This is a genomic window from Halomonas sediminis (assembly GCF_044871105.1).
Classification (GTDB): domain Bacteria; phylum Pseudomonadota; class Gammaproteobacteria; order Pseudomonadales; family Halomonadaceae; genus Vreelandella; species Vreelandella zhuhanensis.
The window spans coordinates 1,948,135-2,005,805 of record NZ_CP085246.1; the positions used below are offsets into that span (position 1 = coordinate 1,948,135).

The 57,671-nt window shown below is 55.9% G+C and carries 46 protein-coding genes and 2 pseudogenes (2 of these 48 only partly in view); 18 read left to right on the forward strand and 30 right to left on the reverse strand.

All coding sequences use genetic code 11. The annotated features are described in order from the left end of the window. The 10 genes from accD to leuC form a co-directional block, all read right to left on the reverse strand. On the reverse strand, positions 1-207 hold the beginning of the coding sequence (gene accD, locus LG290_RS09360; RefSeq protein ID WP_499834598.1) for an acetyl-CoA carboxylase, carboxyltransferase subunit beta. The gene continues 840 nt to the left of window position 1, outside the view; 207 of the gene's 1,047 nt are visible here — the first part of the coding sequence; its start codon is at positions 205-207; its stop codon lies off the left edge, out of view. Positions 208-288: 81 nt separating this feature from the next. Beyond that, positions 289-1,104, reverse strand: coding sequence for a tryptophan synthase subunit alpha (gene trpA / locus LG290_RS09365; protein ID WP_499834599.1), 816 nt, complete (start codon positions 1,102-1,104; stop codon positions 289-291). Between the two features lie 9 nt (positions 1,105-1,113). Beyond that, positions 1,114-2,301 (reverse strand): tryptophan synthase subunit beta, encoded by a 1,188-nt coding sequence (trpB, locus tag LG290_RS09370; RefSeq protein ID WP_499837069.1) that lies wholly within the window; start codon positions 2,299-2,301, stop codon positions 1,114-1,116. Between the two features lie 153 nt (positions 2,302-2,454). After that, on the reverse strand, positions 2,455-3,099 hold the full coding sequence (locus LG290_RS09375) for a phosphoribosylanthranilate isomerase (RefSeq protein ID WP_499834600.1): 645 nt from the start codon (positions 3,097-3,099) through the stop codon (positions 2,455-2,457). After that, positions 3,096-4,028 (reverse strand): tRNA pseudouridine(38-40) synthase TruA, encoded by a 933-nt coding sequence (gene truA / locus LG290_RS09380; protein ID WP_499834601.1) that lies wholly within the window; start codon positions 4,026-4,028, stop codon positions 3,096-3,098. The genes LG290_RS09375 and truA overlap by 4 nt, the downstream gene beginning before the upstream one ends. Further along, entirely contained in the window at positions 4,025-6,025 is a 2,001-nt protein-coding gene (locus LG290_RS09385; RefSeq protein WP_499834602.1) for a type IV pilus assembly protein FimV, read from the reverse strand. Before LG290_RS09385 ends, truA begins: the two co-directional genes overlap by 4 nt. Before the next feature lie 203 nt (positions 6,026-6,228). Continuing rightward, the gene (gene asd, locus LG290_RS09390; protein WP_160418676.1) at positions 6,229-7,341 is read right to left on the reverse strand and encodes an aspartate-semialdehyde dehydrogenase; all 1,113 of its coding nucleotides are present in this window, start codon (positions 7,339-7,341) and stop codon (positions 6,229-6,231) included. A gap of 108 nt (positions 7,342-7,449) precedes the next feature. Continuing rightward, positions 7,450-8,529: a 3-isopropylmalate dehydrogenase gene (gene leuB, locus LG290_RS09395; protein WP_499834603.1), complete on the reverse strand. Its 1,080-nt coding sequence runs from the start codon at positions 8,527-8,529 to the stop codon at positions 7,450-7,452. Between the two features lie 58 nt (positions 8,530-8,587). Further along, positions 8,588-9,244 carry a 3-isopropylmalate dehydratase small subunit gene (gene leuD, locus LG290_RS09400; protein ID WP_499834604.1) on the reverse strand — a complete coding sequence of 219 codons (657 nt, stop codon included), beginning with the start codon at positions 9,242-9,244 and terminating at the stop codon, positions 8,588-8,590. A 3-nt stretch (positions 9,245-9,247) separates the two neighbouring features. After that, positions 9,248-10,708, reverse strand: a complete 1,461-nt coding sequence (leuC, locus tag LG290_RS09405; RefSeq protein ID WP_499834605.1) for a 3-isopropylmalate dehydratase large subunit — start codon at positions 10,706-10,708, stop codon at positions 9,248-9,250. A 133-nt stretch (positions 10,709-10,841) separates the two neighbouring features. Here leuC and LG290_RS09410 point away from each other — a divergent pair, with 133 nt between their 5' ends. Then, positions 10,842-11,723 (forward strand): LysR family transcriptional regulator, encoded by an 882-nt coding sequence (locus LG290_RS09410; RefSeq protein WP_499834606.1) that lies wholly within the window; start codon positions 10,842-10,844, stop codon positions 11,721-11,723. 5 nt (positions 11,724-11,728) lie between these two features. Here the strand turns inward: LG290_RS09410 and LG290_RS09415 are convergent. Next, positions 11,729-13,075 (reverse strand): annotated as a pseudogene (locus tag LG290_RS09415) (DUF2254 domain-containing protein). Between the two features lie 177 nt (positions 13,076-13,252). On the opposite strand from LG290_RS09415, the gene LG290_RS09420 reads away from it, so the two are divergent. From LG290_RS09420 to LG290_RS09440, 5 genes are all read left to right on the forward strand, one after another. Next, the gene (locus LG290_RS09420) at positions 13,253-13,768 is read left to right on the forward strand and encodes a hypothetical protein (protein ID WP_499834607.1); all 516 of its coding nucleotides are present in this window, start codon (positions 13,253-13,255) and stop codon (positions 13,766-13,768) included. Then, positions 13,737-15,191, forward strand: a complete 1,455-nt coding sequence (locus LG290_RS09425) for a zinc ribbon domain-containing protein (RefSeq protein WP_499837070.1) — start codon at positions 13,737-13,739, stop codon at positions 15,189-15,191. The genes LG290_RS09420 and LG290_RS09425 overlap by 32 nt, the downstream gene beginning before the upstream one ends. Positions 15,192-15,404: 213 nt before the next feature. Continuing rightward, positions 15,405-16,715 (forward strand): TolC family protein, encoded by a 1,311-nt coding sequence (locus tag LG290_RS09430; protein WP_499834608.1) that lies wholly within the window; start codon positions 15,405-15,407, stop codon positions 16,713-16,715. After that, the gene (locus tag LG290_RS09435) at positions 16,712-17,863 is read left to right on the forward strand and encodes an efflux RND transporter periplasmic adaptor subunit (RefSeq protein WP_499834609.1); all 1,152 of its coding nucleotides are present in this window, start codon (positions 16,712-16,714) and stop codon (positions 17,861-17,863) included. The genes LG290_RS09430 and LG290_RS09435 overlap by 4 nt, the downstream gene beginning before the upstream one ends. 1 nt (position 17,864) lies before the next feature. Further along, entirely contained in the window at positions 17,865-21,071 is a 3,207-nt protein-coding gene (locus tag LG290_RS09440) for an efflux RND transporter permease subunit (RefSeq protein WP_499834610.1), read from the forward strand. A gap of 534 nt (positions 21,072-21,605) precedes the next feature. Here LG290_RS09440 and LG290_RS09445 read toward each other — a convergent pair. Beyond that, a pseudogene (locus tag LG290_RS09445) lies at positions 21,606-21,826 on the reverse strand (IS1595 family transposase); the annotation flags it as partial. 350 nt (positions 21,827-22,176) lie between these two features. On the opposite strand from LG290_RS09445, the gene LG290_RS09450 reads away from it, so the two are divergent. Further along, on the forward strand, positions 22,177-23,490 hold the full coding sequence (locus LG290_RS09450; RefSeq protein WP_499834611.1) for a hypothetical protein: 1,314 nt from the start codon (positions 22,177-22,179) through the stop codon (positions 23,488-23,490). Between the two features lies 1 nt (position 23,491). Here LG290_RS09450 and LG290_RS09455 read toward each other — a convergent pair whose 3' ends face one another. Then, positions 23,492-24,010: a zinc ribbon-containing protein gene (locus tag LG290_RS09455; protein WP_499834612.1), complete on the reverse strand. Its 519-nt coding sequence runs from the start codon at positions 24,008-24,010 to the stop codon at positions 23,492-23,494. A 174-nt stretch (positions 24,011-24,184) separates the two neighbouring features. Here LG290_RS09455 and leuS point away from each other — a divergent pair, with 174 nt between their 5' ends. From leuS to LG290_RS09490, 7 genes are all read left to right on the forward strand, one after another. Further along, positions 24,185-26,782: a leucine--tRNA ligase gene (gene leuS, locus LG290_RS09460; protein ID WP_499834613.1), complete on the forward strand. Its 2,598-nt coding sequence runs from the start codon at positions 24,185-24,187 to the stop codon at positions 26,780-26,782. Next, positions 26,779-27,276 carry an LPS-assembly lipoprotein LptE gene (locus tag LG290_RS09465; protein WP_499834614.1) on the forward strand — a complete coding sequence of 166 codons (498 nt, stop codon included), beginning with the start codon at positions 26,779-26,781 and terminating at the stop codon, positions 27,274-27,276. Before leuS ends, LG290_RS09465 begins: the two co-directional genes overlap by 4 nt. After that, complete coding sequence (holA, locus tag LG290_RS09470; RefSeq protein ID WP_499834615.1) at positions 27,273-28,331, forward strand: DNA polymerase III subunit delta; 1,059 nt, start codon at positions 27,273-27,275, stop codon at positions 28,329-28,331. The genes LG290_RS09465 and holA overlap by 4 nt, the downstream gene beginning before the upstream one ends. A gap of 126 nt (positions 28,332-28,457) precedes the next feature. Beyond that, on the forward strand, positions 28,458-28,862 hold the full coding sequence (locus tag LG290_RS09475; protein ID WP_499837071.1) for a PA2779 family protein: 405 nt from the start codon (positions 28,458-28,460) through the stop codon (positions 28,860-28,862). A 54-nt stretch (positions 28,863-28,916) separates the two neighbouring features. Beyond that, entirely contained in the window at positions 28,917-29,810 is an 894-nt protein-coding gene (locus LG290_RS09480; protein ID WP_499834616.1) for a PA2778 family cysteine peptidase, read from the forward strand. Positions 29,811-29,968: 158 nt separating this feature from the next. Continuing rightward, positions 29,969-30,514 carry a hypothetical protein gene (locus LG290_RS09485; RefSeq protein ID WP_499834617.1) on the forward strand — a complete coding sequence of 182 codons (546 nt, stop codon included), beginning with the start codon at positions 29,969-29,971 and terminating at the stop codon, positions 30,512-30,514. Next, on the forward strand, positions 30,511-31,752 hold the full coding sequence (locus tag LG290_RS09490) for a GGDEF domain-containing protein (RefSeq protein WP_499834619.1): 1,242 nt from the start codon (positions 30,511-30,513) through the stop codon (positions 31,750-31,752). The genes LG290_RS09485 and LG290_RS09490 overlap by 4 nt, the downstream gene beginning before the upstream one ends. On the opposite strand, the gene sthA is transcribed toward LG290_RS09490, so the two are convergent. The 9 genes from sthA to LG290_RS09535 all read right to left on the reverse strand — a co-directional run bounded on the left by sthA (position 31,749) and on the right by LG290_RS09535 (position 41,485). Continuing rightward, on the reverse strand, positions 31,749-33,140 hold the full coding sequence (gene sthA / locus LG290_RS09495) for a Si-specific NAD(P)(+) transhydrogenase (protein ID WP_499834620.1): 1,392 nt from the start codon (positions 33,138-33,140) through the stop codon (positions 31,749-31,751). The genes LG290_RS09490 and sthA overlap by 4 nt on opposite strands. Positions 33,141-33,265: 125 nt before the next feature. Further along, positions 33,266-33,523, reverse strand: a complete 258-nt coding sequence (gene nqrM, locus LG290_RS09500) for a (Na+)-NQR maturation NqrM (RefSeq protein WP_114486991.1) — start codon at positions 33,521-33,523, stop codon at positions 33,266-33,268. A 210-nt stretch (positions 33,524-33,733) separates the two neighbouring features. Further along, positions 33,734-34,966, reverse strand: coding sequence for an NADH:ubiquinone reductase (Na(+)-transporting) subunit F (gene nqrF, locus LG290_RS09505; protein ID WP_160418697.1), 1,233 nt, complete (start codon positions 34,964-34,966; stop codon positions 33,734-33,736). A 69-nt stretch (positions 34,967-35,035) separates the two neighbouring features. Next, a complete protein-coding gene (nqrE, locus tag LG290_RS09510; protein ID WP_499834621.1) occupies positions 35,036-35,653 on the reverse strand; it encodes an NADH:ubiquinone reductase (Na(+)-transporting) subunit E in 618 nt (205 codons plus the stop codon). A gap of 1 nt (position 35,654) precedes the next feature. After that, positions 35,655-36,323 carry an NADH:ubiquinone reductase (Na(+)-transporting) subunit D gene (locus tag LG290_RS09515; RefSeq protein ID WP_499834622.1) on the reverse strand — a complete coding sequence of 223 codons (669 nt, stop codon included), beginning with the start codon at positions 36,321-36,323 and terminating at the stop codon, positions 35,655-35,657. A 2-nt stretch (positions 36,324-36,325) separates the two neighbouring features. Further along, entirely contained in the window at positions 36,326-37,162 is an 837-nt protein-coding gene (locus LG290_RS09520) for a Na(+)-translocating NADH-quinone reductase subunit C (protein WP_499834623.1), read from the reverse strand. Further along, positions 37,162-38,388: an NADH:ubiquinone reductase (Na(+)-transporting) subunit B gene (locus LG290_RS09525; protein WP_160418701.1), complete on the reverse strand. Its 1,227-nt coding sequence runs from the start codon at positions 38,386-38,388 to the stop codon at positions 37,162-37,164. The genes LG290_RS09520 and LG290_RS09525 overlap by 1 nt, the downstream gene beginning before the upstream one ends. Then, on the reverse strand, positions 38,388-39,737 hold the full coding sequence (locus LG290_RS09530; RefSeq protein ID WP_499834624.1) for a Na(+)-translocating NADH-quinone reductase subunit A: 1,350 nt from the start codon (positions 39,735-39,737) through the stop codon (positions 38,388-38,390). Before LG290_RS09530 ends, LG290_RS09525 begins: the two co-directional genes overlap by 1 nt. 284 nt (positions 39,738-40,021) lie before the next feature. Further along, the gene (locus tag LG290_RS09535) at positions 40,022-41,485 is read right to left on the reverse strand and encodes a glyceraldehyde-3-phosphate dehydrogenase (RefSeq protein ID WP_499834625.1); all 1,464 of its coding nucleotides are present in this window, start codon (positions 41,483-41,485) and stop codon (positions 40,022-40,024) included. A gap of 303 nt (positions 41,486-41,788) precedes the next feature. On the opposite strand from LG290_RS09535, the gene mfd reads away from it, so the two are divergent. Together mfd and LG290_RS09545 are read left to right on the forward strand one after the other, a co-directional pair. Then, positions 41,789-45,238 carry a transcription-repair coupling factor gene (gene mfd / locus LG290_RS09540; protein WP_499834626.1) on the forward strand — a complete coding sequence of 1,150 codons (3,450 nt, stop codon included), beginning with the start codon at positions 41,789-41,791 and terminating at the stop codon, positions 45,236-45,238. Positions 45,239-45,429: 191 nt separating this feature from the next. Next, the gene (locus LG290_RS09545; protein ID WP_499834627.1) at positions 45,430-46,575 is read left to right on the forward strand and encodes a L,D-transpeptidase family protein; all 1,146 of its coding nucleotides are present in this window, start codon (positions 45,430-45,432) and stop codon (positions 46,573-46,575) included. Positions 46,576-46,663: 88 nt separating this feature from the next. On the opposite strand, the gene LG290_RS09550 is transcribed toward LG290_RS09545, so the two are convergent. The 7 genes from LG290_RS09550 to LG290_RS09580 all read right to left on the reverse strand — a co-directional run bounded on the left by LG290_RS09550 (position 46,664) and on the right by LG290_RS09580 (position 54,816). Then, positions 46,664-46,927, reverse strand: a complete 264-nt coding sequence (locus LG290_RS09550; protein ID WP_160418706.1) for an Lpp/OprI family alanine-zipper lipoprotein — start codon at positions 46,925-46,927, stop codon at positions 46,664-46,666. A 208-nt stretch (positions 46,928-47,135) separates the two neighbouring features. After that, a complete protein-coding gene (locus tag LG290_RS09555; RefSeq protein WP_499834628.1) occupies positions 47,136-47,783 on the reverse strand; it encodes a L,D-transpeptidase family protein in 648 nt (215 codons plus the stop codon). A 100-nt stretch (positions 47,784-47,883) separates the two neighbouring features. Beyond that, on the reverse strand, positions 47,884-48,312 hold the full coding sequence (locus LG290_RS09560; RefSeq protein WP_499834629.1) for a GIY-YIG nuclease family protein: 429 nt from the start codon (positions 48,310-48,312) through the stop codon (positions 47,884-47,886). Positions 48,313-48,336: 24 nt separating this feature from the next. Next, the gene (locus LG290_RS09565; RefSeq protein ID WP_499834630.1) at positions 48,337-48,819 is read right to left on the reverse strand and encodes a ferritin family protein; all 483 of its coding nucleotides are present in this window, start codon (positions 48,817-48,819) and stop codon (positions 48,337-48,339) included. Positions 48,820-49,066: 247 nt separating this feature from the next. Then, complete coding sequence (locus tag LG290_RS09570) at positions 49,067-49,528, reverse strand: DUF6586 family protein (RefSeq protein WP_499834631.1); 462 nt, start codon at positions 49,526-49,528, stop codon at positions 49,067-49,069. Further along, entirely contained in the window at positions 49,525-52,152 is a 2,628-nt protein-coding gene (topA, locus tag LG290_RS09575; RefSeq protein WP_499834632.1) for a type I DNA topoisomerase, read from the reverse strand. The genes LG290_RS09570 and topA overlap by 4 nt, the downstream gene beginning before the upstream one ends. Positions 52,153-52,380: 228 nt before the next feature. Next, entirely contained in the window at positions 52,381-54,816 is a 2,436-nt protein-coding gene (locus LG290_RS09580; RefSeq protein WP_499834633.1) for a DUF3141 domain-containing protein, read from the reverse strand. A 312-nt stretch (positions 54,817-55,128) separates the two neighbouring features. Between LG290_RS09580 and LG290_RS09585 the strand changes: the two genes are divergently transcribed. Together LG290_RS09585 and lipA are read left to right on the forward strand one after the other, a co-directional pair. After that, entirely contained in the window at positions 55,129-56,115 is a 987-nt protein-coding gene (locus tag LG290_RS09585) for a LysR substrate-binding domain-containing protein (RefSeq protein WP_499834634.1), read from the forward strand. A 195-nt stretch (positions 56,116-56,310) separates the two neighbouring features. Then, on the forward strand, positions 56,311-57,378 hold the full coding sequence (lipA, locus tag LG290_RS09590) for a lipoyl synthase (RefSeq protein WP_499834635.1): 1,068 nt from the start codon (positions 56,311-56,313) through the stop codon (positions 57,376-57,378). A 20-nt stretch (positions 57,379-57,398) separates the two neighbouring features. Here the strand turns inward: lipA and lipB are convergent, their stop codons facing one another. Then, positions 57,399-57,671: the 3' end of a lipoyl(octanoyl) transferase LipB gene (lipB, locus tag LG290_RS09595; protein ID WP_499834636.1), read on the reverse strand. It continues 438 nt past the right edge of the window; the window shows 273 of its 711 coding nt (coding positions 439-711); its start codon lies off the right edge, out of view; the stop codon is at positions 57,399-57,401.

A 57,671-nucleotide genomic window follows, 5' to 3' on the forward strand; every position in this document is an offset into this window, starting at 1 on the left:
CAGAAACCAGTCCAGACGTTTACGTGCGGTCAAACGCAAGTGATGCTCACATTTGGGGCAGACGCTGTGATGCTTCTCAAGCTCGGGAAGATAAAGTACCGCTTCACATTTAGGGCACTTACGCCACAGACCATCCGGCACGCTGGCGCGGCGGTCTTTGCGCTGGATACGCCCCATGGAGGGCACGATCTTGTCCAACCAGCTCATATCAGAAAGGTTTCCGTTATGCAGTCAACGCCTGGCGATACCAGGCTCGGTAAGTGTCATGAAATTACACAAAAAGTAAATTCAGTTGCGGTTCAATGCATCCATCGCGTGGCGCATCTCACCCAGGACGGCTTTCAGCAGACCGGGGATGGTTTCCGGCGTGTCGGCGTTTTCGGCTATCTGATTGACCAAGGCGCTACCCACGATAACGCCATCCGCCACCTTAGCCACTTCAGCGGCCGTGGCACCATCACGAATCCCGAAACCCACACAGAGCGGCAAGTCGGTCATTTCACGCAAGGGTGCCAGATGGCTGGCAACATCATCGGCATTCAATGAGGCCGAACCGGTCACGCCTTTCAGCGACACATAGTAAAGATAGCCTTCCCCGTGAGCGCATATTGTAGCGGCACGCTCATTGGAAGTGGTAGGGGCAACCAGAAAGATTGATGCCAATCCGCGCGCCTTGAGAATAGGGCCGAATTCATCGGCCTCTTCCGGGGGCATATCCACGGTCAAGACGCCATCGACCCCGGCACTCGCCGCCTGGTCGGCAAACGCCGCGTAGCCGAGTCGCTCCACAGGATTAAGGTAGCCCATCAGCACCACCGGCGTGGTGGTATCGCTTTGCCTGAACTCTTCCACCATGGTGAACAAATGGCTGAGACGTGTGCCATGCTTGAGTGCACGCTCACAGGCCTTCTGAATCACCGGGCCGTCGGCCATCGGGTCGGAGAACGGCACCCCTAGCTCAATGATATCGGCGCCCGCCTCGACCAGCGCATGCATGAAGCCCACGGTATGCTCGGGGGCCGGGTCGCCAGCGGTAATAAAGGGGATCAGAGCCTTGCGGCCCTGATGCTTGAGGTCGGTAAAACGTTGATCGATACGGTTCATCTTGAGCCCTTAAAATTCGACGCCGTCAAGCTTGGCCACTGTCATGATGTCCTTGTCGCCACGTCCGGAGAGGTTGACGACGATATGCTGATCGGGACGCATCGTAGGTGCCAAGACCTTGGCATAGGCAAGCGCATGGGCTGACTCAAGGGCCGGCATGATGCCTTCCATATGCGTCAGTTCACGAAAGGCTTCGAGCACCTCGCGGTCGTTGGCCGTCACGTAACTGACCCGACCCACGTCCTTCCACAGCGCATGCTCAGGGCCTACACCGGGGTAATCCAGGCCCGCGGAGATCGAATGCGTGTCAGAGACCTGACCGGCATCATCGGACATCAAGTAAGTACGGTTGCCGTGCAATACGCCGCGCGGTGCGTTGGAGGAAAGCGGGGCCGCGTGACGGCCGGTTTCCACCCCATCACCGCCGGCCTCGACACCGTACATCGCCACGTCGTCATCTTCCACGAAGGGATAGAACAGCCCCAGCGCATTGGAGCCGCCTCCCACGCAAGCAATCAGCGCATCGGGCAGACGACCGATCTGCTCCAATGATTGACGCCGGGCTTCCCGGCCGACCACGGCGTTGAAATCGCGCACCAGCATCGGATAAGGATGCGGTCCGGCTACGGTGCCGATGATATAGAAGGTGTTGTCGACGTTGGTTACCCAGTCACGCAGTGCCTCGTTCATGGCATCTTTCAGCGTACGGGTGCCGGATTCCACGGGAATGACCTTGGCGCCCAGAAGGTGCATGCGGTAGACGTTGAGTTTCTGACGTTCTACATCCGCGGCTCCCATGTAGACCTCACACTCAAGCCCCAGGCGTGCGGCAACCGTGGCGGTGGCCACCCCGTGCTGACCGGCGCCGGTCTCGGCGATCACGCGCGGCTTGCCACTCTTCTTGGCCAGCAATGCCTGGCCAATGGTGTTGTTCACCTTATGAGCACCGGTGTGATTGAGATCTTCGCGCTTGAGCCAGATCTGTGCGCCACCCAACTCCCTGGACCATCGCTTCGCATGATAAAGCGGCGAGGGACGGCCGACATAATAGGCCATATCATGGTCGAACTCGGCCTGGAAGGCAGGATCATCGCGAAGATCCAGATAGATCTTCTCCAGCTCATCCAAGGCAAAGCTTAGGGTTTCCGAAACAAAACGGCCGCCGTAGGGACCAAAATGGCCACGGGCGTCCGGCATTCGGGTCAGGTCGCTGAACTTGGTCACGGTTAGTACCTCACAGGATCGCCAGAACAGGCAGAAAGTAAATGAACATAACGCTATAAACTCGGCGTGGCATGCGAGACATCATTCAAGTGATACCTCAAATGCCACCTACTTCAGGGCAGCGGATCAACGATTGTCGGCCTGCGCTACCTGGCGGACAAAGGCTGCCATTTTTTCGCCATCCTTGTGACCGGGGGAAGACTCTACACCGCCGGAGACATCAACCGCGAAAGGCGCCACCCCGGCCACTGCCTGAGCGACATTGACCGCCGTCAAGCCCCCGGCGAGGATAACAGGTTTCGCCAGGCTTGCGGGGATTCTCGACCAATCGAAGGTCTCACCCGTTCCTCCCGGCACGCCGTGGCGATATGCATCTAGCAGCAAGGCGCCGGCATTGCGATAACGTGCAGCAGCGGCCTGTAAATCAAGGCCGTCACGCATGCGCAACGCCTTGTACCACGGCTTGCCAAAGGCATCGCAGGCCTCCGGGGTTTCATCACCATGAAACTGAAGGCAATCCAAGTAAGCCAGACAAGGCTCGATGAAGGCCGGTGACTGATCGACAAACAACCCGACCCGCGTCACGAAGGAGGGTACCCGCGCAGACAAGGTGGCCAGCTGTTCAAGAGACACCGCGCGCGAGCTATGCGGCCATAGGACGAAACCGATAGCATCCACCCCCAGCGCCACGGCTTTATCGATATCCTCGGGCCGACCCAGACCGCACATCTTGATCCGGGTTCTCGCCCAGGCTTTTTCGGGCTGGCTCATATGACTCTCGCTCCACCCTTGGCTCGTTCCACTGTGGATCTGTCGCGGCGCGACGTCACCAGGGGACAATCCGGCAGGCCGCGCCCCCCCGTCTCCTCGCCCAGAAATGCCAGCAAATTAGGCCCCAATAATTCCTTGGGCAAGTCGAAACGTTCATCGTAGAGCGAATCGACGAAGTGCAGCCCGCAGCCGGGCGCTGTCACATCCGCCTGCCGGCGGTCCTTCAAGGCTAGCAGCCGAACAAGATAGTCGGTGCCCTGCTCTTCACGTCCTACTGTGACCAAGGCACCGACGATATTACGAATCATGTGATGCAAGAAGGCGTTACCTTGCACATCCACCACCACCAACGGTCCGTGGCGTTTGACGTCGATGAAATGCAAGTGCCGCCAAGGCGTGCGCGACTGACAACCCGCCGCCCGAAAGCTTGTGAAATCATGTTCGCCCACCAATGCCTGGGCAGCGATATGCATGGCCTCGGCATTCAAGTGGTCACGACACCAAGTGACGTTGGCACGTTCAAGTACCGGTCGGCTCATCTGATTGAGCAGGATATAGCGATAGCGCCGCCCCAGGGCATCGAAGCGCGAGTGGAAGGTATCCGGCACCGCCTTGACCCAACGCACCGCGATATCGCGCGGCAGCTTGGCATTGACGCCGAAGACCCAGGCTTTTTCCGAACGCGCTGTCGGAGGGTCGAAGTGCACCACTTGGCGCGTGGCGTGCACGCCGGTATCCGTTCGCCCGCTGGCCTTCACGCGCACCGGGGCATTGGCGATATGCGCCAGGGCCTTTTCCAGAGACGCCTGAACCGAGGCGGCATGGGTCAACCGCTGAAATCCGCAATAGGCACTTCCATCATATTCCACTCCCATGGCCAGACGGCCAGGAAGCGGTTGATGTTCATCGAGATGGTAAATCTGGTTCATTGCTTGGCATCGGGTCTGTAGGCGGACGGCGCATCACGGATGTGGCGCGAAGAATCGGCTTTGTGTTTATCAGTCGACTGACTATTGGCCGGCTGGCTATTATCCAGATCACGCGCATCGAATGCCACCTCTTCAATTTCCCAATCGATTTCAGGTTGCTCATCAAAACCCTTGGTGTCATGTGGATAACGCTGCATCCCCGTTTTTTCAGTCAAAGACGGCTGGGGTTTCAGGGTAGAAGCCTCGAGTTCGGAAAGCGCCGATGCGGGAAGCTGCGCTGAAAAAGGCTCAGATGAACGAGACACCTGCGTGAAGTCGATCGTCGGTTGCATAGGAGTCTCTTCCCGAACCGCCTCCTCGTTGCTCAGCACGGGCGGCTCATAATCGACCATCCGCTCGCGATCCTGCTTGGCCGGTGCAGGCATCTCGGGCGCTTCCCCCCCGACTGGGTCTGTTACTAACGGCTCCTCAAGGGACTCCGAAGGCTTTTCAATCATCGGCGTCTCGCTATCGTCCCATTGCAAAGGGGCTTCTTCGGCTGGCGGTTCGGGCTCGGCTTCGTTGCGTGCAGAAGGCGCTTTCTCTGCTTGATCATCAACTGCTGCGTAGCTGTGCGCGACACTCATCCCCGGCGCCTCGTCGTGCAACAAAGCATCGGTGTGCGATGAAGGGGCTGCTTGCGTCTCGTCCCGGGCCTGTATCGATGAGGTCGCGCGGTTCATTGCCGAGCTGGACACCCCGGCACTTGGCACTTGAGGCTCGGCTCTTGATATATCGGAATCGGCTATCACTGGTTCTTCCCAGACATCGCGGCGGCGACGAAGCGCCACCAATACCGCCAGCAACAGCGCAATGGCAATGCCTGTCACCCACCATTGATAATGCTGCCATAACGCTGCTCCCGCCTGCCACCAAGGGTCATCTTGGGTGGCCCGGGCGACTTTCGGGGGATCCGTAGCCAAGGCGTCCAATTCTTCGCGCAGCGTGTAGAGCAGCCCATGCAGCTGATCGACTTCTTCATGCAGCGACTCACGCTCTGTAAGCAAGGTTTGGATGGTTGCCTGGCTTTCCTCCCAATGCCGCTCAAGATCAGCTAGACGTGCCCGTTCTTCTGCAAGCGCCTCCTTGCTCGGCGCTTCAGGTTGCATTATCCCTGTCAACGCGATTGAAGCGGCAATTGCCGTCTCACTAATCTCTAGTGGATCGGGCGTCTGCACAGAAGGCAACGGCACTGCCTCGGGGGTACCGCCATCACGGCGACTCCAGGCCTGGTTCATCGCCTGAATAGTCTCGGCCGCCGAGTCGGGCGAGCGAGCCATTACCCGGCTTGGCGGCGGCACTTCCAAGGTAAGCCCTTCGCGCATTTCATGGATATTGCCAGAGGGAAACACATTGGGGTTAGCTTCGAGCAAGGCAATCATCATCTGCTGGACGTTGACCTCAGCTGGGCGCAAGCGTTCCGCCACACTCCATAATGTATCGCCCCGGCTGATATAGGCACCCGATGATGATGAAGGCTGGGCAACCGGCGCATTGGTGGAACGCGATGCCGAGGCGCTTGGCGAGGCTTGAGACGAGCCCTCTTCCAAGGAAGGCATGGACGCATAGCCCGGCGGATCAAGCAGTAATGTGACCTCTCGAACCTGGCGCCCTTGGGGAGAGTCCAGGTACAGCAAGAGATCCAACCAAGGATCATTCACGGGACGCTGCGTGGAAAGCTGTACCTGCCATTCGCCCTTTACCCGGCTGATATCCGCTTGAACGCTGGCCGCCAACGGCGTGCGCGCCAAGCCGATTGCCTCAAAATCCTGCTCATCGGCTACCTGCGCGCTTAATTGCTCGATGTCAGAACCGCTGATATCAAGCAGCGGAATCGATGCCTTCAATGGCGTATTGAGTGGAGATTCCACCGTGGCCTGCCCTAGACCCAGCGCCGCCACTAATGGACTGGTGGACAGCAGTGCCAACAGCATGGCGAACGTAAGCGTATGTCTCATGAACATCCCTTGGAGTAACAATTCAACGTCTGTCTCTGCAAACAGCTGCCTTTCGCAAACAATCGACTTGGAAGAACTTGAAGATTTTGAATTAGTTTTATCATACTCGGGGACTGAAACGCATAAAAAACGGAGAACCTGATCAGTTCTCCGTTTTTCTTTTTTGGCACTAGATTAATGCTTATTCGCTACGAATCAGCCGATTACTGCTCGCGCAGGATTTTCAGCATCCGCTTGAGCGGCTCAGCAGCCCCCCACAGAAGCTGGTCGCCAGCGGTAAAGGCAGAGAGGTATTCTCCTCCCATGGCCAACTTACGCAGACGCCCTACCGGTACATCCAGGGTGCCGGTAACGGCTGCCGGGGTCAGGCCATTGATGGTGGCATCCTTGTCATTGGCAATGACCTTGACCCAGTCATTGTGGCTGGCGATACGGTCTTCGATCTCATCCAGCGGCACGTCCTGCTTGAGCTTGATGGTAAAGGCTTGGCTGTGCGAGCGCATGGCGCCGACACGTACACAGAGGCCGTCGATAGGCACTGGGTTGTCGCGCAGGCCGAGGATCTTGTTACTTTCGACCCCGGCTTTCCATTCTTCACGGCTCTGACCGTTTTCGAGCTTGGTATCGATCCACGGCAACAGGCTACCGGCCAGCGGCGCAGCAAAGTTATCAGTGGGAAATTCACTGCTACGCATGGCTGCCGTCACCTTGCGATCGATATCCAGGATAGCGCTGGACGGATCGGCAAGTTCATTGCCGACGCTGTCACGCAGTGCGCCCATCTGGTTGAGCAGTTCACGCATGTGCTTGGCGCCGGAACCGGAGGCCGCCTGATAGGTCATCGAGGTCATCCACTCGATCATATCGGCCTCGAACAGCCCACCCAAACCCATCAGCATCAAGCTGACGGTGCAGTTGCCGCCCACGAACGTCTTGGCGCCCTTGGCCAGCTGATCGTCGATCACCTTGCGATTGACCGGGTCGAGCACGATGGTGGCTTCATCCTCCATGCGCAGCGTGCTCGCGGCATCGATCCAATATCCCTGCCAGCCGCTTTTACGCAGATCAGCGTAAACCTCACTGGTATAATCACCCCCTTGGCAGGTAATGACCACGTCCAGCGCCTTGAGCTCATCAATGACAAAGGCATCCTTCAACGTTGGTACGTCAACGCCGATATCCGGCCCCGGCTGACCCACTTGGGAGGTGGTGAAGAACACCGGCTCGATGCCATTGAAGTCGCCATCTTCCTGCATGCGTTGCATCAGTACCGAACCCACCATGCCACGCCATCCGACGAAACCAACTTTCAACATGTGAAGCCCTCCAGCAAAGAATGAAAGCTGTATTATACACACCACAGGGCAATCTCGCAGAAGGCCCGGCGGCGTGCATTTGTCGCTATCCCATTGTTACAAGCGACATCAACCTTGAGCGAAAGCCGCCAATACCGCGTCACCCATGGCTTGGGTGGAAACCGCCTGCATGCCGTCAGAGGCAATATCGGCGGTACGCAGGCCGTCATCCAGCACTTGGCCCACCGCTGCCTCGATACGCTCGGCCAATGCCGGCTCACTGAGCGAATAACGCAGCATCATGGCCACCGAAAGCATCATCGCCAAGGGGTTGGCCACGTTCTTCCCGGCGATATCGGGGGCACTGCCGTGGCAGGGCTCGTACATGCCCTGGCCGCTTTCATTAAGTGACGCCGAGGGCAGCATGCCGATGGAGCCGGTCAGCATGGCGGCGGCATCCGAGAGAATATCGCCGAACATGTTGCCGGTAACGATCACATCGAATTGTTTGGGCGCGCGCACCAGCTGCATTGCGGCGTTATCCACGTACATGTGGGTCAGCTCGACATCCAGGTATTCCTGAGCCAGGCGGGTCATCACTTCACGCCACAGGATGGTGACTTCCAGAACGTTGGCCTTGTCCACCGAACACAGTTTTTTGCCGCGTTTACGTGCCATTTCAAAGGCGACACGCCCGATACGCTCGATTTCGGACTCGGAATACACGTAGGTATTGAAGCCTACGCGCTCACCGTCGCGTATTTCGATGCCACGCGGCTGACCGAAATAGATACCCCCGGTGAGCTCGCGCACGATCATGATATCCAGGCCGGACACAAGCTCGGGCTTGAGCGAGGATGCCTCGACCAGTTGCGGATACAGAATCGCCGGGCGCAGATTACCGAACAGACCCAAGTGCTTGCGCAGCCCCAGCAAGCCTTTTTCCGGGCGTTTGGAAAGATCTTCCAACGTATCCCACTTGGGGCCGCCCACGGCGCCCAGCAGAATCGCATCGGCGTCCTTGGCCTTTTGCAAGGTTTCCGGGGGCAAGGGGTCCAGATGGGCGTCATAGGCCGCGCCCCCCACCAGCGCCTCTTCCACGGCGATATCCAAGCCGGCTTCCTGGCAAGCCGCCAGCAGGCGCGATGCCTGAAGACTGATTTCCGGACCGATACCATCACCCGGCAAAAGCAAAATCTTGCGTGTCATCCTGGTTCCTTAAATTAAATTCCTTGAAAACTCTTAATAGAATTCAGCGATTCAGGCGTCAGCCAACCTTCATGGTTTCGCGGAACAGCCAGGGCCGTTCGACGCGGTGCCTAGCTTCAAACGTACGAATGGCGTCTTCGTCCTTCAAGGTAAGGCCGATGTCGTCGAGCCCTTCCAGCAGGCAGTGCTTGCGGAAGGCGTCCACTGCAAATTCCAGCACTTCACCGGAAGGCGTGATCAGGCGCTGATTTTCCAGGTCCACATCCAGGCGATAGCCTTCATTAGGCTCGACTTCCTGGAACAGCCGATCAATCTCTTCTTCGGCCAAGGTCACCAGCAAGATGCCGTTCTTGAACGCATTATTGTAGAAGATATCGGCGAAACTCGGGGCAATCACCACCTTAAAACCGAAATCCTCCAGCGCCCAGGGGGCATGCTCACGCGAGCTGCCACAGCCGAAATTGCGCCGTGCAAGCAAGACACTGGCGCCTTGGTAGCGGGATTGATTGAGCACGAAATCCGGATTCAAGGGGCGACCGGCGATATCCTGACCGGGATAGCCTTCGTCCAGATAACGCAGGTCATCGAACAGATTGACCCCGAATCCGGTGCGTTTGATGGACTTCAGGAACTGCTTGGGAATGATCAGGTCGGTGTCGACATTAGCTCGATCGAGCGGCGCCACCAAGCCTTCTAAGCGTTCGAATTTTTGCATGGTTCAGGCCTCCTTGACGAGTGTGGGGTCATTGGCGGCAGCGCTATCGATCCCACGCACATCCACGAAATGTCCGGCGATAGCGGCAGCGGCGGCCATGGCCGGGCTGACCAGATGCGTGCGCCCGCCGTAACCTTGGCGACTTTCGAAATTACGGTTGGACGTGGACGCACAGTGCTCACCGGCACCCAGTTTGTCGGCGTTCATCGCAAGGCACATGGAACAGCCCGGCTCACGCCATTCAAAGCCCGCTTCGATGAATATCTTGTCGAGCCCTTCCGCTTCCGCCTGGCGTTTGACCAGGCCGGACCCTGGCACCACCATCGCCAACATGATCGAACCGGCAACCTTCTTGCCACGCGCCACCTTGGCCGCTTCACGCAGGTCTTCGATGCGCGAGTTGGTGCAGGAGCCGATGAATACCTTGTCCAGCTTGATATCGGTGATCTTCTGATTGGCCGAAAGCCCCATGTATTCCAGCGCTCGTGCATGGCTGCGCTGCACGGTTTCATCAAAAGCCGCAGCAGGGTCAGGTACCTGACCGGAGATACCTGCCACCATTTCCGGGCTGGTTCCCCAGCTCACTTGAGGTTCGATGTCCTCGGCCTTCAAGGTAACCACCTTGTCGAAGGCTGCGTCGGCATCGGATACCAGATGGCGCCAATCGGCGACCGCCGCCGTCCACTGCTCGCCCTTGGGTGAATAAGGGCGCTCCGCCAGGTAATCGATGGTGGTATCGTCGACGGCGATCAGGCCCACCCGGGCACCCGCTTCGATGGCCATGTTGCATACGGTCATGCGGCCTTCCATGGAAAGCGAGGCAATGGCGTCACCGGCGAATTCAATCGCGTAACCGGTACCGCCCGCGGTACCGATCTTGCCGATAATGGCCAAGACGACGTCCTTGGCGGTAACGCCGGTGCCCAGCTCACCTTCGACACGCACCTGCATGTTCTTCATTTTCTGCGCCAACAGGCACTGGGTCGCCAGTACATGCTCGACTTCCGAGGTACCGATACCGTGCGCCAGGGCGCCGAAGGCCCCATGGGTGGCGGTATGGGAATCGCCGCAGACCACTGTCATGCCGGGCAGCGTGGCGCCCTGCTCAGGGCCTACCACGTGCACGATGCCTTGGCGGGGGTCGTTGATCTTGAATTCTTCGATACCGAAGCTCAGGCAGTTTTCATCCAGCGTCTGCACTTGGATCAAGGACGTCGCATCCTTGATCCCGGCATTGCCTTCGGCGCGCTCTTTGATGGTGGTCGGCACATTGTGGTCCGGTGTCGCCAGGTTGGCATCCAGACGCCACGGTTTGCGCCCGGCCAGACGCAGGCCTTCGAACGCCTGGGGAGACGTCACTTCATGCAGCAAGTGGCGGTCGATGTAGATCAGCGCGGTGCCGTCATCGCGCTGCTTGACCAGATGCTGCGACCAGAGTTTGTCGTAAAGGGTTTGACCTGACATGTGCTCTCCCGGGCGGTGCCCTGCTAGTGTGTCTTGCCAGCGTCTTCGCGCCGGTGATGCCTGAGTGTTACGTGAGCTGCACATAAATGCAATTCATGTTATTCATGCTTTAGATTCCAAACTGGAATACCAAATGGATACCCAAAGCCTGCAAGCCTTTCTGGCCGTGGCCGATACGCAAAGCTTCTCGCGCGCCGCTGAGCAATTGCACCTTACCCAGCCGGCTGTGAGCAAACGCATCGCCACCCTGGAATCTCAGTTGAGCACGCGCCTATTCGACCGCATCGGGCGGCGCATCGCGCTTACCGAGGCAGGTAACGTGCTGCTGCCCCAGGCGCGGCATATCCTGTTCACGGTGGAAGATAGCCGCCGGGCGCTCGCCAACCTATCCGGCCATGTGGGCGGCCGCTTGACCCTGGCCACCAGCCACCACATCGGCCTGCACCGGCTACCCCCGCTATTAAAGCAATACACTCAGCGTCACCCGGAAGTGGAGCTGGACCTGCACTTTCTCGATTCCGAGCATGCCTACCAGGGTGTATTGGACGGCACCCTGGAAATGGCCGTGGTGACCCTTGCGCCCCACCCTTTTGAGCAACTTCACGTAGTCGAGTTATGGCGCGATAGATTGTGCTTTGTATGCGCTGCCGACCATCCCTTGGCACGCCAGAGGCATCTCTCGCTGGAAGCGCTGTGCCGATATAATTGCATACTGCCGGGGGCCAAGACGTTCACCCGCTCGCTGATCGAGCAGCGTTTCGCCGAAGCAGGCCTGCAACTGCCGGTGAGCATATCGACCAATTATCTGGAAACGCTGAAGATGATGTGCAGCGTGGGGCTAGGCTGGAGCCTGCTGCCGGAAAAGATGATCGACAGCGAGCTTATCGAGCTTAGGGTAGACACCGCACCGATCCACCGCCCGCTGGGGTATCTGGTGCATACCAACAAGACACTTTCAAATGCGGCAAGGCGCATGATTGAGCAGCTGGAAAGTTCCAGTAAAGCTCCGAGCTGACTTTTTTAAACCTGCCTCCTTGGCGTATCCAAGGGGAGGGAATTGGGTAATCTCAAGCGATGCTCGCCCTTATTCAGCCGTGCCGCAATAAACTCTTGGCCCAACGCATCGTTATGAAGTTCGGTTAAGGCTTCGATGACCCGCTCCGCGTGGGCCTGAATGACCTCCAGTTGCTCGTTTTCGGCGAACAACGAGAGCGTCTTCAATGCCTTGAGCAAGGAAAGACAGATACTTACGTCCGAGCGTCCATAATAAAGAATTGGGGTAAAGAGCTTATACACCAAGCTGTTGAAGCGCTCCTCCGGCCAGGTTACCCGAATGCGGCCCTGGTCATCGGTCAATGTATTGCAGGGCTGAAACGATAGACGTTGGCACAGCAGTTCAGTGATTTGATGAAGACACAGGCGAGCAGTGCCAGGGTCATTGATACCTGGGGATAATGCCTTGATGGCAACTTCCATCAATTGAGTCAGACCGTTCACGTACAAACTCTTGACCGATTCTCCTTCCACGTACTCCAGCTGTGACAACGCCGACTTGCACTAGGTCTCGCTGGGGGTCTGGTCGGACTCGACCTTGAGCAGAGGGAACGCCTTTATCGTGTAATCACCAAAGGCAAAATTCAAATGTATAGCGGCGTCGATTTTCTCGGCGAGTTTGGCTAATTCCTCGAGATTGGCATTTTGGATATAACCGCTCTGATCGGAATAAATCCAGTGACAGGTTTTTTCGGAAACTGGAAAGGAGGAAAGGTAACGCCAGGTTTTGGCCTGCTGTTTCGTCTCGAGACGCTCCATGGAGGCTTGAGCGGATCGGTGCAGCCCTTGAGTGACGGCATTGATCTGGACCGACTGAAAGGCGTTATGAATAAAGTAGACAAAAAGGGCCAGGCAGTTGATGACCATGCCCGCCCCAAGATAGACCGCCAGCGATCGCCAAAGGTCCGGCGTCGCTCCCTCCATTGGCACCATCAATAAAACCAGGATAAATAGGATGGTGCCCAGGTAATGGCCCAGGACCTGCTGATGACGACGTTCAGTCACTAGGCTGAATACTAATTTCAGCGAAAAATTGCTCCCCGCCTGGGATAGAACGGACATTACCATCGAGAAACTGAACACCACCAGCGAGATCATACCGCCAATCAAGGTCGCCAGCAGAGTGCGGGCGGTATCCGGGTTGTCGAAAGTAAGCGGTTCGAGAAAACCGGGCAGCTGGGATTCGTCTATCGGTGACAGGACAGCAAGCAATCCCAGAGACAGGTAAAAAAGGGTGATCAAGCTGGTCAGATAGGCGATGCTTTGGCGAAAATTTCTAAAGACCCTGATGGGCCATGCGAATAGAGAAAGCATCGGTATATCCTGGAGGTTGCGTCAGGTTCATTTATCCATTTTCGCGGAATACCCCGTCTAAGCCACCGCATTAGGCGGGGATGGATAGCGTGGCGCTCGCAGAGCGCCTTGGTTTGTGGCTGATAATGACTGTATATTTTACCATCCTTACCGTAGCGTTTCAGGAAGGAGCTTCGGATGGCTTACGGTCACGGCAACAGCGACTCGGAAAAGCGGATGGTTTCGCTTGGTGTCGGTCAATTGACCGACGCTAAGTTCCATGCGTTGGTTCAGTTGCGTGATCAGTACCTGGAGGCCGCCAATGCCATGATGACAGCGGTGTTTGTCAGTGAGCCCTTGGCTGGCGTGCCGGACAAGAAGACGCTCGATCAAGCCCTGCTGGCGATTCAGAAAGACCGCCAGGGGTTGAACAAAGCCTATGTCGAAAAGGCGCGCATGGCGGTCAAGGATCATGCCCACGAGGCGCATGGGCGTTATCTTAGGCGCCTGGTGGGAAAGCTTTGTCACTGCGCCGATGAAATCGAAGGCTATCAGGGCAGCGGGCGGCGCTACTACCATATTGACGAGTCCCTTCAAGACAAGATCAGTCATGCCGAGTTAAGTGCCTTGCAGTGCAACGCCGAGGGTTGGGAGCGGGCGCTGACCCTGTACCGCCAAGTTGGTGGTTCAGGGGTCAGGCGACGGGCTGTCTGAGGCCCAGGCCGCGGTTATTCACCATCTCCATGAAGCGGTTCAATCGCGCTATCTCCCGCCGGTGTATGGCAAGGATGAGGCCTTTACCTGCCAGTTGCATCTGGACTATCGCGTGGTGCGTGGCCTGAAAGACGGCAAGGTGCTTGACCCGCTCAACAAAGCGGCCGCGTTGCTTCTTCACGATCAAACAAACCGCTGCTATCAGCACTTCCTTGAGGTTTCTCATCCCACGCCACGGCAGCCGCCGATTCGCATCCCTATCCACCTGACCGAAAAGCGCCTGCGCCGCCTGGGCATTGAGGGGCTAAAGACCGCGTTCAAGAGTTTCGTCCTGGAAATTGGTACGTCACGCATTGAGGTCAAGGGCGTGGTGGAAAGGGTGCGCCCCGCGTACACCGCCGCGCAAACGACAGCCAATGCCTCCCCCGTCAAGCTGGCGGACGACGACTTCATTGCCCTGGCCAAGGCACTCAATGAGTGTGACACCCTAATGGGGCGTGATTTCGGCTACGCCAATACCATTGCCCTGACGGTATTGAAACGCGAGCGCGCGCTAAGTGCTGACGACCTCCGTGAGTTGATGGTGATTCGCCACCTTCCTCGAGCCCGCGCCAAGGCGGCGATGAAAGAATGGTTTTCCTCACGAGAAGGGCGAGATATCGAGGTGGTCACCCAGCAATGCTATTCGGGGCGAAACTTCCTGAAGGCGATTCATGGGCATTGTCAGTACATCGACCGCCTGAGCAGTCAGATCGACTGCCTTTACAACAAGATCGACGCGCTAAAGTGGATCCTGGTGACTACGCTTGCGTTAAATCCGGAGGAATGGATTCCCCAGAAAGGTCTTGCCTTTCCTGATGCCTTCGTTAAATCCCTGCACCAGCGCTTCTTTCATCTGCTTGATAAGGTCACCCACCTCAAAGCCAAGCGCCGCCAGCGCTATCGCCGCATTGCCGGCCTCAAGAAAAGCTGGTTTGGTTACCTGTCCAATCAGGAAATCGCGCTCGCCAAAGAACATAATGCCGCCATGATTCGTGAAGACCTCACGGTCATGGCGGTTGAGAAAACCGCGCCCGACTACAAAGGCCGGCGCTTCAACAAGATGATCAACAACGGATCGAAGGGGCAATACATTCAGCGTGCATCGGACAAACTGCTCTGGAATGGTATTCCAGAGTTGGCGATGCCCACCCCTTACACTTCCCAGGCCTGTCTCTACCATCAACAGCTCGGGAAGCGGCAGGGCGAACGGTTCACCTGCCCGCGTTGTGAAAAATCCCGGCATTCAGACCTGAATGCCGCCATGAATATTGCCGGGATGCTGCTCACGCAGTGGCTTGGCAATAGTGAGAAACGATCTTCTTTTGGCAGGGCTATCTCGTCAGAGAACCTTGTTCATGAGAAGCCACTTCCAACTGCGTAGCAGTTGGAAGTGGTCGTTCACGCCGTGTTTAAATTGCCTATGCAATGCAGGGCAGAATACTTTCGTAAGGGTATAATGATGCGGTAATTTTCTTGACGCTCTCTCTCGCTTGACCCACGCTCAGAACACACCAATTTACTGCCCAGCGTTTTCGGCGAAACACTCAGGAAACAGACAAAAAACTCACGGACCATGAGTAAGAAGGGAACCCCATTGCCATTCAAATGGGCATTGATACTCTCAGCTTTATTGATATCCGAGACCGTCCGCGCGCTGTCGCTGGAGGAGGCGCTGGCTATCTCCCGGGAACAGGCGACCACCCTGCAATCACTCGCGGCTGAAACCCAGCGCGCAGAAGCCACTCATCAGCAATCAGCCCAAGCCTACCTCCCCACCATTAGCGCAGATGCTACTTGGCTAAGAGCGGATTCTTCCTTCATCACCGGTGTGCCGATTCCCACCCTGGGCATACCTCTCACCACCCAGCGCAGGGATTTCGGCCCGGTCGAGGGCACCCTGACGGGCATTCAGGTGATACAACCGCTGTTCAATGCCGATGCCATTCAGACCCGACAAAGCGCAGCTTTAAATGTGGATGCTCGCCGCTATGCCGAGCAATGGGGACAACAGGCCATCCGCCTGGAAGTCTCGCGCCTGTATTTCAATTTCATCCGCCAGCAACAGCGCGAACAATCCGCACAAATGTCGCTGCGTGCAGCCCAGGCATCCGCCAGGCTGGCCCAGGCAAGCTATCGAGAAGGCTTGGCATCGCGTCTGGATACCGAACAGGCAGACGCTGAGCTGGCCGCAGCCCAAGCCCGGGTGGCACAAGCGATAGCCGAAAAGCGCCAAGCAAAGCTTACACTGAAAAGCCTGCTGGGCATCGCACCAGAGGAAGAAGTGGTACTTTCAAGCGCCTTGCCGAAACCTGCGCCTCCCATCGGGATTGACGCTACTCAGGCGCGAAAAGACCTGCAAGCCAGAGAGGTGGCTGCCGAGGCTGCCAGCGCCGCAGTAAAAGCCTCAAGGGCCGAATGGCTGCCTAACGTGAACCTGCTAGCCCGGCAACAATGGCTTGACGGCGATGAGCCACTCAATACCAGCGGGGATGGATGGCTGGTCGCGGTCAATCTCCAATGGACCCTTTTTGATGGTCTTGGCCGTGAAGGTAGAATCGCCGAGTCACAGGCTGAAGAACGCAGTGCACGGGTGGAACTCGATGAAACCCGTCGGCGCATCCGGCAAGAGCAGGTTATCGCCATGAGCCGCTGGGAAGCCGGATGGGCTGGCTGGCATGCGGCCCAAAAAGCCCAGGAAGCGGCACAAAGAGCCAACCGACTGGCGTTACGGCGCTATGAAGAAGGCCTTGGTTCAATGACCGACCTTCTGGCCACCCAGGCCCGGCTCGATCGTGAACGCCTCGCCCTGATCAATGCCCGCTACCAAGCCGTCCTTGCCGGCATGAACTACTATCTACAGCATGGTTACGACCCGCTTCTGGCGCTGAAGGACCCGCTTCCATGAAGCGTTTGCTTCGCCTTCTGCTGACGCTGGCTGCCCTTTTCATACTGACTGGTTTTATGCTGACGGGTTGTTCCGATGAAGCACCTGAACCCACTGAGGAAACAGCCGCAACGCCTACCGTCAACGTCGGGGAAATAGTCGAATGGCGTCACCCCTCAACCGACCAACTTCCCGGGGTAGTGAGCCCCGGCAAAAGAGCCGTTCTAAGCACTAGAGTCTCGGGCACCTTGACCTCGGTTCCCGCATCGCCTGGCGACCGGGTGGAAAAAGACGACCTGTTGGCCACGGTGGATGCAAGAGAGGTGGAAGCAGCCATTTCCGCTGCTCAGGAAAAAGTCACTGCGGCACAGGCCGCGCTTCAGCAGGCAAGGTTGAACAGCCAAAGGTTGCAAAGGCTTTATGCAGAAGACTTGATTGCCCGAGTGCGCACCGAACAGGCTGATGTCAAAGTGAGTGAACTGGAGGCTCAGTTGCAAGCAGCCCAGTCAGAGCTCAAGGCGCAGCAGGCAAACCGTAGCTACACCCGCCTGACTGCACCGTTCGCAGGCCAGGTCACTGAAACCCTGCTGGATACCGGAAGCTTTGTCGGCCCCGGCCAGCCGTTGGTGGTGCTCGAAGAGAGGCGCCGGTTACAAATCGATGTTCCGGTTTCCAGTGAGCGGGTAGAGGTGCTGACGCCCGGTCAGCAGCTTTCGGTGCTTTCTGGCTCTGACGGGACGATGACCGAAGCACGGCTGGTCAGCATAATACCCGCGCTGAACGATGAAGGCACCGGCCAGCGCCTGAGGCTTTCAGTTGACGACCCACCGAAGGGCCTGAGACCCGGCCAGGTGGTCAGGGTGATAGTACCGACCCAGCGTTCCGAGCGACAAGGTTCGGGCGATGCCTGGGTGGGGCTGCCGCAGGCGGCGCTGATCCGGCGGGGCCAGCTCACGGGGGTATTGGTGGTGGATGACTCGAATGAACAGCCGACGCTGAATCTGCGCTGGATAAAGACAACAGCGCCGCCTGCAGACGCGGATAACCTGATACCCGTCACTCAGGGCCTGGCAGTAGGCGAACTTGTGGTTCTGGATCCTTCTCCGGAGCTTCAGGACGGCCAGACGGTCAGCATTCAGAGGGCCGATCAAAACCTCGGGGAGGAGTGACTTGCGCCTGGGTCTTGCCGGACATATCGCCAACCGCTTACTGGATTCACCGCTGGTACCGCTGTTCGTCGTGGCCTGTTTCCTACTGGGCGGCTATGCGCTTTTGGTTACCCCTCGGGAAGATCGCCCCGACATTGATGTACCCACAGCCGTGGTGTTGCTTCCCTGGCCAGGCGCGGGGGTCGCGCGGGTCGATGAACAGTTGGCACGCCGAACGGCAGGCTGGGTACGTGAGATCGCGTCGGTCGAAGAGGTGCGCAGCAGCAGCTCCAACCATGCAGCGCTGCTCTCGGTTGAGTTCGCCGCAGGCACACCCAAGGCGTCTGCTTTCTCCGAGCTGAATGAGATTTTCCAGGCCCGCGCCAGCCAGCTACCCGAAACCGCCGAACCTCCCAGCATTCAGGTCTTCGGCGAGAGTCGTCTGGTGGTGTTTCTGGCCACCCTCAGCAGTAAAACCCTGAGCCTTGCCGGGCTGGAAGACATTGCCACCGAACTCGCAGCAGAGCTCCAGACAATTCCCGGCGTAAGGGGCATCGAAAGCTTTGGGGGCGACCGCACTGCCATCGAGGTGCTGCCCAAGCCGACGGCGCTTGCCGCCCGAAACATTTCCCTGAGCCGGCTTGCCGAAGCGATTGCTGGGGCGAACCGACAACTTCCCGCAGGCCGGCTCGAAAGCGCCCCGGTCACCGACCTTGAGGTCGGCATGACGATCACCAGCCCCGAGCAACTTGGACGCTTACCGGTAGGCGAGGATGGCGGGGGGCCGGTATATCTGGAGGAAGTGGCTGACATCAAAATCGGCCGCATAGAGCAATATCAAGGGGTTCTGCATTGGCAAAGGGGCCAATCAGCACCTTTCCCTGCCGTCACGCTGGCGGTGACGACCCTTGAAGGCATGAACGTCAGCGATGTCACCCGGCAGGTACAGGCAAGGTTGACCGAATTCGCCAGCCACTCTCTGCCTGCGGAGGTGCAGCTGACAGTCAGCCACGATGCAGGCATCGATGCCACCGAGCGGGTCTACAATGTGCTGGTGCAGCTATTGACCGGCACCTTGGTGGTGGTCGGCATTATCTGGCTGGGGCTCGGCTGGCGTGCGGCACTCATTATCGCCATCATGATGCCCGCCTCTCTCTCGATCGTGCCTTACCTGTACAACCGTTTCGACTTCACCCTCAACCCGGTATCGATCGCGGCGATGATCCTGGCTATCGGTATTCTCTCGGACGATGCCGTGGTCATGCTTGAAAATGTGGCTCGCCACTTTCGAAGCGCTGGAGAAAAAAGCCGCGAGCTGACGGTAAAGGCCGTCAATGAAGTGGGTAACCCGACCATCCTGGCGGACCTGCTGGTGGTGGCCACCCTGCTGCCGACCGCCTATATCACCGGCGAGATGGGCCAGTATGTGCGCGCGCTTCCCATTGGCGCCTCGGCGGCCGTGCTGTTTTCGCTGCTGGTCGCGCTCACCATCACCCCCTACTTCGGCTTTCGTTTGCTCAAAGTCGAGGGCAATAAAAGGGGGAAAGACCGCAAGCCCGAAGATAGAGACAAAGCCCGGGACAAAAAAGAACAAGAGAAACAAAGCGAAGCTCCCCTGGTAAGGCATTACCGCCGCCTGCTCTCACCATTCTTTGCTCATCCCTCTCTGCGCTGGTTGTTTTACCTGGTGCTGGTCGTGCTTCTTCTGGCGAGCCTTTCACTCGTCGGCCTGCGTATCGTCCAGATAGGACTCACCCCTCTGCTCGACCGCAACGTCTTTGCTGTGGATATCGAGCTGCCACCCGCCTCGACGCTGAACGAATCCTTGACCGTAGCCTCGGCGCTCAACAGGCAGCTGCGCGAGATCCCCGAAGTCAAGGCCGTGACTATTTATTCAGGTCTCTCGGCGCCGCTAATTTATCCGCCTGAAGCACTTTACTCGCCCGAGGAAAAGGCGCCCCGCGATCTCACGCTACATGTTGAGCTCGTCCAGGAAGACCAGCGAGACCGCCAGAGCTACCAAATCAGCCGGGAGATTGCCCGTAACCTCAGCACTTGGCTGGCACCTTATGGAGGGAAAGGCCACATAGTGCGCATTCCTTCCGGACCCAGCAGCGACCGTGCGATCACCGCTGAAATTTACGGGCCGGACCCCGCAACACGTCAGGCAACGGCAGACCGCGTCGAGCAATGGCTTAGTGAGCAAAAAGGTGTGATTTCCACGCAACAGCAGCCTTTTCCCGCACTTCCCTCACTCAATTTGGAAGTTGACCCGGAGCGGGCTGCGACCTTTGGGGTCATTCCCGCCGCAGTGACCCGCACCCTGTATCTGGCGATTCAGGGAGAAACACTGGCGAACTGGGCAGGCATGCCCCATTCCAGAGACCCGGTCCCGGTGATCCTACGCCTCGCAAGAGCCGACCGGGAAAGTGAGCAGGCGCTGCGAAGCCTGTACGTCATCAGCGAGAACGACCGAGCCGTGCCCCTGGAATCGATTGTCGATTTCAACTACAGCGAGGGCGATCAGGCACGCTTTCGCCGGGGGCTTATGCCGGTCACCACCGTATTTGCCGATCTGGACCGTTCAGTGGCCCAACCGCTCACCGTTCAGCTGGAATCTTTACGCGGCTTGGGAGAGCCGGATATCGATATCCGCTGGCTTGCTCCGCCCAACCAAGCCACGGAGCCGGTAGTCTACTGGTCGGGGGAATGGGAGATGACACGGGATGTCTACCGCGACCTGGGCGTAGCCGGGCTGGTGGTGATGATCCTGATCTACGTCTTGCTGGCCGGCTGGTTCCGTTCCTATCGGCTGCCCGTATTGATCATGCTGCCGATTCCGCTGGTTTTTATCGGCGTTATCCCGGCGCACTGGGCCTGGGGAATCAATATAGCCGGTACCGGCATTCTGGGGGTGATCGCCCTGGGCGGCATCGTGACGCGCAATGCCATCCTGCTGGTGGATTTCATCGAAAAGCGCCTGGATGAAGGCGTGGCGTTAAAGGAAGCGGTTATTCAGGCAGGCGCTCAACGTACCCGCCCTATCATCTTGACCGCCGCCACCGTCATGTTCGGCAGTGGCGTTCTCATATTCGAACCGTCGCTCGAACCCCTTGGCCTCACCCTGGCCAGCGGGGTGCTCATATCCACCGTGCTGACCCTGGTACTGATTCCCCTGCTTTATTTCCATGTTTACAGCCGGAAACCGGAGAGCGAAGATGACGACTAGAGCTGGGAAAATAGATTCAGAGGCAACCTGAAAATTCTTGTAGAACAACCTATTAGCAGGTACGAACCGCACAAGGCAACGCGGCGTGCCGAGGCGAGGCGAGGCGAGGCGAGGCGAGGCGAGGCGAGGCGTTCGTGATCATCAGTGCCGAGGACTGGGAAAGCGACAAAAAGCTGCTGAAGGAAATGCGCCGCTCGGACAACCCACCCCATCAACGGGTATTGGTAAACCAGAACTACTCACACATAACTGATCAGGCTTGTGGCCTGAATTCATCGTAAGAATGGAGACTCTGAATAGCTTACTCCCAGATAGCACTATGGGAATGATAGGCAACTAACAGCGATTATATGCCCGGCTGCATAACCTCAATAAACGTGCCGGCGCCTTTATTGAGGTTATGCAGCCGCCTTAACAAAACCAAAATCATTGATTTACCTGGAATAAAATTCAAATTTGGCAGCATATCCAAAATTCGCGTGCTTGCTTTTTTGCCACTTCAATGACAAAGAATATTAATGGCTATGTTGGTATCTATTGTTGGTCTGCGCCTATTGCCGTGCGAAGCCACGCTTCCTCTGCTGGCTTTGCGGTTTCAAACAACCGCCGCTATGCCAGGTAATTGGGTAAGTACGCGGCACCTATCCCTGAAAGCGCCCCATCCATCCCTTCAAACGGCTCATATAACTGTTCACGTTCTGAATGTGGTATTGCTTGCCGATCATTCACTGATTATCGAATACGATCAGGCGATGAGGCGATGAGGCGGGATAGTGAATTGGCGTTGTCTTGAGCGCTCGTTTTCAGGAAGCGATGTCGCCAGCGATGCGTAACGTCAGGCTGTTAGGCTAAAACCACGCTACCGCCCCGGTCGGGCTGAGTGGGTTGCGGCTCCCCCCCTGCGACAGTTCCCTTGTTTCGCCTGCTTTCCCTATGCCGCTTTTGTGTTGCTTAGGCATTTTATATTAGTTTTATCGTACTCAGTGACGTTAGGACGTGTAAAGCCTTGTGACCGGGCACTTTAGTCTTGCACAAAGAAATGGTTAGGCGCTGGTCTTCGTGGGTCAAACCCTTTAGCCTGCTAATTCATTGTCAGGATTCCGGCATGCAAGAGACGACCCCGAGACAACAGTTGGCAGGCGTACTGATCCTGCTTGGGCTTATCGCACAAATTATCGGCTTTACCGGCTTGGCTACCGCGCATGCGGTGAGCTATTTGCTGTGGGCATCGGTTGCGCTGCTGTGGCGCGATATCCCTAAGCGTTCGCGGATTCAGGCGGGGGCGCTGATGGTCATTGGTACGCTATTGCTGCTGGTGGCGCGCTTTGTGTATGGCGCAAAGGTGAATTGGCCCGCCATGTTGCAGGGCAATACCTTTGTGGTAGCGATGCTGGTGGGGGTGAGCTTCATCGGCTTGATCGGCTCGCGGCGCGGCCATGAGCTGGCGCCCGGCCGAAAGTTGACTGGGGCCGGCGGCATTCTGCGGACTTGGCTGGGTGTGCATTTTCTAGGCATTATTCTGAATCTTTCCACGGTTTTCATGGTGGGCGATCGTTTGGCACGCCGTGAGCCATTGAGAATGCCGCAATTACTCGCCTTGAATCGCGGCCTTTCCAGCGCCGCCCTGTGGTCGCCGTTCTTTGCCTCGATGGGGGTGGTGATCACCCTGGCGCCGGAAATGCAGTATCCGCATATCCTGAGTATCGGCCTGCCCTTGGCATTGCTTTCCGGGTTGATTACCACCTTCGAGATGAAGCAGCGCTTTGAACTGAACGATGTCGAGGGGTTTTCGCTGGCGCCCACCAGCCTGCTGATGCCCGCCGGCATGGCCGCGCTGGTGATGGTGTTTCATTTCTGGATAACGCCCTCACTTACCATCGTCAGCATTATCACTTTCTTACTGCCCAGCGTCGCGGTGCTGGTCAATCTGCGTGATGGGCCGCTCTGGACCTTGCGGCGCATTCGCCAGCACACCACCACACGGCTACCGGCCATGCGCGGGGAAATCTCGCTGTTTCTGGCGGCAGGATTGTTAACGCTGGGGCTTTCCACCTTCGTCCGGGCTGTCGCCGGCAGTGAATGGACGCTGTTTGCGGTTTTCGGCACGCCACAGGCAATCTTCAGCTTTGCGGCCATCGTCGCGAGCGCACTGATCGGCTTGCATCCTATCATCGGCGTGTCTGTGCTGGCGTCTGTGCTGACGCTCGAGGCAGACAGCCAAACGCTATTTGCCTTCGTGGCGCTGGCGTCCTGGGCGGTCGGCACCAGCGTCGGGCCACTTTCGGGGATCAATCTATCACTACAGGGTAGATACGGGGTAAGTGGTTATCGGATGATGACAAACAATGCCTACTACGCCCTGATGATGAGCGGGCTTTCAATTGTCGCCATCATCCTGATGGGCTGGTGGCAGGGATGACTCAGCTTGCCGACGCATCCGGCAAGCGATAGAAATAGCGGTGGCCGCACTGGTGGCAAGGTTCAAGACGCCCGACTTCTTCAAGCGTTACCTGGGCATCGCAATGCACGCAGGCCATACGCCCCGGTGCGACCACTTCCCCTTCACAGTAATCAGCGCGTGCCGCTTCCAGGTCGTCCTTCAATTGTTCGTTTTCGACGATGCTGCGGTCGGCGATCGAAAGCAGTGATTCGGCGACGCGGCGGGAAACCTTACTTATGTCAATCCCCAGCCAGCTGGCGACATGCTTGCCCGAGTCTTTCAGGTAGATACGCATGTCTTTCAGGTCACGCTCGACCCAGGCACGTAAAAGGGCCAGTTCGTCCTTGGTGAATTCTTCGAGCTCGTCTTCGAATTCGACCGCCTCGTCCAGCTCGCGTTGAAGGTTTTCCCAGGTCAGCTCGTTAGCACCACCCTGAAGCCGCTCCAGCATCCGTTCGTAACCTTCCCGTAAACGGTGGTCGTTCTTTTTTTCACTCATGATGGCACTCCTTATCCTCACGCAATTTTTACGACTACTGTTGTGTCTTACCGCTAGCCGTTCAAGGTTTTACCTGCATAGGATACAATCCACGAAACAAATTCGACACTCGTCATCCACCATTCACCTTGCGCCCGTTTTATGGGCCATACGCCAAGGCATTTAAAAAAACCGATGGACGTACATTACAGCCCCCGTGATATAGAACGCGACGCCCAACAGTACTGGGACAAGAACCAGTGTTTCAAGGCAGTGGAAGACGCCAACCGCGAGAAATTCTATTGTCTGTCGATGTTCCCTTACCCCAGCGGCAAGCTGCACATGGGGCACGTGCGCAACTATACCATCGGCGATGTGGTATCGCGCTTCCAGCGCATGCAGGGCAAGAACGTCATGCAGCCGATGGGATGGGATGCGTTCGGCATGCCGGCGGAAAACGCCGCCATTCAGAACCAGGTACCGCCGGCCGAATGGACCTACCAGAACATCGATTACATGCGTAATCAGCTCAAGGCGCTGGGCTTTGCCTACGACTGGAGCCGTGAATTCGCCACCTGCGATACCAGCTACTATCGCTGGGAGCAGTGGTTTTTCACTCGACTGGTGGAAAAGGGGCTGGTCTACAAGAAGATGTCCACGGTCAACTGGGACCCGGTGGACCAGACCGTGCTTGCCAATGAGCAGGTTATCGAAGGACGCGGCTGGCGTAGCGGCGCCCTGGTCGAGCGCAAGGAAATCCCCTTGTGGTTCTTGAAGATCACCGACTACGCCGAGGAATTGCTGGCGGACCTGGACAAGGTCGAATGGCCCGAACAGGTCAAGACCATGCAGCGCAACTGGATCGGCAAGTCGCGCGGGGTGGAACTGAGCTTCGATATCAAGGCCGCTGACCGCACGGCTTCCTCCGCGATCAGCGTTTATACCACCCGCCCGGACACCCTGATGGGCGTGACCTATGTGGCGGTCGCCGCCGGGCATCCCTTGGCCAAGCAAGCGGCGCAGGCCGACGCCGAGCTTGCCGCCTTCTGTGATGAATGCGCCCGTGGCGGCACCTCCGAAGCCGCCATGGCCACCATGGAAAAGAAAGGCATGCCTACCGGGCATAAGGCCGTTCATCCGCTCAGCGGCGAGGAAGTGCCGGTTTTCGTGGCCAACTTCGTGCTGATGGAATACGGCACCGGGGCGGTCATGGCGGTACCCGGCCACGACCAGCGCGACTGGGAATTCGCCACCAAATACGGCCTTCCCATCAAGGCGGTGATTGCAGACGATCAAGGCAACGAGCCGGATATCTCCCAGGGTGCCTACACCGAATACGGCCCCTTGATTCACTCCGGCGAATTCGATGGCCTGAACTTCGAGCAGGCGTTCGAGGCGATTGCCGGGGCGCTCAAGGCGCTGGGCAAGGGCGAAGTCAAGACCAATTTCCGTTTGCGCGACTGGGGGGTTGCCCGCCAACGCTATTGGGGGGCGCCGATTCCGGTCAAGTACGGCCCCGAAGGCCAGACCGTTCCGCTCACCGATGAAGAACTGCCGGTCGAGCTGCCCATGGAAGTCACCGTGGACGCTTCCGGTTCGCCGCTCAAGAAGATGCCGGAATTTTCCGAGCTCGGCGACGGCTGGATACGCGAAACCGACACCTTCGATACCTTCATGGAATCCTCCTGGTACTACGCGCGGTTCTGCTGTGCCGACAACCACGAGGCCATGCTCGATGAGCGCGCCAACTATTGGTTGCCGGTGGATCTCTACATCGGCGGTATCGAGCACGCCATCCTGCACCTGCTTTATGCGCGCTTCTTCCACAAGCTGATGCGCGACTTCGGCCTGGTCGATTCCGACGAGCCGTTCCAGCAATTGCTGACTCAGGGCATGGTGATCGCCGAGACCTACTATCGCTCGACCGCCAACGGCGGCAAGCAATGGTTCAACCCCGCGGATGTCGAGGTCAAGCGCGACGAGAAAGGCCGCTCGGTAAGCGCGATATTGATCGGTGACGGCCAGCCGGTGGAAATGGGCGGCATCGAAAAGATGTCCAAGTCCAAGAACAACGGGGTCGATCCGCAATCGATGATCGACAAGTTCGGCGCCGATACCGTGCGCCTGTTCATGATGTTCGCTGCTCCTCCGGAACAGTCGCTGGAATGGTCGGATTCCGGTGTTGAAGGCGCTCACCGCTTCCTCAAGCGGCTATGGCGCCAGGTTTTTGAGCATCTGGAAGCCGGGGAACCTGTGGCACTGGATACCACCGTCCTTGACGACGACCAGAAAGCCCTGCGCCGCAAGACCCATGAAACCCTGAAGAAAGCCGGTGACGATATTGGCCGCCGTACGACGTTCAATACCGCCATCGCCGCCGTCATGGAGCTTTCCAATGCCCTGGGACGTTTCCAAAACGAAAGTGATGCGGCGAATCCGCAGAGCCTGGCCATCAGCCGCGAGGCGCTTGAAGCCTGTGTCTTGTTGTTAGCGCCTATCACCCCGCATACGTGCCATGCACTATGGCAAGCCCTGGGACACAGCGAGCCGGCGATCGATGCTGCCTGGCCCGCCGTGGATGAAGCGGCATTGACCCGCGACACCCTTGAGCTGGTGGTGCAGGTCAACGGCAAGTTACGCGCCCGCATCGAAGTACCGGCGGATGCAGATAAAGCGACCGTGGAAGAAATGGCGATGAGCCAAGAAAACGTGCAACGACACCTTGAAGGCAAGACCGTGCGCAAGGTAATCGTGGTTCCCGGTAAACTGGTCAATATCGTGGTGAGTGGATGAAGCGTCGTGATGTCCTTTACACCCTCGCAGCGGGGGCGCTTGCTCCCCTGTTGCTAGGTGGCTGTGGGTTTCAACTGAGAGGCAGTGAGATGCCGGCCAAGCTACCTGAACTCAGCTTGGCGGGCGATACCGAGAGCGGTCTGGCACGCGAATTCACCGCACAATTGAAGCAGGCAGGGTCTGGCGTGAGCGCCCAAGCGCCTTGGGTGGTCACCTTGGGCACACCTCGCCTGGAAGAACGGCGCCTGGGCGGCGAAGGCCGGGCCAGCCGCGACCATGAGCTTACCTTGCACACGAGCGTGGCCCTTCAGTCCCGCAGCGATAATACCTATCATCTACATACCGAAACGCTCAGCACATCCACGCGCATTCGGGTCAATGACGATGATTTACTTAATCGTGAAGCGCTGTTTTCCGAGGCTCGTGATCAACTTGAAAAACAGCTTGCTCAGAAAATCGTGACACGCTTGGTTAACGTGGCCTCCTGGCAATGAAAGTATTTGCTGACCAGCTACCCGCGGCTCTGGAAAAGAAACTTCCCAAGGTGGTGATCGTCGCCGGTGACGAGCCGCTTCAACATCGGGATGCCTGCGACGCCGTTCGAGCGGCGGCACGCAAGGCAGGTGTGGAAGAGCGCGAGGTGCTTGACGTCGAGGCTAATTTTGCCTGGGGGCGGCTAGACGAAACTTCCAATAATCTTTCGTTGTTTGCCAGTTGCAAGCTCCTGGAGGTTCGCCTAGGCAAGCACAGCCTGGGCCAGGAAGGCGCCAAGGCATTGAGCCGTTATGCGGAACAGCTCACCACTAGCGACGACATTCTACTGATCAGCATGGGCAAGCTCGATGCCAGACAGCAGAAAAGCGCCTGGTTCAAAGCCTTGGATAAACATGCCTTGTTCGTTCCTGTATGGCCGGTGGACGCCTCACGACTGGGGTTTTGGTTACGTGATCGTGCCTCGCGCCATGGGCTAACCCTGGAGCTGGATGCCGCCCGGCTGCTCGGCGAACGCACCGAAGGCAACCTTCTCGCAGCCGATCAGGAACTGCAGAAGCTTGCCTTGCTGAGCTCCCCCGGCGCCCGGATTACCGCCGATAGCATCCTGCAGGGCGTGGAAGACAATACCCGCTTCGATGTTTTCACCTTGGCGGATGCCTGCTTGAAAGGCGATCCCGCCAAGACCTCACGCGTTCTTCACGGCTTACGCAGCGAAGGGGTGGAAGCACCGATCGTTCTCTGGGCGCTCAGTCGTGAGCTGCGAACCTTGCTCTCGATTCAACAACATCTGGAACAGGGCCAGAGCTTCGAGCATGCTTGCAAGGCACAAAAACCCATGATCTTCGATAAACGTCGCCCCGCCTACCAGAAGGCGATCGCTCGGTTACCCATGAAACGTCTGCACAAATTGCTGCTCATGGCTCAACGGCTGGATCTTGCGATCAAGGGTGCCGTGGCGATACCGACCTGGGAGGGACTGCATGACTTGGCGCTGACCCTGGCGGGAGGCCGTGGATTATTGGCAGATGCCGCCTGGACGTACCAAGTGCGTTAACTGGACAACACCACTCTTCTGGTATCATCTTATAGACTGATGAGACTGCCTATCATCGACATTGAGCACGATTTGCCGTCTCGGGGATCGTTGATTTACCTTCACTTAAAAAAGGAACCACCCATGATGAAAAAACTTCGCTTCTACATGACGCCTCTTCTGATCATCGCATTTCTCATTGGCAGCATGCCTGTAGCCGCGGCTCCCTACGGTCAAGCGGAAACCGGCTTGGTTTCCACCCAGGCTGCATTGAACGCTGACAGCAGCAGTGCCGAACGCGAGCGTATCAGTGAGGTGCTTGCTCGGGCTGATGTGCAGGAACAGCTGCTCGCCCAAGGTGTCAGCCTTGACGAAGTGGAGCAGCGCGTTGCCGCCCTGAGCGATGCCGAGGTCCACCAGATGGCTGAGCAGCTTGAACAGCTACCTGCCGGTGCCGGCGGCGGGGTGATCGGTGCCTTGTTTGCCGTCTTCATCATCTTGTTGGTCACCGACATTCTCGGCTTGACCGATGTCTATCCCTTCACACGCTGATCGATAATGCCATCTTGTCTATTTTACGCCCGCTTCGCGGGCGTTTTGCTGCTGATGAGTCTTCTACTCGGCTGCGCCGCCTCGCCTCGCCTGAATGATTCCACCTTGAATAACCTGCCGCCTGGTGATCTTCTGAAGGAAGTACCATTTTATGCCCAGCGTGATTATCAATGCGGCCCGGCTTCGCTTGCGATGGTACTCAATGCCGCCGGCGCCAATATTGAAATGGAGAACTTGATTCCCCAAGTCTTCATTCCCGGACGTAAAGGCAGCGTTCAATCCGAAATGCTGGCGACTGTACGCCGCCACGGCATGATTCCCTTTCCTATTGAAGGCTCCCTGGACGCCCTTCTGATTCAGCTGGCAAGCGGGCAGCCCGTGGTGGTACTTCAGAACTTGGCATTGCCTGTTTGGCCGATGTGGCACTATGCCGTAGCCATAGGCTATGACCTGCCGACACGCACCTTGACATTGCATAGCGGTGAAATTTCAAACCATGAAATGTCCCTGAGCCGTTTTGATGCCACCTGGGCACGCAGTGAGCGCTGGGGCTTTATAGTGTTGCCCCCTGGTTCTCTGCCCAAAGGAATACGTCCTTTTCGCGCCATTGAAGCAATTAGCGCCTTTGAATCCGTCCAAGGGGTGCAAGTGGCCCTGCCCAGCTGGAAGGCACTGGTAAACACTCACCCTGACAGCGCCATGGCACATTTCGCCCTAGGCAATGCGCATTATGCAGTGGGTGAGATAAAAAAAGCTCAACAGGCGCTTGAACGAGCGGTGTCTCAGGATGAATCATTAGGCGTAGCCTGGCTTAACTTGGGCTTGCTCGAACAACAACTGGATAATGACTTGGAGGCAAGGCGGGCATTGAGCCGTGCAGCCGCATTGACTGGGCCTTGGCAGGCAAAAGCACAGGAAACACTTAGTTCTCTTTCTGGTGTTAACTAGTGCATTTTTATGCCTTGAACTCCTTGAAAAATTCGGTACTTATTGGTAACAATTTAAAAAATAATGGATACGATGGATGGCGGCATTCACCATAGTTTGTTGTAGTCAGGTTAGAGCATTCAATTTTTGAGTTCTTTTTCCCTGCAAAGGAACCGATAATGTCCATTGCGCCATTTTTTTTCTACTATTGCCACCGCTACATTAGTGGCCTATTGATAGTTACTTTTGGTGCAATGGGAAGCATGGTGACTTCCGCTCACGCTGCCGAGGCGACCTCCAGCCCTCTTGCTCCTTCTACCGAGCACAGCCTGACTCTAAAAATGGTGATCGGCCATGATCAACACTGGCTATCGTTGGCAGACATCGAAACTACGCCCCTATACGACGTAGATATGCAGCATCCGGAAGGACCGGAAGGTCGTTTTACAGGGGTTTGGCTAGATGCCTTCCTTGAAGACCAGGGCATCCAGCCCGAAGATCGGGTGCGGTTCATTGCCCAGGATGATTACAGTGTCTTTCTCAGTGCCGCGGAACGTCAAAAAACACGCTATCTTCTAGTGACCCGGTTAAATGGAGATCCCCTTAGCCGGGAGCAGCTAGGGCCGCTGTTGCTGATAGCCCCAGAGGATGCTGAAGCGGTGCTTACTGGAATACTGCCATACGCACGCTGGATCTGGGCTGTTCGTGAGGTGCGGCGGCAATGAATATTTTCCTTGAAGATAAGGATCATTTCTTTTCACGCTGGCGCTTGGTAACAGGCTTTGCCGTCATGGCAGGCATAGCCGCCATCGTCATTGGGGTTTATGTCAATCATGCTCGCCAACAGGTGGGCACCGACTATACCGCCATGGTCGGAGACGTAGTACGTGCTCAACAGCAGAACAGCCAACTCGACCAGGTACTTGGCGTATTTATGGCAAACCCGGTATCTGTACATTTACCCCAGATCAATCATTTCCTTTGGTTGGCAGAGCGCAATCTTGAAGGAATTCAGAACAGCATCAGCCATCATCCCTTGCTGGAACCCCATGTAAGCTACCTCAACGATGATTTCAAATTACTGGAAAGTCAGCTACCCAAGCTCGAACGCCTCGCCCTGCAATCCATTCATGACCCCTCCTTTCTGAAACCCCTTCAGCAACTGGGTATGGAAATGGAGGTCAACATGGCATGGATATACAGCGAGCTCAATAATGCCGTCCATGCAGCCGCTGGAGAACAGTATCGGGTCACACAACAACTGACGCGGGCTGTAATACCTTTGATACTTTTTGTTTTAGTCATGACGGCTAGCTTGTTTGCCGCGGTGATAAACCTGCAACGACAGCGCAACAAGATGCATAAGTTGATGCTGACCGATGAGTTGACCGGACTGAAAAACCGCCGCTATCTCGTTTCCATCGCCACCACCCAGTTAGCTAATGCCCAACGTCAGCACCATCCCCTTAGCCTGATGATACTGGACCTGGATTATTTCAAGCATGTCAACGACACCTATGGTCACCCGGCCGGAGACGAAGTCCTGCGCTTAATTACAGGCTGTATTGAGTCACTGTGCCGTCAATCGGATACATTGGCGCGAATTGGGGGGGAGGAATTTTGCCTGTTGATGCCGAATACTTCCTTGGAAGAAGCGAAATGTGTGGCGATGCGTATCCGACAGGAAGTGGCAAGCCTTGAGCTAGACTGTGTTACTGCTGGGCTACACATAACAGTAAGTATCGGCTTGACCACCACCGCATCGGGTCAACAAACATTCGAGCAGCTGTATTCCTTGGCGGACCAGGCGCTCTATCAGGCCAAGGAAACCGGTCGCAACCGAGTTGATGTGGTCCTTCCCCCCGTCCATATGGAGGGAAGTGACAATTTCCACACGAGTAACGCTGAGAAGCCAAAGCCTTACTTTGCCACATCTGTCTTGAAAAACGTAAAGGAAACCTAGAAAACTCGACTCAAGCCATTTTGGGCGGCAACGCGATACGCTTCCGCCATGGTGGGATAGTTGAAGGTAGTATTGACGAAATAGTTGAGCGAATTCGCCTCTCCTTTCTGTTGCATGATTGCCTGGCCGATATGTACGATTTCCGAGGCCTGGTCACCAAAGCAATGAATCCCCAGAATCTCCAGCGTATCCTGATGGAACAATATCTTGAGCATGCCGATGGTATCGCCGGTGATCTGCGCTCTGGCGGTATCCTTGAAGAACGCCTGAGCCACTTCGTAAGGCACTTTGGCCTCGGTAAGCTCACGCTCATTGGGGCCGAAGGAGCTGATTTCAGGGATGGTATAAATCCCGGTCGGCACTTCGGTTACGTAGCGATAGTCTTTTTCCAGCAACTCGTTGGAAGAATTCAGCCCTTGATCATAAGCGGCACTGGCAAGGCTCGGCCAACCGATAACGTCACCGGCGGCATAAATATGCGGTATTGCTGTACGGTAATGCTCGTCCACATGCAACTGACCACGCCCGTTGGCTTCCAAGCCGATGTTTTCAAGTCCCAGGCTGTCGGTATTTCCCGTGCGACCATTAGCCCATAGAAACGCATCCGCGCGTAACTTCTTGCCGGACTTCAAGTAGACGATAACCCCGGACTCGTCCCCTTCAACTCGCTCGTATTCTTCATTGTGGCGAATCAGAACGCCGTGCTTGCGCAGATGATAGGACAGGGCGTCACTAATCTCGTCGTCCAGGAAGGACAACAGGCTGTCACGATTGTTGATCAAGTCGACCTTGACCCCGAGCCCCGAAAAAATCGAGGCATATTCACAGCCAATCACACCCGCACCGAAAATGATCAAGGTACGTGGGGTATGAGACAGGCTGAGAATGGTGTCCGAGCAGTACAGACGCGGATGTCGAAAATTGATATCAGCGGGGCGATAAGGACGGGAACCGGTGGCAATCACGATTTTCTTGGCCACCAGCTCTTCCATACCTTCCTGGCGGTCGCGTACCAGTAACGTGTGTTCATCCTTGAAACGCGCCACACCGTTGAATAAATCGATACGATTGCGGGCATAGAAACGGCTACGCATCTCGACCTGCTTGTCGATAGTGACGCGCGAATGTTCCATTACCTTTGGGAAGGAAAACCAGCGCGGCTCACCGATATCACGAAACATGGGGTTGGTATTGAACGCCATGATCTGCTTGACCTGGTGACGCAAGGCCTTTGAAGGAATTGTGCCCCAATGCGTGCAGTTACCGCCCACTTGCGTTTGTTTTTCGACAATCGCAACCCGCATGCCATGCTTGGCGGCATTGATGGCGGCACTTTCACCGGCAGGACCGGTGCCGATTACCACGACATCATAAGTATGTACTGCCATAATCCAGGCATCTCCTTGTTCCTTGACACATGCGAAGCTAATGCTCAGCGCAGAGCACTGAACATTGCTCGCTTTTTTTTGCTTAAACACTGCTTTTCAGTAACGATGCTGCCGTTTTAGGCGTATCAACGGCGAGTGGCATCATAGCCTAAATCCGCACCCCGGCTCTCATCGCTACTCCGACGGGCGCTGCTACCGCGCTTGCGGTTTTCTTCTTCACAGACCTCGTCCTTGCCGCCACAGATATCGCAGCCATCCTTCAAACCCAGCTGGTTCAAACCGCCACATGAACCGGCTATAGGCTTACGGCCCATGATTACGCCAATTGCCATGGCAGCTACCATCAGCAACATGAAACCCAACGCCAGTAACCAGATAGTCATTTGTTCACTCCTTCATGGCTTCATTATCCGACTTGCCATCTCGCTCTGTTTAAACATGTCCTGATAGGGAGACAGCACCGTGACAATGAAAGTGCCTGAATCCAGGATAAAGTTAATTCGATATTGCGTCTCGCCCCGGAGTCGGCGGAATCAAGCAAAAGGGGCCGACCTAATGGCCAGCCCCTCAAAGTGCCTTAAAAGGCAGGAAGTTTATCCACCGAAATCATCCAGCAGGATGTTTTCCGGTTCGACCCCGAGATCGAGCAACAACTTGATCACCGAGGCATTCATCATGGGTGGTCCACACATATAATATTCGCAATCTTCAGGTGCGGGATGGTCCTTGAGGTAATCCTCATATAAAACGTTATGAATGAATCCTGTCGGACCTTCCCAGTTATCTTCCGGCTGAGGATCGGAAAGCGCCAGATGCCACTCAAAGTTCGGGAACTCTTCCGCCAACTGATCGTATTCTTCGTTATAGAAGGTTTCACGCCAGGAACGAGCACCGTACCAGAACGTGATCTTGCGATCCGACTTGAGTCGTTTGAGCTGATCGAAGATGTGGCTACGCATGGGCGCCATACCTGCACCACCACCGATGAAGATCATCTCGGCATCGGTATCTCTGGCGAAAAACTCACCAAACGGCCCCATGACGGTAATCTTGTCGCCCGGCTTGAGATTGAAGACGTAAGTCGACATCAATCCCGGCGGATGATTGGTACCCGGAGGCGGAGTCGCGATGCGGATATTGAACTTGAGGATGCCATGCTCTTCCGGATAGTTCGCCATGGAGTAGGCACGGATGACTTCCTCCTGGTTCTTGTGGGAAGTCTTGAAAAGACCGAACTTCTCCCAATCACCCCGGTATTCCTCTTCGATATCAAAATCGGAGAACTTGATATCGTAAGGTGGCGCGACCAGTTGCACATACCCACCTGCCCGGAAGTCGACATTCTCGCCTTCAGGCAGCTTGAGGTTGAGTTCCTTGATGAAGGTAGCGACGTTGGGGTTGGCGATGACTTCGCACTCCCACTTCTTCACGCCGAAAACTTCTTCGGGAACTTCCACTTTCATATCCTGCTTCACCGGAACCTGGCAGGAAAGACGCCAGCCTTCCTTCTTTTCACGCATGGTGAAGTGGGATTCTTCGGTGGGTAGAATCGAGCCGCCGCCCTCTTCCACGCGACATTTGCACTGGGCACAAGACCCACCACCGCCACAGGCGGATGAGAGGAAAATGCCATTGGCGGCCAGGGTGTTCAAAAGCTTACCACCGGCTTGCGTACTCAGGGTGTGCTCGGGGTCACCGTTGACCTCGATGGTCACATCCCCGGTGCTGACGAGTTTGCTGCGAGCGGCCAGAATCACCAGGACCAGTCCAATGACGATCACAGTGAACATGACAACACCGAGCAAGATGACACTTGTATCAACCATGTCGGTTTCCTATTGCTAGAGGTTTTCTTGACCCAGCGACCCAGGGGTCGCCGGAGAATCAAGCCCCGTTTAGAGCTGGATGCCGGAGAAGGACATGAAGCCCAAAGACATCAGTCCCACGGTGATGAAGGTAATGCCCAGGCCCTGCAAGCCGGCCGGCACATCGCTATACTTCAATTTTTCGCGAATGCCGGCAAGCGCAGTAATAGCCAGTGCCCAGCCCACACCTGCGCCCAAGCCATACACCACTGACTCGCCGAAGTTATAGTTACGCTCGACCATGAACAGTACGCCACCCAGGATAGCGCAGTTGACGGTAATCAGCGGCAGGAACACGCCTAGGGCGTTGTAGAGTGCAGGCACGTACTTGTCGAGGAACATTTCCATGATCTGCACCAGAGCGGCGATGACCCCGATATAGCTCAACAACCCCAAGAAGGAGAGGTCGATATTCTCGGTACCCGCAATACCGGTCCAGGTCAGGGCACCTTCCTGTAGCAGGAAGGTAAACACCAAGTTATTGACCGGCACGGTAATGGTGAGTACCACGATAACCGCAATACCCAGGCCGAAAGCCGATGACACCTTCTTGGAGACCGCCAGAAACGTACACATGCCCAGGAAAAAGGCCAAGGCCATGTTTTCGACAAAAACCGAAGCAACGAACAGGCTCAGATAGTGTTCCATTTTACACGGCCTCCTTCGGCTTGGTGTTTTCCTTCATCTCGAACTCGCTATTTTCCACCTGCTCCGGATTGAAGGAACGCAGCACCCAGATTGTCAGCCCGATAATGAAGAAAGCCGACGGTGGTAGAAGCATCAAACCATTGGGAACATACCAGCCACCATCCTGAATCGGCGCCAGGATGGTAAAGCCGAAGACGCTGCCCGAGCCAAGCAGCTCACGGAAGAAACCGACGATCATCAATATCAGACCATAACCCAACCCGTTGCCGATACCGTCCAGAAAGGACATACCCGGTGTATTGCTCATGGCGAAGCCTTCGGCACGCCCCATGACGATACAGTTGGTGATGATCAAACCGACGAAAACCGACAGTTGCTTGGACATTTCGTAGGCATAGGCCTTGAGCACCTGATCAACCACGATAACCAGAGAGGCGATAATGGTCATCTGGACGATAATCCGGATCGAAGACGGGATATGACTCCGGATCAACGAAACGAACAGGTTGGCGAAGGCCGTGACGAAGATAACCGCCAACGCCATTACCAGCGATACGCTCATGCTGGTGGTAACGGCCAACGCCGAACAGATACCCAATATCTGCAAAGCAATCGGATTGTTCTGGAAGATTGGAGATACCAGAACGCCTTTCGGAGTTAAATCTGCCATGATTAAGCTCCTTCCGTTTCGGGTTCGAATTCTGGTTCGAGATCGGTTTCGACATCCTGGACATCTTCCGGGCTGATATCGGCACGGAATCTGGCCAGATATTCACCGAACCCTTCCGGGCTCAACCAGAACTGCACCATGTTGGTCACCCCTTTACTGGTCAGGGTAGCACCGGAAAGGCCATCGACTTCATGCTCGCCTGTTCCGGCACCCCGAGCCACTCGAATGGCCGGCATCACACTGTCTTCGTCCGGGAAGATTTCTTTACCTTCCCACTGAGCCTGCCAGCGCGGATTGTTGACTTCAGCACCCAGTCCGGGGGTTTCACTATGTTCATAGTAGGTGATGCCTATAATGGTATTGCCATCGCCTTCCACGGACATATAGCCCCGCATCAGACCCCACAGGCCCTGGCCGCGTACCGGCAGAATGATCTGTTGCGGATCGTTCGGATCGCCTACCAAGTAGATCGTCGCGAAGTTTTCCACGCGAGACAGACCTGCAATGTCCCGCTCACCGGACAAGGTGCGCCCGGTTGCCGGATCACGTGCCGCCTTGAAGTGATCGAAAGTGGCTGGATCGAACCGATCAGTGTACTCGCCTGTGCGCATGTCAACGACACGTGGCGTAACGTCACTACTGAAAGCGGCTTCCACATCCGTGCCTGGCTCATAGAGATTCGCCACGCTAAGGATGTTGGTCTTGCGATCCAGTTCCTGGTTGAGTTGCTGCAGAGGGCGCAATGCCACCGCAGCCGTCGAGACAATGACCGAACACACGATACACAGTGCGAACGCCACTATCAGAATCTTCTTGATGGAGTTATTGCTCTGTGCCATCAGGCAGTCTCCTCGGCCGGAACGCCGGTGCGTTGAACGCGACGTTTAATGTTGGCCTGAACAAAGAAGTAGTCGATCAGCGGTGCAAACAGGTTAGCAAACAAGATCGCCAACATGATGCCTTCCGGGAAGGCCGGGTTGACCACACGAATCAACACGGTCATGACCCCGATCAGTATGCCAAATATCAAACGACCCTGGTTGGTCATCGATGCGGACACCGGATCCGTTGCCATGAACACCAGAGCAAAGATGAAGCCACCGGTCACCAGATGCCAATACCACGGCATGGAAAACATCGGGTTGGTGTCGGAGCCGATCAAGTTGAATAGCGCGCTGGTCGCGACCATGCCGAGAAACACCCCCAGCATGATTCGCCACGAGGCGATTCGTGTCCACAACAGCACCACCGCACCAATCAGGATAGCCAAGGTCGAGACTTCGCCCACGGAACCGGGGATGAAGCCCAGGAAGGCGTCCCACCAGGAGAATTGCGAGGTCATGGTCGCCATGCCTTGCTGGAAGGCCATCGACAGTGCCGTTGCTCCAGTATAGCCATCCGCGGCTACCCACACTGCATCACCGGAAATTTGTGCCGGATAAGCAAAGTAGAGGAAAGCACGACCGGTCAATGCCGGGTTGAGGAAGTTCTTGCCGGTACCGCCGAAAATTTCCTTGCCGATCACCACGCCGAAGGTGATGCCCAGCGCCACCTGCCACAAAGGAATGGTGGCCGGCAGGATCAAGGCGAACAAGACGGAAGTAACGAAGAAACCTTCATTGACTTCGTGGCCACGCTTGATGGCGAACAATACTTCCCAGAAACCACCCACGACGAACGTCACCAGATAGATCGGCAGGAAGTAGGTAGCCCCCAGGACGAAGTTGGCCCACCAGTTACTCGGATCATGGCCGCCCGCCAGGGTCATCATGATCGCTTCACGCCAGCCTCCCAGGGAGGCATAACCCGCGTCGATCGCCATGTTGGATTGCCAGCCGGCATTCCACATACCGAAGAACATCGCCGGGAACGTACACAACCAGACAGTGATCATGATCCGCTTGAGATCAATCCCGTCACGCACGTGAGCAGTTGTCTTGGTAACGTTCGGCGGTGAATAGAAGATCGTGTCCACGGCTTCATAAAGCGGATAGTACTTTTCGTACTTACCCCCTTGATGAAAGTGCGGCTCGATGTTGTCGAGTTTTTGTCGAATACTCATCATCAGGCCTCTTTCTCGATCATGGTGAGATTGTCACGCAGGATGGGGCCGTACTCGTATTTACCGGGGCAAACATAAGTACAGAGCGCGAGGTCTTCCTCATCCAACTCCAGACACCCGAGTTGCATGCCAACCTCGATATCGCCCACGATCAGCGTACGCAGTAACTGTGTCGCCAGAATGTCCAGCGGCATGACCACCTCATACGCGCCGATTGGCACCATGGCACGTTCGGAACCGTTGGTGGAGGTATTCGGTGCGTAATCCTTCAACCCCTTGAACGCCGAGACATAGATACCCATGATTGAATGGCGTTTGACACCGAGCGATAGCCAGCCCAGAAAGGCTCGCTTGTTGCCCTCCTCGATCAAGCTGATCTGGTTATGGAAACGGCCCAGGTAAGTCAATTTGCCTTCAGCGGCAGCCCCGGAAAATACCGAACCGGAGATCACGCGGGTATCTGCAGGATGAATGACTTCGTCCGCAAGAAGCTCTTCGGTGCTCGCCCCGATACGGGTGCGCAGCAACCGAGGATTTTCGGCTCGTGGGCCACCTACCGCAACGACACGGCTCGTGTCCAGCTTGCCGTCTATGAACAGCTTGCCAAAGGCAATCACGTCCTGATAACCGATATGCCACACTTTTCTGTGCAGAGCGACCGGCGACAAGTAGTGAATATGGGTGCCTACCAGACCCGCGGGGTGCGGCCCCGAGAAAGTTTCCGTTTGTACACCTTTCACCTCGGTGCCGGGAACCCGGGTATCGGGAGACGTACACAGGAAAACTTTTCCTTCGGTGAGCCGGCTGAGTACTTTAAGACCATCTTCAAACGCCTCGGCGTTTTCGTTGATGATCAAGGCCGGGTCGGGACTCAGCGGGTTCGTATCCATAGCGGTGACGAAGATATCCGCCGGGGCGCTATCAATGGCCGGCGTTCGGGAAAAAGGACGCGTGCGTAGTGCCGTCCACAATCCTGATTCCACCAGTTGATCCACGACTGTCTGTCGCTCAAGACCCTCTAATGCGTTGCGTCCGTGTGTAGTGAAAGTGACGGCCTCTTCACTTTCATCCACCTTGATGACCACGGATAGCAATTTACGTTTTTCGCCACGGTTGATAGCAACGACTTCACCACCGGCCGGTGCGGTAAAACGCACACCTTCGATTTTCTTGTCGGTGAAGAGTAGCTGCCCCAGTTTGACCTTTTCCCCTTCCTGCACTTCCATGGTCGGCCTCATGCCGACATAGTCAGTACCCAGGATTGCCACGTGGCGCACAGGTCGCGCATCTTCGATACGCTGCTCGGGCGCTCCCGTGATGGGGAGATCCAGGCCTTTTTTGACTTCGATCATAGTCTCGCCCAGTTGATGGATCGGATATACGAAGGTGAGAAATTCGAATAAATTCGAATCCTTAGTTTATTTCTAAAGATTGTTACAAGTTCAGCCCGAGCCCCGCTCGAACCACCCCGAAAAATCCACCGTATTATAAAGATAAGCGCGTCCAATGACCACATCCCAAGGGGTCGCCAAAAGTGCTATATCGCGGTGTTCAGCTTTAAAAAAAGCACGCCACCCTCGGGTGGCGTGCTTTTATCTACTGCAACACGACGTTGACAATGAGGGCGAGAACATACTCAGGCCGCAGCTCGTGGCAACTTCAGGAAACTTACATTGGACATCTGCTGAAGGATACGGACCACCTGGCAGCTATAACCGAATTCGTTGTCGTACCACACATAAACGACGGCATGTTTACCATTGGTAATGGTGGCCTTGGCATCGACGATACCCGCATGACGGTTCCCCACGAAATCCGAAGAAACGACTTCTGCGGAATCCACGAAATCAATCTGCTTCTGATAGGCCGAATCAATCGACATGCGGCGCAGGTAGTCGTTGAGCCCTTCGACATCGGTGCCTTTTTCCAAGGTCAGATTGAGTATCGCCATGGAAACGTTGGGGATCGGCACCCGGATGGCATTGCCCGTCAGCTTGCCGGCAAGCTCAGGCAAGGCCTTGGCCGCCGCACTGGCCGCACCGGTTTCGGTCAATACCATGTTAAGCGCCGCACTGCGGCCACGACGATCACCTTTATGATAGTTATCTATCAGGTTCTGGTCGTTGGTATAAGCATGAACGGTTTCCACGTGCCCTGTAACCACGCCATATTCGTCGTTCAATACTTTCAGTACCGGCACGATGGCATTGGTGGTACAAGAAGCCGCTGACAGGATGCGATCGTCTTCGCTGATATCACCGTGATTGATGCCGAACACGATATTCTTAATATCGCCCTTGCCTGGTGCTGTCAGCAACGCCTTGGAAACACCTTTGCATTCAAGGTGCTGCCCCAGGCCCGCTTCATCACGCCACATACCGGTATTATCTACCACCACGGCGTTGTCGATACCGTAATCGGTGTAATCGATTTCGCTGGGAGAATCGGCATAAATCACCTGGATCACATTACCGTTGACCGTGAGCGTGCGAGCCTCGGCATCCATACTGATGGTACCGTTAAAGGCTCCATGCACGGAATCACGGCGCAACAGGCTTGCGCGTTTTTCCAGGTCTTTTGCCACATCGCCTCGGCCACGCACCACGATGGCACGCAAACGCAGCAGGTTACCGCCCCCAGCCTTATCCACCATGATGCGTGCCAACAAACGGCCGATACGCCCAAAACCGTAAAGCACCACGTCTTTCGGCTCGCCGGTGCTGGCACCCGGGCGGTAGCCATCGATGATCTCATGAAGTTCCTTGCGCAAGAAGGCTTCTACATCACCGCCGCCCTGGTTCTTGAAGGCGACCCCAAGTTTGCCAACATCGACATGTGCCGGGCCGAGGTCAAGCTCGCTCATTGCCTTGATGATCGGATAGGTATCCTGAACGGAAAGCTCGGTACCTTCCACTTTACGCACGAAGCGATGATTCTTGAGAATACGAATGACCGACCGATTGATCAGCGAACGCCCAAATATGGTGGCGACGATATTATTCTGGCGATATAGTCGACCCAACAGGGGAATCATCTGTTCAGCCAGTGCTTCGTTGCTTTGCCATTCCTGAAAAACGTTGTCGAGAGTTTGCTGACTCACGTGCGGCCTCTTTGTTCAATGAAGAGATAAGTAACGTAGTTAGTGGCTATTATCCCGGCCAGACGCCCAAGCCGCAATCGCTTGATAGTCGCAGCCCATGTAGGGGGATTACATAAACGTTTTTTCGGCACTCGGATTCCTCTTGTAGCCTAGCTTTATTTTTCCACTATCTACCGCTTTTCTTCTTTTTGGTCGCTCGGCTCCTACCGCGCGGCATTACATACGGCTCATGCTCGCTCTGCCGTAAAAGCCTTCATCGTGTATCATCACCTTTCCGTTTCAGCGCAAGCCGATACTGCCATCATGACGACATTCTCTTTGCTCCAACCGCCTGAACCCCAAGGCACCCGTGACACCTTGTATTGGCAGGCCCCTCCAGGCAGTGCCACCGCGCTGGGCTTGGCCCGTGCGGCGCAGTCCGGGCCGTTACTGGTGATCACGCCAGACACCGCCAGCACTCAGCGGCTTGGGCAAGACCTGGCATTTTACAGTCAGGTCCCGGTGCTGCCTTTTCCTGATTGGGAAATTCTGCCTTATGACAGCTTTTCGCCCCATCAGGACATCATTTCGGCACGCCTGAGGACCTTGCGCCAGCTCCAGGATGGCGTGCGCGGCATTGTACTGGTACCTATCAATACCCTGATGCAGCGTCTGCCGCCGGTCGACTATATCGCCGGACGCGTCATGCAGCTCGAGGTAGGCACCGAGCTCAACCGAGAGCACTTTCGCGAATCCCTTTCCCGCGCCGGTTATCGTGCGGTGGAAACCGTCTATGAGCCCGGCGAATATGCCCTGCGCGGCGCATTGATAGATCTCTACCCCATGGGCAGCGAGCAGCCGATTCGTATTGATCTATTCGATGATGAAATCGATACCCTGCGTTATTTCGATCCCGGCACACAACGCTCCACCGACAAGATCGAGCGTCTTGAGTTGTTGCCTGCTCAGGAATATTCGCTTTCCCGCAGTGCCATTGCCTGTTTTCGGGAAAACTTTGAAACGCTGTTCGATGTCGATCCTCGCCAATGTCCATTATATAATGACGCTCGCAAAGGCATTCCCTCTCCCGGTCTCGAACAGTATTTACCCCTGTTTTTCGAGCAGACAGCCTCGCTGTTCGAACATCTCACCCCGGGTACTCGCGTTGCCTTGCTGCCCGGCGTGTTCGAGGCTGCCGAACATCACTGGTTATCGATCGAAAACCGCTATGCCAATCTGGGTGTCGATCCCACCCGCCCCTTATTGCCGCCACATCGTGCGTTTTTGCCGGTCAGTGATGTTTTTGCCGAAATCAAGCAGCACCCTCGTATCGAGCTGACCCAAGATACACAAAACCGCCATGCTCAGACCCCTGCAGCAAAAATACCCCCACAAGTTGCTATCAACGCTCGTGCCAAGGCACCTCTTGCCGCATTACAAGGTTTTCTCGAAGAACACCCCAAGACACGCGCCCTGTTTGTCGCAGAGTCTCGTGGCCGTCGTGAAGCACTGGAAGAAACCTTGGCGCCGCTGCATTTAAAGCTACCTCACGTCGACTCGTTCGCTCAGTTTCTGGAAAGCGAGAGCCCTCTCGCGATTACTGAAGGTCAGATCGATAGCGGATTATGGCTTGAGTCGCCCGATATAGCCGTTATCAGCGAAACCGAACTGTTTGGTGACGTGGTACGCCAGAGCCGTCGGCGAGAGAAAACCACCGATGAAAACGCCTTTGCCGTGCGCCATCTTTCAGAGCTTCGCCCCGGCGCGCCGGTGGTCCATCAAGCTCACGGTGTGGGGCGTTATTTAGGGCTGGAAACGCTGGAAACCGGGGGTCAGGCGGCCGAGTTTCTTGCTCTGGAATATGCCGACGCAGCCAAACTTTATGTACCGGTCGACAGCCTTCATCTGATTTCGCGCTACGCGGGAGCCGACGATGAGTCGGCGCCACTCCACAAACTCGGCTCGGAACAATGGGAAAAGGCGCGCAAGAAAGCGGCTGAAAAAATCCGTGATACTGCTGCTGAACTGCTGGATGTTTACGCCCGTCGCGAAGCACAGCAAGGTGTCGTTTACGAAGCCCCTGGAGAGGAATACGTCCGCTTTGCTGCCAGCTTTCCTTTCGAGGAAACACCCGATCAACATGCCGCTATCGAAGCTGTCATCCAGGACATGACCTCACCACAACCCATGGATCGCGTGGTGTGTGGTGATGTCGGCTTCGGCAAGACCGAAGTCGCCATGCGTGCCGCCTTTCTCGCGGTACAGTCGGGTCGCCAGGTGGTGGTGTTGGTGCCCACCACCCTGCTGGCGCGCCAGCATTTCGAGAATTTCCGCGATCGCTTTGCCGATACCGCTGTCAATCTTGAGCTGATTTCGCGCTTCACCGGCGGCAAGGACATGAACAAGGCCCTTGAACGGATCAAGAATGGGCAAACCGATATTGTGATTGGCACTCATAAACTGCTCTCCAAGAGTGTCGAGTTACCCAAGATGGGACTGCTGATCATTGACGAAGAGCACCGCTTCGGGGTGACACAGAAGGAAAAGCTGAAAACCCTGCGCGCTGAAGTGGATATTCTCACCCTGACGGCCACCCCGATCCCCCGCACCTTGAACATGGCCATGAGCGGCATTCGCGATCTTTCCATCATTGCCACCCCCCCCGCCCGACGCCTTTCCGTCAAGACGTTTGTCCAGCAACGTGATGACGCTGTGATCAAGGAAGCGCTACTCCGTGAGTTGCTGCGTGGCGGGCAGGTTTACTTTCTGCATAATGAAGTCAAGACGATTGAAAACGCTGCCGAGAAAGTTCGTGACTTGGTGCCAGACGCGCGCGTTGCGGTGGCTCACGGCCAGCTGCCCGAGCGCAGCCTGGAACGCGTCATGTCGGACTTTTATCATCGCCGCTTTAACGTCCTGGTATGTTCAACCATTATCGAAACCGGTATCGATGTACCCACGGCCAATACCATCCTGATCGAACGGGCCGATAAATTCGGCTTGGCCCAGCTTCATCAGCTACGCGGCCGGGTCGGGCGCAGCCACCATCAAGCCTACGCCTACCTCCTTACCCCGCCTCCCAAGGCCATGACGCGCGATGCCATCAAACGGCTGGAAGCCATCAGCGCCTCGGATGACCTCGGCGCCGGCTTCACGCTTGCCAGCCACGACATGGAAATCCGCGGTGCCGGAGAACTGCTGGGCGATGAGCAAAGCGGCCAGATGGAAACCATCGGCTACACGCTTTACATGGAAATGCTGGATCGAGCGGTGAAAGCGATCCGGGCCGGGAAGACTCCCAACATCGATGCGCCCTTCAGCGCCGGGGTGGAAATCAGCCTCAACTTACCCGCCCTGATTCCCGATGACTATATTCATGACGTTCAGCAACGGCTGGTGATGTACAAGCGTATCGCCAGTAGTGATAACGACGCTCAACTCAGGGAACTTCAGGTCGAGCTAATCGACCGTTTCGGCCTGTTGCCTACACCGGTCAAAACCCTGATGCGCCAAACCCGGCTGCGCCACAAGGCCGAGCAACTGGGGGTTTCTCGCCTGGAAGCAGGCGAAACGCGGGGACGGGTTATTTTCGAGCATCACACCCAAGTGGACCCTTTGACCCTGGTCAACCTGATCCAGAAAGCGCCTCAGCATTACCGGCTAGACGGTGCCGATACCTTACGCTTTGAAATTCCCATGCAAACCGCCGAGGCACGCTTTACCGCCGTGGAACAATTACTCGATCGACTGAATCAAAAAGTAGCAGCAGCCTGACCCCTCGGGCAAACTTGTCACATACAGCGGTGGTCAGAGCGCTGTAGACGCTAGACCACCTCATAAGGCCCGCAAGGGCATTCATCCAATACACGCAAGGAGGAACGGGAAGCATGGCCGTGGCGCGCTGACGCATGCCGCGCCATCTCTTCCCTCGGCGAGTTGAAGCCGAGGGTATCCCGCGCAAATCAATGAAGACACCTTATATCCTCACTCACTGGGGCTATACCAGCCTTGCCGTAATGCTTGTCGCCAGCTTGGCACAGCCGGTTAGCGCACAAACGCCCAGTGAAAAAAGCGAAGATACTGATACGCCCGCCATCACCCAAGAGGCTCAGCAAAGCGCTCTGGAAGCAGTCTCGCCCGATGAGTTGCCGCGTGGTCACTTCAAATTACCGGAAAACGGCGATGTCATTGGTGAACGCTACACTATCACCGTGAAAGACCCGGAAGAGACGTTGATCGATATCGCCAGACGCCACAACATCGGTTACGAAGAGATGCGCATGGCCAATCCGGATGTGAGTCTCTGGGTTCCGGGGCTGGGCACCGAGGTGGTCATTCCTGCGCAATATATCCTGCCTCCCGCCCCGCGCGAGGGTGTCGTCATTAATTTGTCGGAATTACGCCTTTATTATTATCCGGCCGATAATCCTGACATCGTGGAAAGCTACCCAGTCAGCGTCGGTCGCGATGAATTCGCCACCCCCGTAGGCCTGACCAAGACCACCATCAAAGTCAAGGATCCCGCCTGGGCGCCGCCTTCCTCCATGCGTCGTGAGGCTGCTGAACGAGGTGAACCGGCTCCGTCTATCGTCCCTGCAGGTCCAGACAACCCATTGGGGCGTCATGCGATACTGCTGGATATGCCCAGCTACCTGATTCATGGCACCAACCGACCCGATGGAGTAGGCATGCGTGTCAGCCGTGGCTGTATTCGCATGTATCCAGAAGATATCGAGTCACTTTATGAACGTCTGCCCAGTGGTACAAAAGTCAATCTGATCGACGCCCCTTTCAAGGCGGGCTGGTCGGCGGACGGTAACCTCTATGGTCAATCCTTCCCCCAGTTGGAAGAGAACATAGGCAACTTCGAACCCTTGATCGAAGCACTGGACATGATCGCTCAGCTCACCGAAGAGGCCCAGGTCAGCGTGGATTACGCCAAGGTGCGCAAGGCCATCGAAAATCCCGGTGGTGACCTCGTGCCTTTACTCGTATCCCAAGAGCCTGCCAAGCCCACCGCGCCTATTTTTGACGCGGATAGCCTGTTTTCCGATCTGGAACTCAGTACCTTGCAACAAACCGACAACGAAGCTGAAACAGAAGAAGAGTGAAAGCACAAAAAAACCCCGCCTCGGCGGGGTTTTTTATTTTTCAGCAACGACCGCATTTCCTGTAAAGGAAAGGCGGCGCCAAGCAGAATTACTTCTGCATGGAACGCTGGAACATGCGGTTCATTTCTTCACGGTTCTGCTCAGACATCTGCAGGGCAGATTGTGCGTCACGCTGCGCCTGATTTGCAGTGTTCATTGCCTGAGAAGCCATGCTACGTGCTTCAGCAGCATCTGCCTGCGCAGATTCTGCAGTCATGCGAACTTCTTCCAGCGCACTGGTAGAAGCACAACCGGCCAGGATTGCCAGTGAAGCGGCAGCGGCAGTCATCTTCAGAGTTGTCTTCAAAGTCATAGTGTTCTCCTTGATATTCCTTGGTACTACGAAAAATGGCACGGCAAGATAAGCCTAAAGTTACAACCTCATCTTGTCTACCTGCGTTGCAGGTTCATTTGCAGCGACTTGTGCTGCGAGGCAGCATGAGTCAAACACTGTTTTATTATAGACCACAGCGCTTGTCCATACTTATGTTCAAAGCTGAACATCCTTTCTGGTCACCAGCTTAGCGGATCACGACGCGAGTGCCAACGTCTACCAATTCCGTAAGCCGTTCAATTTGGGAATTGGTCAACGCCACGCATCCTTGGGTCCAGTGAAAACGATCATGGATATCGGGGTCCGCCTTTCCAAGACCATGGATCCCAATCGCCCCTCCTAATACCGTATCTTGAGGAGGAGACCTATGGCGCCGATAAAAATCAAAGTATTGGTCATAATCTTGCTGAGTATAAAGCCCTGTCTGTAGCGCCATTTGGGCATGTGTGGGCGTAGGATAATCAATACCAATAAAAATATGCCATTGGCTAGCATGGTTGAAGCGATCGACTCGGAACTCACCCATAGGGGTCGCATTGTCACCACGCATTCGTTGAGTCTTGGCCCCGCCTCGTCCCAAGGATATCGGAGCGAAGCGCTCCATCAGGACGTTGCCTCGGTAGATACTCAGGGCGGCTTCTTTATCATCGACCAATACCCAGAGCTCATCGGTATGACGTGGCACAGGCGCTCGCGTCAGTAACGTTTCGATTAAATCCGGAGTGCCATCCCCTGAAAGGTTTCTTGATGAGAAACCATCCGTGGTAGAAGCCTGTGCCACGAAGGGCAATCCCAAGGTCAAGCCAATGAAATGGCGACGGGTAAAAAGTTTCATGAGAGCTCTCAAGCATCATTCGGCGCCGGGCCGAGCATTCATTTCAGTCGGCTGTTATACCTTATTGGCGCCGCCTCTGTCAGCCATCATTTCATGGCGTTTATGTATCCTTGCGCTCGACGGTAAAAGGATTCATCAGCAAATCCTTCTTTCCCATAAGATGCACTACCGTTCTGTCAAAGGGGAAAGTATCGATGTATTGATGGTTAAGCACCGGCTTGTGGAGATGCACCAGCGCCGCCGCGAGCCTTTCCCTGTGGGCATGTCCACATAGCCCGACACTAAACCAGAGCGCCTGGCCTTCTTCCAATTCGGCATGCCAGCGATCCTTGTCCTCATGATGCAGAAGGCAAGAGCGAACATCACGCCCTTCACCCACATACAACAATTTTTGAGGCTTCATTTCACCACTTTCCTGGTCTGGCCCGGCCTTGAAGATGCAATAGACACCAGAATCGTCCGGCACTTCCCGCAAGTCATCTTCGGTAAAATATCCCAACATCTCTGGAGATAGCAGCATGTCTGACATAGAACCTCCTGGATATAGCGCAAATCAAATGTCTTCAAGTTCCTCAAGGCTCGTCACGATACGCCGCATTTCGGCTTCGTGCCCTTCCGCCAAGGAATTGAAAAATTCTTTTTCCGGATTGACGTTCGCCCGCGAAGCACGGTGCTGATAAAGATCCTGCAAGGTACGGTGTTCTGTCACTGCCGTTTCCATAATCGCACCGATGCTGTCGTAATTCGCCGTTTCGGCGATGCGTTCGAGTTTCGGCGGATGAGGAAAGTCCCCTACCTCATCGAACCAGGTTTCCAGTACTTCGGTGTGATCGGTACCATCATGAAAAATATCCTCCAACCCCGTCTGCATGCGAAGCTCACGGTTGGCGAGATAATTCAGCGCCATTTTCACCCTTTCACTAGAAGCCTCTTCCGCCGCGTCGCCGTACTGTTTGGCCATGCGAGCATGATAGCTCATCGCCCATTTCACCAAGTCCTTGACTTGATTGTAGCGCTTTGTTTTTTCCTTACGCATTGTTCACTCCTTACACTGAACGCGTCAGAGGTGACTGAAACAACAGAGGTTTTTATATAACATAGTAAAAACCTTAGATAATTACCATACGCTTTTTCGCCGATGGGTTCGAACCCCCGACAGCTTAGACCATACGGTAGATAGCCAAGGTATACACAGAAAGACTTCAAGAAGAAACGGAATGGCAGGCTGACACCTCACGCAGGGGCCGCCTAAATATCGATTTAGGAAAAATGACTTAAAAAAGTTACCACTCCTGGCTGGTTTCTCTCAAGGCGGCTATTTCACGTTTGGCTTGTGCCAGACAGTCGCTTAATGCCTCCCCCAGATCACGATTACCGCCCACTGCTATCATGCCTCGATTTTGCGTAGGACGCCGTGCAGCGCCTTCTTCGGCATGGAGCTGCTCAAGGCGCCGGGTCAACCATGCCAACCAGCTTTCAGGCTGCGCCATGAGATCCCGTAACCGGCCAAGCTCGGCCACTGGCGGGCCTTGAGGCACCAGCAATTCACGCCACGCATGGGTGGACAAGCGAGCATGTTTGGTTATCTCACGCAAAAACGATTCCAACCATAACTCTGAGAGGGCCAAGGCGCCCTCTTCCAAAGCCATGCGCCGCACCGGCGCCTGGTCGCCTTCGCCTGAGGGCATCGCCAGCAACAGCTCAGCCTGATAGAGCAATTGATTGGTGCGTCCACTCGGTGTCATTTCCGCTTGTCCTCCACTTCCCATTTGCCATTTTCAAAGGTGGCTTTCCAGCCAGTGGCTTTACCCTCTTCCTCGGTCATTACATATTGCGACTTGCTCTTGCGCGAGAAACGAATTTGCGCGGGCCGCCCCTCGGGATCTTCACTGGGAGCCTTGAGCAGGAAATGGTATTTCTCGGGAAGCTCATCAGCATGCGCCTTGAGCTCCTTGACCAACGGCGGGCGTGTCTCGCGATTCTTGGGAAACTTGCTTGCCGCCAGGAACAAGCCACTGGCACCGTCGCGCAGGACATAATGATCTTCGACTTTCCGGCAAGCCAATTCTGGCATGGGAATCGGATCCATCTTGGGTGGAGCGGCTTCACCACTCTTCAGCAATTTGCGCGTGTTCTTGCACTCAGTGTTGGTACATCCGAAATATTTGCCGAAACGCCCGGATTTTAGCTGCATTTCGCTGCCACACTTGTCACATTCGATCACCGGGCCTTCATAGCCTTTGATCTTGAACTTGCCCTCTTCAACGGCATAGCCATCACAATCAGGGCTATTACCGCAGATATGCAACTTGCGCGTTTCGTCGATCAGGTAATTGTCCATGGCAGTGCCGCATTTCGGACAACGCCGCTTGGCCCGCAGAGCTTCGGCTTCGGCTTCCTCATCGGCATCCGCTGCCACTGCCTCTTCTCCTGGAATCAGATCGATGGTGGTCTTGCAGCGCTCCTTGGGAGGCAGGTTGTAACCACTGCAACCCAGAAACACGCCGGTGGAGGCGGTACGAATCTGCATCTTGCGCCCACAGCGGGGACAATCAATATCGGTAGGTACCGGCTGATTGGGGCGCATGCCATCTTCGCTTTGCGCCTGTGCCAGTTCTTCACGGAACTCGGCATAAAAGGCATTCAGCAACGCCTGCCAGTTGCGCTGTCCTTCGGCGACCTCATCCAATCCATCTTCCATGCGTGCAGTGAAAGAATAATCCATCAGATCAGGGAAGGATTCCTTCAACCGTTCGGTGACGATATCGCCCAGTTTTTCGGCATAGAAGCGGCGGTTTTCCAGCTTGACATAGCCGCGGTCCTGAATCGTAGAGATGATCGAAGCATAGGTGGAAGGCCTGCCAATTCCCTGCTTCTCCAGCTCCTTGACCAGGCTGGCTTCGGTGTAACGCGGCGAGGGCTTGGTGAAATGCTGTTGAGGTTCAAGCGTTTCAAGGCGCATTGGCGTGCCTACGGCAAGATCCGGCAATACTTGATCTTCGTTCTTGCCGCCGGGCTTCATCACTCGGGTATAACCATCGAACTTGAGCACGCGCCCCTTGGCTTTTAGCTCATACCCTCCGACCTCCACGGTTAGATTACTTGAGAGATATTCCGCCGGGGTCATCTGGCAGGCCACGAACTGGCGCCATATCAACTCATATAACCGCTCGGCATCGCGTTCCATGCCGCTGAGATCAGTCGCCTTGTGCGTTACATCCGAAGGACGAATCGCCTCGTGAGCTTCCTGTGCGCCCTCCTTGCTGGAATAGCGATTCGGTGATTCCGGCAGGTAACGCTCTCCATACTGCGCATGGATATAGTCACGGGCACTTTCCACGGCATCCTTGGACAAGTTTGTCGAGTCGGTACGCATGTAGGTAATGAAGCCCGCCTCGTACAAGCGCTGGGCCATGGTCATGGTCTTCTTGACCGAGAAACCCAACCGAGCACTCGCCGCTTGTTGCAAGGTGGAGGTAATAAAGGGGGCATTAGGTTTCGAGCGGGTCGGCTTATCTTCCCTCGCTGTAATCGCAAGGCTAGCTTCCCGAAGCCCGGCAATACGCTCCAGCGTTTCGGTTTCCGAGGTGGGGCGGAACGGTTTGCCATCTTGCCGCACCAGCGCAAAACGTACGATTTCGCCTTCGCTTGTGATCAGGTCAGTATGAACATCCCAGAACTCTTCGGGAATAAAGGCGCGGATTTCACGTTCCCGTTCGACAATCAAGCGTACCGCCACCGACTGCACCCGTCCGGCGGAAAGGCCCCGAGCGATCTTGGCCCACAGCAACGGCGAGAGCATAAAGCCGACCACACGGTCCAGGAATCGCCGAGCCTGCTGAGCTTCGACTCTTGGGATATTGAGACTTCCGGGAGCTTCAAAAGCTTCCTGGATGGCATTCTTGGTAATCTCGTTGAATACCACGCGCTTGTAGCGCGTCTCGTCCCCGCCAATGGTTTCGCGAAGGTGCCACGCAATGGCTTCCCCTTCACGATCCAAGTCGGTTGCGAGATAGACCGCATCGGCCTTGGCTGCCAGTTTCTGGAGTTCCGCGACCACTTTTTCCTTGCCGGGAAGGATCTCGTAATGCGCCTCCCAGCCATTATCCGGGTCAATTCCCATGCGCCGGATCAGCTGGTCGTGGGCCTTGTGCTTCTTGTATTCCGCTTTATCTTCCGCAGACATCTTGCGAGTCAACGCGGCTTGACGAGCGCGCTCCTTGGGGTCGGAGGCAGCCTTGCCCGAGCCGCTGGTCGGCAGGTCACGGATATGACCTACGCTCGACTTCACGATGAAATCGTTGCCGAGATATTTATTGATCGTCTTGGCCTTGGCCGGCGACTCGACGATGACCAGTGACTTGCCCATAGTGCTCCACTTTCCTGATGCGCCGACCAAAAGCCCGCGCCTTGAATTCTGTGCCGCAGACCTCGCGGGTGAAAAATGCGACTACCCTAACCCACGCCACCGCTAAGCGCCAGTCGCACTATCAGCGTGACTTGCCTAGACACTAGCCCGCCACACTAGCAACGACAACCCCCATGAAAAAACGCCCTCACCAAGGGTGAGGGCGTTGATTGCCACTTAAACAGGTTTTTAACGCTTGCGATGTGTCCGCTTACGCGCAGGGGAATTCGGCGTTGTTGCCGGCTTATTGGAAGCAGGCTTTTCCGCTTGGGCCGGCGTTTCGGACGTCGATTCAGCCGCAGGCTTAGGTTGATTAACAGGTTCGGGCGGCGCTTCTTTCTTAACTGCCGGTTCCTGCTTTGCATGCGGGACCGGGGTAGTTTTTTCCGGCTCCGGCTCCGGCCGTGCCTGATCGAAAAATGCCTTTATTTTCTCAAAACGCTTGGCACCTTGCTCCGAGAGCTCACCACTGGCTGCAAATACATGGTCAAGATGCCTGATATGCGCATCAATCTGTTCATTGCTTTGGCCTTCCAGCAGTGCCGGCAAGGTTTCCAATGCCTGCTCACGGTCCAGTTTGAGAATAAAGAACTGGTCACGCACCAGTTTTTTGAACGAGGCCAAATCACTATCCGGCTCAAGTTCAACATGAGAAGCACGCAGGCGCTTGAAATTACGCTCATCGGTGGCCGGAGCCCCACCCAGCACATAAATCACGGACCGCATCACCGCTTCATGAGCACCGCCGGTGGCAATCCTGGCACACAATTCTTCTCGGCGCTGTTCAATGAAACGAAGATGCTCCGGCTCTGCTCCCGGACGGCGATGGATGGCCTCTTCAGAACCATGCAGGCCGACCAGAGCTTGTAGTAATGGCTGGCCGTAGATAGTCAGGAACAGCCGCTCGACGCTGCTGTCACGCAAATCGCGGAAGGCATTCAGCGACCTGACAATCTGGTCCGAGACGATGGATTCCATGGCCTTGAACGGATTGTTTTCATCAACCGGATGCCGGTCTTCGCGTATACGCTCGGCCATTATCGGCAGCGGTACTGCCATGGGGTTTCGATCGGAAAGCATCTTGTAGCCTAACCGAACTGGATGCATGCGACGGTTCCAGCGTGCTGTTTCGGGGGTGGTGACAGCTTGTACGATCGGCTGCAAGAACTTGCGATAAAGCCCCAGGTTAATTTCAGAGACACGCGCTACCGTGGCAAAGCGACGCTCATCCTCCGGCATGTGCTTGACCTCACGATCCAGCTCCTCGAAATTACGCTGAGTAAATTCGAGCAGATATTCGCGCTCCATGAGTTCTACATCATCGCGTTCGGAGGCATGACTTACCGTGGTCTCATAAAGCCCCGGCGGCATGACGTCGATATAGTCCATATTAGCGGTGAATTCAGAGTGCTCCTTGCGCGAGATACTTCCCGACACGAAGATACCCAAATGACCGGTCGTATCGTGGACGCAATAGACGATGGTTTGCTCGTTGGCAATGAGGTCTTCTTCGCCTTCATAAAGGTCACGAATCCAACCCAGGGCCTGCGGTGGCGGGGTGATATCATCACCGCGCGAGCAGAACACCACCACCGGGGAACGCAAGTTGCGCAAGTCGATACGGCGCCCGTCGCGCGTCACCAACTGCGCTGTCGAGAGACGATTACCTATGAAGAGGTTGTCGACGATATACTGTATTTCCTCGCCGCCAAGCAGTACGTGGCCACCCCACCAGCGCTCGAATTCCAGATAACGCTTGGCTTCGGTGTCAATACTGGAAAACAGGTTGTATTGCTTTTTCCAATGAGTATTGGCCGGATTGAGAGCTTCGAAGTTCTTGACCAACCAGGCACCATCGAACTGACCATTACCCAGGTCGGAGGTCATGGCGGTTATCCAACTGCCCCCGGTGAGCCCGCCGGTATAACGCATCGGTGCCTTGCCGCGCTCGCCGGCCCAATACGATAACGGTGCACCGGCGATCAGAATCGGGCCGAATACACTCGGCTCCAGCGCTGCCGCCATCATGATTTGCCAACCAGCTTGGCAGTTACCCACCACCATGGGCTTTTCGGCAGTTTCTGGATGAAGTTCGATAACGTGGCGTAAAAAAGCGACTTCCGCTTCAACCACATCTTCCACCGTCTGCCCCGGCTCAGGAAATGGCAAGAAGCCGATGAAATAGCAGGGATGCCCGGCACGCAGGGCAACGCCCAACTCGCTATCGGGTTTAAAACCACCGATTCCCGGACCGTGCCCGGCACGCGGGTCAACCACTACAAAGGGGCGCATCTGTAAATCGATTTCAACCCCTTCGGGGGGCAGAACACGCATCAACTCGTAGTTGACCGGGGCCGGCAATGTGCGGCCATCCATCAAGACTTCCGTGTCAAAACCCAGCACGCTAGGCTTGGTCTGTTCCATATGTTCCAGATACTGGTTGCCACGTTCACGCATGACATCCAGATACAACACACTACGTTCGACACTATCACGCCAGTAATCGAAGGCAGCCCGGCCGAAGCCGAACGGGTCGAACAGGGCAGTCAGCTCAGTGCCGGGTGTGAAGACCTTTTTCTGTTGAAACAACCCGGAACGGAGCATGGGGTTGGCAAGAAAGTTCATAAATTCTCCCGTTGGGTCACTGCAAGGGGTGACTGACCCGAAGCGCACTATGCTGCAACGCAATATATCGTAGGATACTGCGGACGGGGCGTCGATGCACCTTCCCTGTTATTTTTTTCACGCTTTTCTTCGATTTTTTCCACTTAATAGGCTACCGCTTACAGCGCACTAGGGTCGGTGAAGAGCGCAGATGTGGGCATTCAGTGTTAAAATTTAGCTTATGTTTAACGTACAGGTCTATTGGTCCAGCCCTATCTATATAGATCTATTCGCACTGATCCATATGCACTACTTTGCTGGTCGAGGACGTTCATGTCATCACTCAAGTTGCTAAACCGTCTGACGTTTCGTCAGCTTCAGGTGTTTCAGGCCGTCCATCGTCAACGTTCTTACTCGCGTGCGGCCGAGCAACTCGGGTTAAGCCAGCCAGCCGTCAGCGCCCAGGTTCGCCAGTTAGAGCAGGCGCTTGGCCAGCCACTGTTCAAGTATGCAGGAAAGACGCTGCATGTACTTCCAGCCGCTGACACCTTGGCAGGCTCCACCCGTGAAATTTTCGGTCAGTTGTCGCGCCTTCAGATGAATCTTTCCGACATGAGCGGCAAGATCACCGGTGAGCTCAACCTAGCTGCTGTCTCATCGGCCCAATATGTGGTGCCCTACCTTCTTGCACGCTTTCGCGCCCATTACCCTGAGGTAAAACTGCGCTTGAAAGTCTGCAATCGTAGCCAAGCGCTAGAGAGACTGGTGGATCAACATGACGATCTGGTGATCATGGCCATGGTTCCGGAAGACGACCAACTGGTGGTCATGCCAATCCTGGACAATGAATTGATTGCCGTTGTGTGGCCCGAACATCCCCTTTTATATGCCCCGGCTCCTCGCTTGATCGATTTTGCCCGGCATTATGTGCTGATGCGCGAACCGGGCTCGGGGGTACGCAATGCCTTCGAACAGATCGCCGCCGCACAAAACGTCACGCTTTCTCATTGCATCGAAATGGGAACCAACGAGGCCATAAAGCAAGGGGTCATGGCGCATCTGGGAGTAGCCGTACTGCCACGTTTGGCGGTACAGCTGGAGCTGGAGCAGGGGTTACTTTACGAATTGATATTGCCGGATTTCCCGATTCGCCGCTCATGGTGCATGGTGTATTCCCGTGAACGTTTTCCCACGCCAGTTACCGAAGTTTTTGTACGCTTCGTACGGGAGCACCTAAGCGATTACCAAGCGCATTTTCGTGCCCCCTCGAGCCCCCTTCCCAGCCATGGTGTTGCCTGCCTGCCCATGCTTTCTTCATAACGGCCGATCAGCGAAAAACCATGGCTTTACTGCGGGCTTGTGTCCACTTAAGTAGTGATTATGATACATTGAGGGTTATTCTTACGTATCAATCTGCAGGCTTTCGAGGTTGCGCAACGCCTTGTCGAACACATGTCCAAGCGCAGTTTCGCCCTCTAAACCTTGTCAGCCGCCAAGTAGAGAGGCTCACCTTTTATGAGCGACAGCACTTCACAGCGCGTGCCAAGTGGCGAAAAATTCCACAACGAACACGGCATGACGGTGATCAAGGACGGCATGAAACAGCGCAAGCCAGCTGAGCATGAAAAGACACCCGAGCCTGCAGCCCTTGAACGCAAACCCAAATGGTTGCGTGCGCAGATTCCTGCAGGGGAGCGCTTCGAGGCAGTCAAGAAAAATGTCGCCACTCATCGCCTGAGTACCGTTTGTGCAGAATCACATTGTCCCAACATGGGCGAATGTTGGAGCAATGGCACTGCCACCATCATGCTGATGGGCTCGGTATGCACCCGGGCATGTCGCTTCTGTGCCGTGGATACCGGTAACCCCAAAGGCTGGCTCGACCTTGAGGAACCGGAAAATACCGCCAAGTCGGTAGAGCTCATGGGGCTGCGTTATATCGTCTTGACCTCGGTCGACCGTGATGACCTTGACGATGGCGGGGCTACCCACTACTCCAACTGTATTCGTGCCATCAAGGAACTCACACCTCACGTAGTGGTGGAAGCACTAACGCCTGATTTCGATGGTGAGCATAGCGCCATTGAGCAGGTAGTAGATTCAGGCCTGGAAGTCTTTGCCCAGAACGTGGAAACCGTAGAACGCTTGACACGTCGCGTGCGAGACCCACGCGCCGGCTACCGCAAGACACTTGACGTTCTCGCCCACGCCAAGCGGCATCGCCCCGACATTATCACCAAGACCAGCCTGATGCTGGGCTTGGGCGAAACCGAAGAGGAAATTCTTCAGACATTTGATGACCTGCGTGACATTGGCGTAGATATCGTCACTCTCGGGCAATACCTACGCCCCACCAAGAATCACTTGGCGGTCGAGCGCTGGGTCACCCCCGAAGAGTTTGAACGCTATCGCCTGCTGGGGCTTGAAAAAGGCTTCATGGAAGTACCTTCAGGCCCGCTGGTACGCTCTAGCTACCGTGCCGACCGGGTATTCGAGAAGAATAATCTGGGGCTGGCATCCGCAGTTGAAATCCCTGGGCAAACAACCGATTCCAACCGGATTCCTACCAAGAGTGTGGGCTAGACGTTGCCTAAAGACAGCGGCTAGGGCGCTAGACCGGCCGGCTCTATAAAGGGGCGTGTTTTTTCAATTTGAATGACACGCCCTAGCTCATCGGCCAAACACCGTGCAAGCTGCTCGCCTACCCTATCGATATCCAACGGCTCGTCAATAATGTCAGCCAGACGAGTCATGCTCATCCCTGCATAACCACATGGATTGATCCGCATAAAGGGCTCAAGGCTCCCATTAACATTGAGGGCCACGCCATGGAAGCTGGCACCCCGACGAATGCGCAATCCCAGTGAGGCGATCTT

Coding starts and splice junctions, on each gene's coding strand:
- topA (WP_499834632.1), bottom strand. CDS start 52,152: ATGGGCAAGTCACTGGTCATCGTCGAGTCGCCGGCCAAGGCCAAGACG.
- LG290_RS09545 (WP_499834627.1), top strand. CDS start 45,430: ATGAAGACACCTTATATCCTCACTCACTGGGGCTATACCAGCCTTGCC.
- lipA (WP_499834635.1), top strand. CDS start 56,311: ATGAGCGACAGCACTTCACAGCGCGTGCCAAGTGGCGAAAAATTCCAC.
- asd (WP_160418676.1), bottom strand. CDS start 7,341: ATGTTGAAAGTTGGTTTCGTCGGATGGCGTGGCATGGTGGGTTCGGTA.
- LG290_RS09560 (WP_499834629.1), bottom strand. CDS start 48,312: ATGTCAGACATGCTGCTATCTCCAGAGATGTTGGGATATTTTACCGAA.
- LG290_RS09475 (WP_499837071.1), top strand. CDS start 28,458: ATGAAAAAACTTCGCTTCTACATGACGCCTCTTCTGATCATCGCATTT.
- trpA (WP_499834599.1), bottom strand. CDS start 1,104: ATGAACCGTATCGATCAACGTTTTACCGACCTCAAGCATCAGGGCCGC.
- LG290_RS09375 (WP_499834600.1), bottom strand. CDS start 3,099: ATGAGCCAGCCCGAAAAAGCCTGGGCGAGAACCCGGATCAAGATGTGC.
- LG290_RS09455 (WP_499834612.1), bottom strand. CDS start 24,010: ATGAGTGAAAAAAAGAACGACCACCGTTTACGGGAAGGTTACGAACGG.
- leuB (WP_499834603.1), bottom strand. CDS start 8,529: ATGACACGCAAGATTTTGCTTTTGCCGGGTGATGGTATCGGTCCGGAA.
- truA (WP_499834601.1), bottom strand. CDS start 4,028: ATGAACCAGATTTACCATCTCGATGAACATCAACCGCTTCCTGGCCGT.
- LG290_RS09450 (WP_499834611.1), top strand. CDS start 22,177: ATGCAAGAGACGACCCCGAGACAACAGTTGGCAGGCGTACTGATCCTG.
- leuD (WP_499834604.1), bottom strand. CDS start 9,244: ATGCAAAAATTCGAACGCTTAGAAGGCTTGGTGGCGCCGCTCGATCGA.
- LG290_RS09580 (WP_499834633.1), bottom strand. CDS start 54,816: ATGAACTTTCTTGCCAACCCCATGCTCCGTTCCGGGTTGTTTCAACAG.
- LG290_RS09410 (WP_499834606.1), top strand. CDS start 10,842: ATGGATACCCAAAGCCTGCAAGCCTTTCTGGCCGTGGCCGATACGCAA.
- LG290_RS09550 (WP_160418706.1), bottom strand. CDS start 46,927: ATGACTTTGAAGACAACTCTGAAGATGACTGCCGCTGCCGCTTCACTG.
- sthA (WP_499834620.1), bottom strand. CDS start 33,140: ATGGCAGTACATACTTATGATGTCGTGGTAATCGGCACCGGTCCTGCC.
- LG290_RS09525 (WP_160418701.1), bottom strand. CDS start 38,388: ATGATGAGTATTCGACAAAAACTCGACAACATCGAGCCGCACTTTCAT.
- nqrF (WP_160418697.1), bottom strand. CDS start 34,966: ATGGTTGATACAAGTGTCATCTTGCTCGGTGTTGTCATGTTCACTGTG.
- LG290_RS09520 (WP_499834623.1), bottom strand. CDS start 37,162: ATGGCACAGAGCAATAACTCCATCAAGAAGATTCTGATAGTGGCGTTC.
- LG290_RS09585 (WP_499834634.1), top strand. CDS start 55,129: ATGTCATCACTCAAGTTGCTAAACCGTCTGACGTTTCGTCAGCTTCAG.
- leuC (WP_499834605.1), bottom strand. CDS start 10,708: ATGTCAGGTCAAACCCTTTACGACAAACTCTGGTCGCAGCATCTGGTC.
- LG290_RS09490 (WP_499834619.1), top strand. CDS start 30,511: ATGAATATTTTCCTTGAAGATAAGGATCATTTCTTTTCACGCTGGCGC.
- LG290_RS09565 (WP_499834630.1), bottom strand. CDS start 48,819: ATGCGTAAGGAAAAAACAAAGCGCTACAATCAAGTCAAGGACTTGGTG.
- LG290_RS09530 (WP_499834624.1), bottom strand. CDS start 39,737: ATGATCGAAGTCAAAAAAGGCCTGGATCTCCCCATCACGGGAGCGCCC.
- LG290_RS09480 (WP_499834616.1), top strand. CDS start 28,917: ATGAGTCTTCTACTCGGCTGCGCCGCCTCGCCTCGCCTGAATGATTCC.
- LG290_RS09570 (WP_499834631.1), bottom strand. CDS start 49,528: ATGACACCGAGTGGACGCACCAATCAATTGCTCTATCAGGCTGAGCTG.
- LG290_RS09515 (WP_499834622.1), bottom strand. CDS start 36,323: ATGGCAGATTTAACTCCGAAAGGCGTTCTGGTATCTCCAATCTTCCAG.
- nqrM (WP_114486991.1), bottom strand. CDS start 33,523: ATGACTATCTGGTTACTGGCGTTGGGTTTCATGTTGCTGATGGTAGCT.
- LG290_RS09555 (WP_499834628.1), bottom strand. CDS start 47,783: ATGAAACTTTTTACCCGTCGCCATTTCATTGGCTTGACCTTGGGATTG.
- leuS (WP_499834613.1), top strand. CDS start 24,185: ATGGACGTACATTACAGCCCCCGTGATATAGAACGCGACGCCCAACAG.
- LG290_RS09385 (WP_499834602.1), bottom strand. CDS start 6,025: ATGAGACATACGCTTACGTTCGCCATGCTGTTGGCACTGCTGTCCACC.
- nqrE (WP_499834621.1), bottom strand. CDS start 35,653: ATGGAACACTATCTGAGCCTGTTCGTTGCTTCGGTTTTTGTCGAAAAC.
- holA (WP_499834615.1), top strand. CDS start 27,273: ATGAAAGTATTTGCTGACCAGCTACCCGCGGCTCTGGAAAAGAAACTT.
- LG290_RS09420 (WP_499834607.1), top strand. CDS start 13,253: ATGGCTTACGGTCACGGCAACAGCGACTCGGAAAAGCGGATGGTTTCG.
- mfd (WP_499834626.1), top strand. CDS start 41,789: ATGACGACATTCTCTTTGCTCCAACCGCCTGAACCCCAAGGCACCCGT.
- LG290_RS09465 (WP_499834614.1), top strand. CDS start 26,779: ATGAAGCGTCGTGATGTCCTTTACACCCTCGCAGCGGGGGCGCTTGCT.
- LG290_RS09485 (WP_499834617.1), top strand. CDS start 29,969: ATGTCCATTGCGCCATTTTTTTTCTACTATTGCCACCGCTACATTAGT.
- trpB (WP_499837069.1), bottom strand. CDS start 2,301: ATGCCGGACGCCCGTGGCCATTTTGGTCCCTACGGCGGCCGTTTTGTT.
- LG290_RS09435 (WP_499834609.1), top strand. CDS start 16,712: ATGAAGCGTTTGCTTCGCCTTCTGCTGACGCTGGCTGCCCTTTTCATA.